This is a genomic window from Mesonia maritima, from assembly GCF_042433895.1.
In the GTDB taxonomy this organism is placed as follows: domain Bacteria; phylum Bacteroidota; class Bacteroidia; order Flavobacteriales; family Flavobacteriaceae; genus Mesonia; species Mesonia maritima.
Genome location: NZ_JBHLUA010000007.1, coordinates 1 through 57,671 on the forward strand (window position 1 = coordinate 1; position 57,671 = coordinate 57,671).

Below are 57,671 nucleotides of genomic sequence, written 5' to 3' on the forward strand. Positions count from 1 at the left end.
ATAAGCTGTTTATACTTATTAATTCAGTTTTAGCTATTTTTTATTAGATCCTGTGAAAGATATATTTAGGTTTTTGTATTATTTAAAGAGGATCAAAAAGTATATTATAATTTTTTGGTTACATGTTTTAAATGGTAAATGAGACTTTGAATTTTATTTTTAGTATTATAATAATTTAAAATCAGTCGAGGAATTCTATTATTTTCAGAGATCCAACATTATTTAGACAGATAGATAATAAATAATGTAAAACTTCTTAAAAAATTAATTCTGAAGTGAAATTAGGGGAGTTTTTAGGGGAATTTCAATATAACAAAAAACGCAATTATCTAAAATTAAGATAATTGCGTTTATATTTTGTGACCTTGCCAGGATTCAAACCTGGAACCTCCTGAGCCGTAATCAGGTGCGCTATTCAGTTGCGCCACAAGGCCGTTTGCGGGTGCAAATATATTCCTTTTTTATAGTTCTGCAAAAGAATTTTTTAAAAAGTATGTATTGATTTTTTATGAATAACTTATCTTTAATTTTCAATTCAATTTACAGATGAATATAGAAGAATATATTAGAGTAGTTCCAGATTTCCCTAAAAAAGGGATTTCCTATAAAGACATTACACCGCTGCTTCAAAATTATTCCGCAGTAGAAGAATGTTTATTTCAGTTTGAAAAGAAATTAGGAGATAAGAAGATAGATAAAGTTATTGGGATAGAATCACGCGGTTTCTTTTTTGCTACACTTTTAGCGCAACGTTTAAAGGCCGGTTTTGTACCAATTCGAAAAGCTGGTAAATTACCTTATTTAACGGAACAAGAATCATATTCCTTAGAGTATGGACAAGATTTATTGGAAATTCACCAAGATGCACTAAAAAAAGGAGAACATGTTTTATTGCACGACGATGTTTTAGCGACAGGAGGAACCGCAGAAGCAGCTTGTAACCTTATAGAAAAATTAGGAGGCGAAATAATACAATGTAATTTTCTAATAGAGTTGTCTTTTTTAGAAGGCAGAAAAAAATTAGTGGATAAAGAAATAGTTTCTTTAATTGAATATTAATTCTCGAGTAATTTCTGGTTTGGGTTTACTGCGTGTTTTGTAACCCAAGCTTTCCAGCCTATTATTGCCAGTTGAAATTTACTTGCTTTCTCTAATTCTAAGCCTTTTTTAGTATAATTAGGAAGAATTAATTTATTCAATTTAGAAAGCCCTTTAAAAAACGTTGTTTTTAAACCCATAATTTTCTTTTAAAAATACAAAATCCTTAAAAGAGAAACCTTTAAGGATTTGAATTTTAAGAAAAATATAAGATGCGGTTATTTAGTAGTCACTAAAATAACACCGTATTTTGCTTTTTTTCCATATTTCTCTATAGCTTCTTCGCCTTTAAGAATATTCACTTTTTCAATATTATCTTCATTTAAATTATTTAGTTTTTTAAGATTAGATTTTTTTCCATTTATATAAACTATAGGTTTAGCATTTTCAAATCTTAATGAGGAAGCTATTGTTTTATTTTCATTTGGAGTTTGTCTAGCATTAATAGGTTTACTTTTATCAGCTATTTTTTGCTGCTTAAATTTTTCATCTTCAACTTTAAAGCTAATTGTAAACCAAGAGGCTTTTCCATTCTCATCAAATTTTAAGAATTCTTGTTCAACAGGTTGTTTATCTGCTAAATAATTACTGTATTCTTCTTTCGTGAAAATCAACCCATTTATATTGGCTATAAACTTTTCGCCTTGTGGGGTTTTCGTATAAGATTCGATATACAAATATTTATTTGCAAAATCACTAGGCTTATTTTTTATTCCATTTAGCACTAATATTTTATTTTTATTTACCAATTCAGCAATAGATTTTTCATTCGTTTTATTGGCTTTAATTTTTTTATCGGAATCCTCATCAAATTTTAAGCTCATCTCTGTTATTTTGGCTTTATTTGTTGAATCTTCATATTTAGTTTCATTTACAATCATTACTCCGTCTTTTGCTTTTTCGCCATATTTTTTAATAGCTTCAGCAGGATGAATTTCAGTAAACTCAAGGTAATTTCCTTCTTTAGTTTGATAAGAAAATTTATTTTCGGTAAGCTCGTCGAAAGTATATTGCTTTCCGTTGATAATATATAAAGGCTTTTTACCTAACTTATGTAAGTTTTTATATCCAGTTTTACTTCCTTTTTTCGAAATTGTTGAAATATGTCCTGTCGCATTGATAACCGATATTCTATTGCTTTCTACCGTAAGTTGAAGCGGGAAAGCACTTGTGGTTTTAGAAACATGATCCGAAAATTTTTTATTTCCATGAAAACGAGTTTTAATATTTAAATTAATAAGCTCTCCTTTTTTATTCCTTTGAATTTCTGAAAATTCAACTTTCGCCGGAAGAAAATCTTTTTGAATTTTACGTTCAATAGAATTCAATTCTTTATCGCTAGTATTTGCAGCAATAATGTAAGTTGATAAAACTTGGCTTTCTTCATTAGAATCAGAAACATATTCAACTGAATGTTTCACATTAAAACCAAAGAGAAATAAAGCTAAAAACGGAATTAAAATTAACGTTTTAAGCATCGAAAATTTGGTAGTACGATTTTTGTTTAGCATAAATATTCTTTTTTTGATGAATGAATGATGAAATTGATTTGCGAGTAAATTAACCGCATTCTTCGTAGAAGATTTTAATAAGGTAAGTTGATATAATTCTTTAGAATTTTCAGCAGCAATTACTTTTTGGTCAGTTAAAAATTCTAAATTCTGTACAATATCTTTTTTATAAAACCAAGCAAACGGATTAAACCATTGGAAACAAATAAAAAGTTCAGCCAATAAAATATCCAGCGTGTGAAGCTCCCTTGCGTGAATTTTTTCGTGCGTTAAAACAATCGTTAATTCTTCAGCAGAATATTGCGTAGGGTTGTAAACAATTGTTCGTAAAAATGAAAACGCTGTAGTTTCTGTTTCAATTTCTACCAATTTCAATCCATTTTTTTCACTTCGTTTTCCGCCAGAAATAATTTTTAATAAGGAATAAAATTGAAAGAAAAACTTTAGCAAACAAAAAATAACGCCACTTATATAACCCAGAAACACCAATAAAAACCAATCTATCGTTTCGGCTTCCTCAGTAATAAAATTAGTAGAAGTAGAAATCCCCGTAGAATTTCCAGCATTCATTTGCGTAGGCATCACTACCGTTTCAATTTCGTGAATATAAAAGAAGGGAAGCAAAACACTAACTAATAAACCGCTCGCTAAAAAAATCCGCTTATATTCAAATAAGGTATTATTCGCTAAGAAAAGCCGATAAAAAATCAACCACAAACTCAGTAAAAGCGCAACTTTCCAACTGTAAGTAAAGAAGCTTTCCATCTTATTTCTTATTATTTTCAATAATTTTTAAAATCTCCCGTAATTCATCCGCGCTTATTTTTTCTTCCTTCGCAAAAAAAGAAACCATATTCTTATACGAATTATCAAAAAATTTCTGCGTCGCATTTTTCATAAAACTCTTCGTGTAATCTTCTTTACTAACTATCGGAAAATACCGATGGGTTTTCCCAAACGCCTCATAGCCAACATATTTTTTATCCTCCAACTTGCGCACCAGCGTAGAAACCGTATTGTAATGTAATTTGCTATTCGGCATTTCAGCCAAAATTTCCTTTACAAAAGCCTTTTTCAACTTCCATACAGCCTGCATCACTTCTTCTTCTTTAGCGGTTAATTTTTGCATATTCTTAAAATTTTTAGGGCGTTTCCTTTCAGGTCGGGCTTTCGGCAGTCGCTTTTTTCAATTCCTGCTATTGCAGAAATTTCAAAAGAGCTTCAACAAATGCCTCAATCCCTAACGTATGACAAACTTATAACTAAAAAATAAGTTATACAACTATGTTTATAGTTTTTAAACTAAAAATGTAGTTATGTTAGATTTTGTTTACCGGAATAATAATTTCTAAAAGTTAGAAAAGAATAAGGTTTAATACTATAAAGAAGATTAAAACGTATAATTATTCCTTAAAAGTATCATCAATCAACTACCGCGTTGGAAGCACAAGAGGTATTCTAGGGAAAATCTACTTGAAATTTTGGGGGAAGCCTCAGAGTATTAAAGCCTTTGGCGGCGCCAGTTAAAACAAAAGAAAACACTTATCTTCGCATAAAAAATTGAAGCATGTACATTCTTTTAATCTTAGCCGGATTTATATTATTAGTAGTAGGAGGTGAGTTTCTAGTCCGTTCTTCTGTGGCATTATCATTAAAACTGAATATTTCTACAATGGTAATTGGGTTAACCGTGGTTTCTTTTGCAACTTCTTTACCCGAATTGTTGGTAAGTTTACAAGCCGCTTTAGATGGATTTTCAGACATCAGTTTAGGAAATGTAATCGGGTCTAACATTGCCAATATTGGTTTGGTTTTGGGTGTTACCGCGTTAATTACAAAATTAGCTGTAGATCGCGATTTTTATAAATTCAACTGGCCGGTAATGCTTTTGTTTTCCGTAATGCTCTATTCTTTCTTAAAAAGCGGAAATCAAATCTCTAGATCAGAAGGAATTGCACTTTTAGTAACAATGGTTATTTATTTAGTCGTCTTAATAAGAAGAGCCCGTATAAATGATGAGGTAGCTACCGAGGAAGTCGATGAGAATTTGCAAAAAACCTCTTGGTTCAAAATTATTCTTTGGTTAATTATTGGCGGTGTTTCTTTGTATTTCGGCTCAGAATGGTTAGTTGATGGCGCGGTAGATTTAGCCACAATGTTAGGTGTTAGTGAGCGGGTTATTTCAGTAACTATGATCGCAATCGGGACAAGTATTCCAGAATTAGCGGCATCGGTAATGGCTGCTATAAAAAAAGAAAAAGCACTTTCGCTAGGTAATTTAATTGGTTCTAACATTTTTAACATTGCATCGGTTTTGGGAATTACCGCTATAATCCAACCTATAAACCTTCAATCTGAAGCCGTATTAACCAACGATATTTTTTGGATGTTAGGCTTCGCGGTAGTTTTACTTCCGTTAGTGTTATTACCGGAAAAATTTAATTTCACCCGATATAAAGGATTAATTTTATTTGTAGCTTATTCAATTTTCGTAGGGATTACGTTTGTTTCTTAAAAAAATTAAGGGGTCATCTTAATAAAATGTAAAATTTTCAGATATTTTGAATTAAATATAGGGGGTGTGTTTAAAATTATTACTTTTGCTGCCAAGCAACACACAAAATATTTATTAAATGTCTACATTAAGATTCCAAGCTTTGAAAGAAACTTTAAACAGGAAAGCTGTTGAAGTAAAAGAGCCAGCTCGAAGATCAGAAATTTTCAGTAAAAATGTATTTAATGAGCCCGTTATGCGTCAGTTTTTAACTAAAGACTCGTATAAAAGTGTAATGGACGCTATAGAATACGGTACTAAAATCGATAGAAATTTATCAGATCATATTTCAACAGGAATGAAAGAATGGGCGATTTCTAAAGGTGCAACCCATTATACACACTGGTTTCAGCCGTTAACCGGATCTTCAGCGGAAAAACACGATGCATTTTTTGAAACTGTAGGAGATGGAGCCGCAATCGAAAAATTTGGTGGTGGCGCTTTAGTTCAGCAAGAACCAGATGCGTCCAGTTTTCCGAATGGAGGAATTAGAAACACTTTTGAAGCAAGAGGTTACACCGCTTGGGATCCAACATCACCGGCATTTGTTTTAGGAACTACTCTTTGTATACCTACCGTATTTGTTTCTTATACCGGTGAAGCGCTAGATTATAAAGCGCCCTTACTTCGTTCTTTACAAGCACTAGATAATGCCGCAACCGATGTTGTAAAATATTTTAATAAAAAAGTAACCAAAGTAAATGCTACCTTGGGTTGGGAGCAAGAATATTTCTTAATTGATTCTGCATTAGCTGCTTCAAGACCAGATATCACTTTAGCGGGCAGAACGCTTTTAGGTCACCCACCTGCAAAAGGACAGCAGTTAGATGATCATTATTTTGGTTCAATTCCTACACGTGTATTAAATTTTATGCGTGATATGGAAAATGAATGTATGTTGTTAGGTATTCCAGTAAAAACACGTCATAATGAAGTTGCGCCAAATCAATTTGAATTAGCGCCAATTTTTGAAGAAGTAAACCTAGCGGTCGATCATAATTTATTATTGATGGATGTAATGGATAAAGTTGCGGACCGTCATCATTTTAAAGTATTATTCCATGAAAAACCGTTTGCCGGTGTAAATGGAAGTGGAAAACATAACAACTGGTCATTGGCGACAAATGAGGGAACAAATTTATTGAGTCCAGGAAGTACACCAATGAAGAACCTTCAGTTCTTAACCTTCTTTATTAATACCATTAAAGCGGTATATGATAATGAAGAACTTTTAAGAGCGTCAATTGCAACAGCTTCCAACGATCACCGTCTTGGTGCAAATGAAGCTCCTCCTGCAATTATTTCTGTATTTATTGGTTCGCAATTAACGGAAGTTCTTGATGAGTTAGAAAAAGTTACCGACGGTAAACTTTCTCCGCAGGAAAAAACAGAGCTTAAACTGAATGTAGTAGGGAAAATACCTGAAATTTTACTAGATAATACTGACCGAAACAGAACTTCCCCATTCGCATTCACCGGAAATAAATTTGAGTTTAGAGCTGTAGGTTCTACCGCAAACTGCGCAAACCCAATGACAGTTTTAAATTCAATTGTCGCTAAACAATTAAAAGACTTTAAATCGCAAGTCGATCAGCTTATCAAAGAAAAGAAGATGAAGAAAGACGATGCGATATTTAATGTGTTGCGAGAATATATTAAAGAGTCTAAAAAAATTAGATTTGAAGGTGATGGTTACGGAGAAGCTTGGGAAAAAGAAGCAAAAAAACGTGGCCTAAGCAACAATAAAACTACACCGCAAGCGCTTAAAGTTAAAGTTTCAGATGAAGCTATCAAGCTTTATGAAAGCCTTGGCGTGATGAATAAAGTTGAAATTGAAGCGCGTCACGAAATTGAAGTAGAAGAGTATGCAATGCATATTCAAATTGAAGGAAGAATTTTAGGAGATATAGCTAGAAATCATGTGATTCCAACCGCTATTCGTTATCAAAATATTTTAATCGATAATGTACGAGGTTTAAAAGAAATCTACGGAAATGATTCTTACAAGAAGTTTGCTTCAGAACAATTAGGTATTATTGAAGATGTTTCTACCCATATTGAAAAAATAAATAAAGCGATTACCGAGATGATTAATGCTCGAAAAGAAGCGAATAAATTAGAAAATATGGAAGATAGAGCATTTGCATATTGTGATAATGTAAGACCATTTTTTGATGACATTCGCTATCATTGTGATAAATTAGAAATATTAGTAGATGATGAATTGTGGCCGCTAACTAAATATAGAGAGTTGCTTTTTACTAGGTAAGTTTACTAGATCATTATATAATTAAGCCTGTAGCATTGCTACAGGCTTTTTTTATGATTATAAAGATCAAGACCATTAACTATTTGTCGACATATTTAATTTGAAAAATTTTATAGAAATTCTAATAGAGAATAGTTTCTTAGGGTTTATAAGGGTTTAACGAAATTTTCAGTTAAAAAAAGACTAATTGTTAGGCTTGTAACTATCACATTTTCAGTGTTTGAAACTTTAAAATATTACAATTAATCGTTTCTTTCTTCCGCTTTGTCGAAAAAAGTTAAATCTACTTTTTGTCAGCTCCAACTCAGTTTAATTTAGCTTCAAATTAAGGATGTAATTTATAAGATAACCCCACTTAGAAATTATAATTTTTAAAAACTAATTTTAAAATAAATAAATACTTATTTAGCATGAAAAAAGTAATTATGAGCGCAGCAGCGTTATTTTTTGGAGCAGTGGTCTTTGCCCAAAATACAAGTGACGTGAAGCAAACAGGGGAGTCTAATATCGCAACGGTAAATCAAGCCGGAAATAATACAAGCGATATTGATCAAGAATTTACCAGTAATACCGCTACAGTAGATCAATCTGGTATAAACCAATCAACAGTTAATCAATCAGGAAATGTTGGTGGGAATAGTGCTAGCGGAATGAATAACGATGCAGATGTAGATCAGGAAACTTCGCAAGGTGGTCAATTGCAAACTTCTGATATTCAGCAACAGGGTGATGGGAATTACGCTAAAGCTATGCAAATGGGTAGTGACAACTTCTCAAAAATTCAGCAAGGAACCAATCAAAACGCTGAACAAAACTCTGCAATTGTTAGTCAAGTAGGAGAAAGCAATACTTCCAGAGTTAAACAAACTTATGATAATAACTCGACTACAATTAGTCAAATGGGTGATGATAATTTTATCAGAACTCGTCAAATAGCAAAACCCAATAATACTGAAGGTAACTTTTCTACACTTTCACAATCGGGAGACAACAACACTATTAAGAGTAAACAAGTTACTCAGTCTAGTGGTGTTGCAATGTTTGCTTTTAGTAATGGTGAGTTTGTAAGCCAAAGTGGAAATTACAATGAGTCATTATTAGATCAACATGGAGATAATAACTTGTCGATTGTAGATCAATCCGGAGCTTCTAACAATGGTCTTGATGGAAACTCTAACTATTCAGATGTAACACAAGATGGTAGTTTGAATATATCAGGTGTTAATCAAAGCAGTTATGGTGCAATCGAAGCGAATAACTCTGCGGTGGTTTCGCAATCTGGAATGCTTGGGAACTTAAGCTCAATTGAACAATCAGGAGCTAATTCGGCTACAGTAACACAAATGAACTAATACATTTTAAATAAAAATAATTTCAATCAATCAAATAATTAAATCTTAAAAGTCATGAAAAAAGTAATTTTAAGCGCTGCTGCGCTAATGTTCGGAATGGTTGCATTTGCTCAAAACAATAGCGATGTAAAACAAACAGGTAATGGTAACGGTACTACTGTTAATCAAACTGGAATGAATACAAGTGATGTTGATCAAGAATTCACTAACAACACTGCAAAAGTAGATCAAACTGGTAATAATATGTCTACTGTTAACCAATTAGGTGATGTAAATGGTAACTCTAATAGCGGTATGAATAATGAAGCTGATGTAGATCAAACTAGTGGAGGTGCAGCAGTTCAGCAAGTTTCTAACATTCAGCAACAAGGTGATGGTAACTACGCTAAAGCTGAACAAATTGGTAGTGCGAACGACTCATTCATTCAACAAGGGAACAACGAAGAGGCAGAAGATAACTCAGCTGATGTATATCAAAATGGAGATTCTAACGAGTCTAATGTTTTACAACGTTGGGATAATAACGTAGCAAATATTGATCAAGTAGGAAATAATAACTCTGTGAGTTTAGAGCAAGCTGCTGGTCCTAACCAAACTGCAGGAAACTCTTCTACAATTTCTCAAGACGGTAACAATAACAGTGCTGTAAGTTATCAAGAAACTGCAGCTAACCCTGGAGTTATGAACACTGAAGTTGTAACACAAATGGATGATTATAACTATTCAGAATTAAATCAAATCGGGGATGGAAACTCTTCAACAGTAACTCAATCTGGTGCATTTGATAATTTAGGTACTAACGGAAGATCAAACGAAGCTTATGTTGATCAAAACGGAGAAGGTAATACTTCTAATATCACTCAAGGAGCTCAAGGTTCTATCGCTGCAGATAACATGGCAACTGTAAATCAATCAGGTATGTTAGGGAATATGAGTACTATTACTCAAAATGGAGCTAACACTGCTACTGTAACACAGTCTAACTAATTATTTAAAAATATAGTAAAGGCTTATTGATTTTATAATTTCTGAATAATTTTTTAATCAATAAGCTTTATTTCAAATCAATCAATCTAATTTAATTTTAACACAATGAAAAAAGTAATTTTAAGCGCTGCTGCGCTAATGTTCGGAATGGTTACGTTTGCTCAAAATACGAGTGATTTAGACCAATTAGGTGATTCAAATGAGGCTACAATAACCCAAACAGGATCTAACACAAGTGATGTAGATCAGAGTGGGACTTCTAACGATGCAATTGTAGACCAAGATGGTGCTGGTAACAACTCTACTGTGATGCAAGCTGGTAATGTAAGTGCTTTAAGTGGAGAAAATAACTCTGCTGAAGTGACTCAAGATGGAGATGATAACAATTCTAATGTATGGCAAAACGGAGATATGAACACTTCAACAGTTATGCAAGATGGAGATGATAACAATGCTAATGTAGAAGTCGGAGGGTTAACCTCAACTAATGGACAAGCGCAAGGAAACACTTCTTCTATTGATCAAGAGGGTGATAACAACGACGCTTACCAAAGACAACAGTATGATAACAATACTGTTTCTATGATTCAAGATGGAAATAATAACGTTTCTGAACAATGGCAAGATAGTTCACCTGATGGATCTGCAGGTAATATTGCTAATGGTGAGCAAATTGGTAATGGGAACGAATTATTCCAAGATCAAGATGGTCATAATAACACTGCCAACTCTTACCAAGGAGAAGCTTCTTTCTTATCACTTAATCATTCAGCTAATGGAATGGTGGAGCAAATTCAAAATGGAGAAGGTAATACGGCTACTGCTCAACAACAAAGTCTAAGTAACGAAATTTACCAAAATCAAGTTGGTGATAATAACATAGCTACAGCAGATCAAAATGTTGGCTATTTTAATGGTGTAGGAGGTAATGATATTGACCAAGATCAAATAGGAAATGGTAATTCAGCAGATGCAGATCAAAGTGGTTTATTAGGTGCTCTTAACAATATAGTTCAGATGCAGGATGGTAATGGTAACGAAGTAACGGCTACTCAATCTGGTACAGTTGGTACTTTAAATGAAGTTTACCAAGATCAAGTAGGAAACGGTCATACTGCTACTGCTATTCAAGGTGGTTCAAATGGTATTTCTAATTATATTGATCAGGACCAGTTAGGTGGAAATGGCAACACTGCTACATCTTCTCAGTTCGGAGATAATAACTATGCTAAAACCTACCAAGATGGAAATACTAATATAAGCGGTATTGCTCAAAATGGAGATAATAATGAAGCTTGGGATGTTCAAACCGGTGATTTTAATACCGCTTCTACTTCTCAAACTGGAAATGGTCATTGGAGTGAAAATACGCAAGCTGGTAATACAAATAGTATAATAGTTACTCAAAACTAATAAAAAACTCTAAAGCCTGTTGATTTGTTTCTTTTTTTATCGGTCAAAAATTAAAAGTATAGCAAGTCAATGGGCTTTTATTTAAAACAATCAATATTAACTTAATTAAAATTTAAAATTATGAAAAAAGTTATTTTAAGCGCAGCTGCGCTAATGTTCGGAATGGTTGCATTCGCTCAAAACACAAGTGATGTAGATCAAGCAGGTACTAACAACGTTGGTACAATTACACAAACTGGTAATAACACAAGTGATTTAGATCAGTGGTCTTTAGATAATGACGCTACTGTAACACAAACTGGTACAAATTCTAGTACAGTAGAACAAAGTTTCGAAGGAAATATTGCTACTGTAGATCAAGATGGTACTAACACCTCGTTAATTGACCAGCATGGTGAATCTCACGAAGGTCATGTTATGCAGACCGGTGCTAGCAACAGTTCTACTTTACTCCAAGGAAATAGTAATGCTGATGATGATCATTTAGCAAACATTACTCAAAATGGTAGTGATAACGTTTCTTATGTAAAACAAGTAGCAGATAATAACATTGCTAGTGTTTCTCAAGATGGAGTTAATAACGATGTTAACATATATCAAAACGGAGATCCTAATAATACGAATGGGAATTCTTCTACAATTTCTCAGACAGGTGATTATAACAAAACAATTACAGACCAAAGAACTGCAGCTAGTTATAATTCAGGATTAACCAGTAATATGGAAACAGTTTCTCAAAATGGTGATTATAACTGGTCTAAATTAATTCAAGATGGTGATTATAATACCTCTAATGTGACTCAATCTGTTGGTGGAGCTGGAGGTACTAATGGTTTCTCCAATGAAGCTGATGTTTATCAAAGTGGAGAGTTTAACTTGTCTAACATAACACAAGACGGTCACGATAACTGGGCTGATTTAGACCAAACTAATACTTCTGGGTCATTACAGTCGAGTACTATCATCCAAAATGGCGGTGAAAACAGAGCAAGAGTAATGCAACAATAATAGTTGTTTTATACAAATAACTAATAGATATTTAGTATATTAGCAGGGTGGGTAAATGTTTAAAAACATCACCCGCCCTTTTTAAAATTAAATAATAGAGAAATGAATTCATATTTTAAACATATACTTTTCGGCTTGTTTTTGTTAGCGGGTTGCACACTATCTTTTTCTCAAGAAGAAGAATCTAGTGAGGTTTCTAATGTGAACATTTTAGATAAGAAAAATGAAAATTTAAATCTTATTTCTTCTTCAATCACAACCCAGTCTACTTCCCAAGCAAGAACAGGAGAAGGTGCCACATCTAATTCGGTATATATTCAACAAATAGGGCAAGGAAACACAATTCAGTCTAATGTTGATTCTCCAGATGCAGTAGTAGATTTAAATCAAAATGGAGCAAATAATAGAATAGATATAGCCGTTCGTGCTGCATCTATCCGGGATAATATTACTCAAACAGGAGATAACAATAGTACTATACAATATATATCAGACCCAACTGCTCAATTAAAGCTGGAAGTAAATCAAGAGGGAAATGCCACCTATGAGCAATATGGCGTAAATAGTAAAACGGATAATATTAAAGTTAATCAAGGTTCTAGCTCTAGAACGGTTATTGTTAGAAGTTTTAAATAAACTATACCAATGCGTATAATCAATTCTTATAAAAATTTTCAAACACTCTTATTAATTATTTTTTTACTCCCTGTTTCTGCTATGGCTCAGTACTATAATAAAGATGTGGAAGGGAAACTGAAAATAGAAAATAATGATGATTACTTAAACGTAGTCGGCGTGGCATCAAATAAAACTGATGTCAACCAGAGTCTTCGTTATGAATTGTCAGTAATAAAAACAAGTAATGGTGGAAACCATTCTAAAAATGCACAAAGTGGGCGATTTACTTTAGAACCAAATGGTTTTAAAGAATTATCACAAACCACTATAAATTTAGATAGTGATAATAAAGTTATTGTTTTGCTTCTAATTTATGATTTAGAAGATAATTTATTAGGAAAAGACCGTTATGTGATTAATGGTGAAGATGAAGAAGAACCCTCAGATGAAGATATTAAAAGCTATGATAATGAAGAAGAAGAGGAAAAGCCAGACGGAATTGTCTTAAGAGGAATTGTAACTCAAGACACCAAAACAAAAGCCGGAAACGATTTTTTTAACTATTTTTATTCCGCATATCGAAATAATAGTATAAATTCGGAAAAAATAATTGATATTCAAGAACAGTTTAACCTGGGAAGAAGCACTAAAATTCAAATTAAAGTAGATAATGAATTAGTGTTTCAATTCTTTGCTCAACCAAAAGATGAATATTTAAAATCAATGGTTGATGTTTCAATCCGTAGAGTTAGTAGGTATCTTGAACAATTAAAAAGAGATGCAGAAACAATAAAAAAATATTGATTTTATGAAAAAATTACTGCTTTTAGTTAGTGTTTTTTTTGCGATTTCAAGTTATTCACAACAACTAACGTATAAGCCAATAAATCCGGCGTTTGGGGGAGATACGTTTAATTACCAATGGTTGCTTAGTTCAGCAAATGCTCAAAATTCATTTACCGCAAAATCTACTGCAAGAGAACAAGCATCAGAATTAGAAAATTTCTCAAACAATTTAAATAGGCAATTATTAAGTCAATTATCTCGAGGACTTTTAACTTCTCAAATCGGTTCAGATGGTTTACAGGAAGGTACATATTCTTTCGGGACGCTCGAAGTTGAAGTATATGATTCACTCGAAGGATTGGTGGTAAATATTTTAGATACCGCTACCGGTGAGCAAACTCAGGTAATATTAGCTAATTAAATTATATAGATGAAATATAAATATTTCGCAATTATATGTTGCGCTTTTCTATGTTCGTGCGGTACCTATTTTAACCAACCGATTACTCAACAAAATGCTAGAACAGGAGAAGTTTCTTCATTTACAACAAAATTAAAAAATTTACCCCTTCCTCAAGAACCAGTTGTAGTAGGGGTTTACAATTTTAAAGACCAAACTGGTCAATATAAAGCCATGGAAAATGGTAGTTCTTTTAGTACTGCGGTAACGCAAGGCGGGACTTCCGTTTTAATCAAGGCTTTAGAAGATTCCCGCTGGTTTACGCCTATTGAAAGAGAAAATTTAAGTAATCTTTTACAAGAACGAAACATAATTCGTTCCACCAGACAAGAGTATAGCAATAATGGAAAAGGTGGACAAGTACAATTACCACCTTTATTATATGCAGGTGTTTTATTAGAAGGTGGAGTCGTTTCTTATGATACCAATATTTTAACAGGAGGTTTTGGTGCGCGTTATTTTGGAGTAGGTGGTTCTACACAATACAAACAAGATAGAATTACGGTTTATTTGAGAGCAATTTCTACTTCTAGCGGTAAAATTTTAAAAACGGTATATGTTTCTAAAACTATTTTATCGCAAGCTATTGATGCAAGTCTGTTTAAATATGTCAATTTTCAACGCTTGTTAGAAGTTGAAACCGGTTATACTAAAAATGAACCTGTTCAGTTGGCTGTAAAAGAAGCAATTGAAAAAGCTGTTCAGGCTTTAATTATTGAAGGAGTAGATGAAGGTTTATGGCAAGCTAAAGATAAAAACGAAGGAACTGTTTTAGTAAAAAAATATAAAGAAGAAAAAGAAGAAGAACAGTTGACTCGTCTTTATGATCGCGAATATTTAGATTGGAAATATAAAAATTCATTTGCCATAGATTTAGGTGTTAACAGATTTATGGGAGATTATGCCGCTAAAAACTTTAGTTACTTAGGCCGATTGAGTTATAAAAGACAATTCACGCCTCATTTAGGATTAGGATTAAATGGAAGTTTATTAGAATTTGAAATTCCCAAAATCGGAAAAAACACCTTTGCTACGGCAGATTTAAACGCCGAAATAACCATTTTGCCTTACGATAAATTAGGTCCTTATTTATATGGAGGCCCCGGCGTGCTTTTTGATATTCAGAAAGATGATTTATTCAATTTAGAAAAAAATTATTTTAAACTTCAGTACGGGGTTGGAGTTAAATATGCGGTTTCACCAAAAATCGATTTGCGTGTCTTTGCTGAACATAACGTAACCTTTTCAGATGAAGTAGATGAGGTTGTAAATGGGAAGCTCAACGATTATTTCTTTAATTTTGGCGCAGGCTTAAGTTTCCATTTCGGGAATAAAAATAAAATAAGAATTAAAGAAGTTAAGAGTGAAACTGAACCCAAATCAGAAGAAGTTTTAGAAGAAAATCCAGCCATACCTTTACAAGGCGGTAATCAAAATAATCAATAATGAAAAATAAAATATACCTATCATTATTTATAAGTTTTCTAACCTTATCTTTTATCGCTTGTCAAGAAGACACTTTAGAAGATAGTTCAGTAGGAACCATTACAGGGAAAGTAGTTTTAGAAGGTTCAAATGAACCTGTAGAAAATGCAAAAATTTCTACCAATCCCGCTACATCTACTGTATTTACAAATGCGAAAGGAGAATTTAGCTTAGAAGAAGTTCCCGTAGAAGAATATTCTGTACAAGCTCAAAAAGACGGTTTACTTGCAGAGTTTGAAGGAGCAACGGTAACCGCTAATAATACCGTGAATTTAATTTTTGAGATGCAACCCGAATCTGTGTTGAATAAAGCACCAAAAGCTCCTCAACCGATTTCGCCGGCAGATAATGCTACAGATTTAGATAACACAATAGAGTTTGTTTGGAATTCGAGTGATACCGATAAGGATGAAATAATTTATACCTTAGAATTAAGAAACGAAATAGATGACGACGTTTTAGTATATCAGAATATTACAGATACAACTTATACAGTAAACAATTTAGGCTATAACCGAAAATATTTTTGGCAAGTTAGTGCTTCAGATGGAAAAGCTGAAGAGGTTAGAAGCGAAGTTTTTTCTTTTAGAACGCTAGAAGTTCCTCAAGCACGAAAATTGGTTACACGTACTGTTAATGGTAATAGTATAATTTATTCGGTAGATGATGAAGGAAATACTTTTCAGTTAACAGAATCTAGCACGAATAGTTTTAGACCCCGCAAAAATATTGAAACCAATAAAATTGCCTTTTTGAGAACTGTTGGTGGGCAGACACATATTTTTACAATGAATAGTGATGGTTCTAATATTATCCAAGTAACCTCAAATGTCCCGGTAGCAGGATTTAATTTAGATAAGGTCGATTTTTCGTGGGCAGATAACGGAAACAGTATTGTTTATCCAAATTTCACAAAATTATATAAAATTAACGCTTCAGGCGGCGGTACTACTCAGCTTTACCAAACTTCAGATGGTAGTTTTATTACCGAATGTAATGTGAGTGAAGATGATGCGAAAATTGCTTTAATCACCAATAATGTAAATGGTTATAACGCTAAAATATTTGTAATTAATCAAAACGGAGCTATTATAAATACAGTTATACAGAATCAACCTGGAGCTGTGGGCGGTCTAGAATTTTCTACCGATGGAGATGAATTATTATATACACGCGATTTATCTGGATTTGAAAACCCTAATTACCGTCAGTTGAACTCGCATATGTTTATTTATAATTTTACATCGCAAACCGCGACCGATATTTCTCAAAATAAACCGGCGGGAACAAATGATTTAGATCCAAGATTTTCTCCGACAGGGGCAGAAGTTATTTTTGTAAACACAAATAACGATGCGCTTTCAGAGAAAAGAGTTTTTGTTTCTAATGTTATAAATACTTCAGAATCCAGAGAATTACTTATCTCTAATGCAAGTATGCCCGATTGGGAATAAGAAAGCTCTTTAAATAATTGGTGTGCTATTTCATTAATACTTAACTTTGCAGCTTTATAAGAAAATTATGAGCCAAGAAGGAAGTAATCGTTACGCAAAAAGAGGAGTTTCAGCACAAAAGGAAGACGTTCACAACGCTATAAAAAATGTAGATAAAGGACTGTTCCCAAAAGCATTTTGTAAAATAATTCCAGATCATTTAACCAATGACGATGATTATTGCCTAATTATGCACGCCGATGGCGCCGGAACAAAATCTTCCTTAGCTTATATGTACTGGAAAGAAACCGGCGATATTTCTGTATGGAAAGGCATTGCGCAAGATGCGCTTATTATGAACATTGACGATTTGCTTTGCGTAGGAGCGACCGATAATATTTTACTTTCTTCAACCATTGGTAGAAATAAAAATTTAGTTCCCGGTGAAGTGATTTCAGCAATTATTAATGGAACTGAGGAACTTATTCAGGAATTAAAAAATCACGGTGTAGAAATTCATTCCACAGGCGGTGAAACTGCAGATGTTGGAGATTTAGTGAGAACTATAATTGTAGATTCTACCGTAACCGCGCGAATTAAGAAAGAAAATGTTATTGATAATGCCAATATTCAAGCTGGGGATGTAATTGTAGGACTTTCATCTTCCGGGCAAGCAAGTTACGAAACATCGTATAACGGCGGAATGGGAAGTAACGGCTTAACATCAGCGCGTCACGATGTTTTCAATAAATATTTAGCTGAAAAATATCCTGAAAGTTTCGATAACGATATTCCCTCAGAACTTATTTACTCGGGTTCAAAAAAGCTCACTTCAGCAATTGAAGGTGTCGATTTAGATGCCGGGAAATTAGTTTTATCACCTACGAGAACCTACGCACCAATTATTAAAAAAATTCTTTCAAAATTTTCAGCGAAAGAAATTCACGGTATGATTCATTGCAGTGGTGGCGCGCAAACTAAAATTTTACATTTCATAGAAAACCTTCACGTAATTAAAGATAATATGTTTGAAGTTCCGCCTTTATTCAAATTAATTCAAGCAGAAAGTAAAACCGATTGGAAAGAAATGTATCAAGTTTTCAATATGGGGCACAGAATGGAATTGTACGTACCCCAAAATATTGCTGAAGAAATTATTGAAATTTCAAAATCTTTTAATGTTGATGCTCAAATTGTTGGACGCGTAGAAGAATCTTCTGAAAAGAAACTTACAATAAATAGCGAACTCGGAAGTTTTCACTACAAATAAACTATTTCGTAAACTTTTGCTTATTTAAATTTCAACATCGAGTAAACCCAAATTTGTAATGATTAAGCAGTTTTATCTCCTACTTTTTTTAGTAGTAGGTGTTTCTACCTATGCTCAAGAACGTGAAAAAGTTCAGTATGTAAACGAACTTGAAACACGAAGAATAATTCCCTTTATAAATACCGAAAAAACCGATACCATAGCTTTTATAAATCATTGGTATTCTTATCAGACTTTTTGGAAAAAGTTAAACAGATTTGGTTTAGATGTTAGTGAAGTCGCTTTTGTAAACTGGAATGCGGGAGGAAGCAATTCAATCTCCGCATTATTAAATGTTGATATTAAACGCATTTTTGAAAAAGGAAATATTCGCTGGAATAATGAATTAATTGCCCGTTACGGAATTAACAAACAAGAAGGTCACGGCGTTCGAAAAACCGATGATAATTTAGAATTGAATTCAACTTTTGGTTATCGTAAAGATTCACTTTCAAACTGGTTTTATACGGCAAAATTTAATTTTAATACCCAATTTTCTAATGGGTATAATTATCCTGATCGATCTACTGAAATTTCTTCGATTATGGCGCCGGCTTATTTATTTCTGGGAATTGGAGCTGAGTACGGAAAAAATATCGAAACCTTTACAATGTACGCTTCGCCATTAACCGTAAAATCTACTTTTGTGTTAAATCAAGAATTGGCAAATAGTGGTGCGTTTGGTATTGATCCTGCCGTAAGAAATGAAGAAGGAGAAATTATAAAAGAAAGTGAAAATGTACTTACTGAAGTCGGTATTTTACTTACCAATGAATACAACGCGCAGCTTTTTGAAAATATCGGCGTGGCTAACCGCTTGAGTTTATATACCGATTATTTAAATAAATTCGGAAATGTTGATGTAAACTGGGAAATCACCCTAAATTTTAAAGTCAACGAATATGTATTGGCAAAACTTGGTTCACATTTAAAATACGACGATGATATTAAAATTCAAGAAGAAAATGCTGCTGGCGAATTAGTAGAACGCGGACCGAAACCTCAATGGAAACAACAATTAGGTATTGGTGTAATTGTAGAATTATAGTAAATAACCGTGATTTTTTAGTTCTTTCTGATTCTCAATTTCGAAAACTCGCTTTTCATTAACCATATATAATCTATCTGAAATCGCTAAAACATCGTGATAAAAATGATCGCTTATCACAATTATTTTTTGTGATTTTTGTTCCTTAATTAATTCTCTAATTTTTTCAATTTGTAAAGGTGCGATGTTTGAAAAAGGCTCATCTAATAATAAAATTTTGGTTTTTGAAAACAAGACTAAATAAATTTCTACAATCCGTAATTCACCACCGGAAAGTACTGTAGCTTTTTCATTTTCATAAATAGCAAAATCTTCAAAAGTTTGAATAAATTTTTTCCATGAAATATGATAAACCGAAAAAATAGTTTTCAGTCTCAAATGCGTCGGAATAAAATGATATTGGGGTAAATACGAAACCCAACCGGTTTTGTATAATTTTTTTTGAATAGGCTTTTTGTTAATACGTATCAATTTATATTTAGGAGAAACACTTCCAAAAATTATTTCCAGCAGACTTGTTTTTCCACTTCCGTTTCTTCCAAAAACTCCTACAATTTCGTTCTTTTCCGCAGAAAAATAAACCGATTTTAAAATTGATTTATCTCCGTAATTTAATTCTACATTGTCAAGCTCTAATTTCATAACAGAAAGTTGAATACTGCGTAGCAAATTTTCAGTAAAACAGCATCAAAAACAACCACGCTTAAAAATAAATATCGAAGTGATAAACCTAAATTTTGATAAAAAACATAAGGAGATTTTTCATCTTTTATTTTCCGCCAAAATATAAAAAAGCCTAAAAAAGCTATTTTAGCAGACAGTGAAACAATAATGGGAATACCAATAAAATAAAAAAAAAAATTAGCAAATAGCGAAACCCATAGAAATTGCGTATAAAAAACTAAGCTCAGTTTAAACTTTTGCATCATGATTACGAAACTACAAAAAACTAACGAAGTAAAACTCTTCCTTAGAAATCACCAAAAATATCGTAAATTTGTGCGAATTAGGAGTAGATTATGATAGATAAATTAAATATAGTAAAGCAACGTTTTGATGAGGTGAACGATTTAATTATTCAACCCGATATCATTTCAGATCAAAAACGTTACGTTGAGCTTACCAAAGAATATAAAGATCTTAAAAAGCTAATGGCAGAACGCGATAAGTATGTAGAACTTACAGGAAATATCGCCGAAGCCCAAGAAATTATAGAAGATGGCAGCGACCAAGAAATGGTCGATATGGCAAAAATGCAACTCGAGGAAGCTAAAGAAGAACTCCCTGCGTTAGAAGAAAAAATACGCATGATGTTAGTTCCTAAAGATCCAGAAGATGCTAAAAATGCCGTAGTAGAAGTTCGCGCAGGAACCGGAGGAGACGAAGCCAGTATTTTTGCCGGCGATATTTATAAAATGCTCACAAAATATTGCGAAAGCAAAGGTTGGAAAGTGAGCACTGTAGATTTTTCTGAAGGAACCAACGGCGGATTTAAAGAAATTCAATTTGAAGTTTCTGGAGAAGATGTTTACGGAACTTTAAAATACGAAGCTGGCGTTCATCGTGTACAACGCGTCCCACAAACTGAAACGCAAGGTCGTGTTCATACTAGTGCTGCAACGGTAATGGTTTTCCCGGAAGCCGAAGAATTTGATGTAGAAATCGACCCGAAAGATGTTCGTATAGATTATTTCTGTTCCTCAGGTCCGGGAGGTCAGTCGGTAAACACCACTTATTCTGCGGTACGTTTAACCCACGAACCAACCGGAATTGTAGCACAATGTCAAGATCAAAAATCGCAGCATAAAAATAAAGAAAAAGCTTTTAAGGTTTTACGTTCGCGTTTGTACGATATGGAATTGGCTAAAAAACAAGAAGAAGACGCTGCAAAACGTGGTTCTATGGTAACCAGTGGCGATAGAAGTGCGAAAATTAGAACCTATAATTATCCTCAAGGGCGCGTTACCGATCATAGAATAAACTTGACATTATATGATTTGTCGAATATAATTAATGGTGACATTCAAAAAATTATCGACGAATTAAAGTTAGTCGCTAATACCGAAAAATTAAAAGAAGCATCAGATTCATTATAAATTTTCGCCCGCTAATTTGCGGGCTTTTTTACTTTTATTAAATTCAATATGACTACCCAAGAACTTGTCTCGCAGATTAAGAAAAAGAAATCATTTTTATGCATCGGTTTAGATGTCGATTTAGAGAAAATTCCGCAGCATTTATTAGAAAAAGAAGATCCTATTTTTGAATTTAATAAAGCAATAATCGACGCCACAAATCATTTAGCGGTAGCTTACAAACCCAACACCGCTTTTTACGAAGCTTACGGAATTAAAGGTTGGCAAGCTTTACAAAAAACCGTTGACTATTTAAATAAAAATTACCCTGAAATTTATACTATTGCCGATGCAAAACGCGGCGATATTGGCAATACTTCAACACGATACGCCAAAGCTTTTTTTGAAGATTTAAATTTCGATTCGATTACCGTTGCGCCTTATATGGGAAAAGATTCTGTAGAGCCGTTTTTAGCATTTTCAGAAAAACACACTATTTTATTAGCCTTAACTTCTAATGAAGGCGCGTTCGATTTTCAAACGAAAAAAGTTAATGAGCAAGAACTTTATAAAACCGTTTTAGAAACTTCAAAAACTTGGAAGAATTCAGAAAATCTAATGTATGTAGTTGGCGCTACAAAAGCCGAATTTTTTACTGAAATTAGAAAAATTGTTCCGAAAAGTTTCTTGTTGGTTCCCGGTGTTGGCGCTCAAGGCGGAAATTTGCAAGAAGTTTGTAAATATGGCTTAAATGAAAATATAGGTTTGTTAATCAATTCAGCGAGAGGAATTATTTACGCTTCTGCAGAAGAAAATTTTGCTGAAACTGCTGCGGAAAAAGCGGTGGAACTTCAACAACAAATGGAAACGATTATAGCGGAAATGTAATTTGAACTTAAAAACTTTAAATACATTATCAACGTCAAACTGAACTTGCTTCAGGTTAAAATTTTCTTACTTTACTTTAATGGAATTTCAAGACCAACTTCAACGGCAACAAAAACTAAATAAAACACCCGAAAGAATTATTTCGCTAGTTCCGAGTCAAACAGAATTGTTAGTCGATTTAGGATTGGAGGAAAAATTACTTGGCGTTACAAAGTTTTGTGTTCATCCGGCAACAATTAGAAAAGAAAAAAAAATTGTTGGTGGCACAAAAGAGGTGAAAATTGAAGAAATAAAAGCTTTACAACCGGATCTTATTCTTTGTAATAAAGAAGAGAATACCAAAAAAATGGTTAAGGAATTAGAAAAAATTGCTCCGGTTCACGTTTCTGATATTCATAATTTGGAAGAGGCTTACGAAATGATTCAGCAATATGGAGAAATTTTTTCAGTAGAAGAAAAAGCTTCAATTCTTATTGAAAAAATCCAGCAGGAATTTTTAGATTTTCAGCAATCAATTCAGCATAAAAAAGTAAAAAAAGTAGCGTATTTTATTTGGCGAAATCCGTGGATGGTTGCCGGCGGAAATACATTTATCAATTATTTGTTGAACTTGAATAAATTTGAAAACGTCTATGAAAATATGGAACGTTATCCAGCGATAAAGTTAGAAGAATTACGAGAAGTTGATTATTTATTGCTTTCTTCTGAACCTTTCCCGTTCCACGAAAAATACATTTTTGAATTTGAACCTTACATAAATACCGAAAAAATAAAATTTGTAGATGGCGAATATTTTAGTTGGTATGGTTCACGTTTAAAAGATGCTTTTCAGTATTTTAAAAAATTCCATGCAGAACTTTAAAAACTTATTCTTTCAATAATTCGTTTGGGTCTTTTCTTACTTTTAAAGGAATATCTTCTTCGGTTCCGTAAAGTTTTAATTCGGTAATATTTGCCGGTAAATTAAAGCCATTCGCGGCTAATTCTTCTTTTACCTTTCTAATAATTAATCCTCTTAACACGCGGGAAGCAACGCGATAATCGACGGTGTTTACCCAAAAAAACACTTTCAAATTTACAGTACTTGCGGCTAATTCATCTTCAATTACAAAATTTTCATGAATATCATCGTGAACAATATCGGGTTCACTCAGCAAAATTTCTTGAATGAGTAATTTTGCTCTTTGAATATTATCTTCATAACCAATTCCGATAACAAAATCGACTCTATAAAATCCATCGGCTGTGTAATTTTCGACAGGTTTGGTGAGTACATCGCTATTGGGAACATAAATATCGCGTCCATCGGTAGTTTTAATATGCGTGTAACGAAAATTTAAGGCTTTCACTTTTCCGAATAACGTATCGATTTTTATGGTATCGTTAATACTAAAAGGTCGGTTAAAAGCTAAAATGATTCCTGCTAAAAAATTCTTTCCGATATCTTGAAATGCAAATCCTAAAATAATTGCGGCACCTCCAGCTGCGGTTAAAATTCCGGCGGCAATTCCGCTTAAACCGGCTACTTGCAACGCAATTGTAATGGCTATAAGAATGAGGGTGATTTTAATTGCTTGCGCTAAAAATCTCGTCATTAAAGGATCTTGCGCTTTATTTAAAAATTTTCGTTTATAAAAATTGGTAATGGCTTTGGCAATAAGAGTTCCAGCAATAATTATAAAAATCGCCAGCGCAATTTTGGGTAAGATTTCTAAAAAATCGTAGTAATAATTTTTTATAGCTTCTGAAATGGTTTGAGCAGGCGATTGCAATACTAACATAAAGATGAAAATTATGCTTTTAAGGTAGTAAATAAAAGCAAAAGGGATAGAAAAAAAATCAGCGTTTAACTGATTTTTATATTAATGACTATGTCTTAATTCTTGGTTGAATTCAATTTTTTTTAATTCTTGCAGAATATTTCGTGCGCGTTTATTTAAGGCATCACTTTTTTGTTTATTGCGTGGTGCAATTTCATAAGCTCTTCGCATAAGGTAGCAATATTTTGCTTTTAATTTTTCCCGTTTATTTTGGCTTTTTAGCCAGTCAAAAATTTTCATCTTCATTCTATCTTTTGTGTACTACCAAAGATAATAGATAGAATTATTAAGAAATATTAAAACTCGTTAATCAAATAATAAAATATTTACCAAATTATAAAAGAAGGTTAATTATTTAACACAAAAAAGCCGATGGTTTACCCAACGACTTTTCCTAACCCAAATATTTATTATGAGACACCCTAAATCTCGTTACAAAGATGAGGTGATTTTAAGATTTGTGTGTTAATTAAATATTAGCTTTCAGTTATTTAAGCTTAATCTTGTAAAGCGAAAACTCTTTTTAGCAAATCTGTGGTTCTAGAATTTATGTTAGTTCTAATTTCTTTTTCTTCTACCGCTATCATGGTAAAAACTCCATCTAAAGCTTCTTGGGTGACGTAATCGGTTAAATCTGGATTTACATTTTGTGTTAATGGAATTGAATTATAGCGGGTAATAATATTATTCCAAATTTGGTCTGCGCCAACTTTTGCAAACGAGTTTTTTATTACCGGATTAAATTTATTATATAATGCTGAAGAAGTTTTGTTCTCTAAATATTGTGTAGCCGAATTATCGGCGCCAAGCAGAATATTCTTCGCATCGGTAAATGTCATTTCTTGGACAGCATTTACAAAAATAGGCGTAGCTTCTTTTACGGCATCTTCAGCAGCGCGATTTAACGCCATAATTCCTTCATCAGCTAAACTTCCTAAACCAATATCACGTAACCCTTGTTCTACTTTTTGTAATTCTTCCGGCAGTAAAATTTTCACCATTTCATTTCGGTAAAAACCATTAGTAGCAGTTAATTTTGAAACCTGTTCATCTATTCCTTTATCTAAAGCCTGTTTTAAGCCGTTGGCGATTTCAGTTTCAGAAATTCCGTAACCTTGGTTTGGCATATTTTCGGCAATGGTTTGTAATTCTGAACATGCATAGCATTGAAATAGTAAGAATAGAGCTAAAAATCGTTTCATATTTTTTGTTTTAAATGTACTAAAAAAATAAGATAACGATTCGTAGAGATTTTTCATTCTTTTCTGAATAATTAAAGTTATTTATTATATAATTTATAAGATTACCTTATACTCAAATACTCATTATCGATTTTTAACATAATTTATTAAATCGTATATTTAGAATTATAAATAAATATTATGAGTAAGAAAAAACTAACCACCGCATCTGGACGTCCTTTCGTAGAAAAAGAAGATTCTTTAAGTGTAGGAAGAAGAGGTCCATTACTATTAGAAGATTATGTGCTTCACGAAAGTATGGCACATTTTAATCGAGAACGAATTCCCGAGCGTGTTGTTCATGCAAAAGGTTCTGGTGCTTTCGGAACTTTCACGGTTACTAACGATATTACTAAATATACCAAAGCAAAAATGTTTTCTGAAGTTGGTAAGAAAACCGATATGCTAGCTCGTTTTTCTACCGTTGGTGGAGAAAAAGGTTCAGCAGATTCAGATCGTGACCCTCGAGGATTCGCTTTAAAATTCTATACTGAAGATGGTAATTGGGACTTAGTTGGTAATAATACGCCAGTATTTTTTATTAAAGATCCTAAAAAGTTTGGTGATTTTATTCATACTCAAAAACGCCATCCGTTTACCAATATGAAATCGCAAACTATGCGTTGGGATTTTTGGTCATTAAATCCAGAATCACTTCACCAAGTTTTAATTTTGATGAGTGACCGCGGGACACCTTATGGTTATCGCCATATGAACGGTTACGGTTCTCACACATTTTCTATGATTAATGCAAATGATGAGCGTTTTTATGTGAAATTTCATTTTAAAACAGATCAAGGAATTAAAAATTTCACTGATGAAGAATCGGTAGAGATGGCAGGTAAAAATCCAGATTTTGCACAACAAGATTTACTGGAACACATTGAAGAAGGAAAATTCCCAACTTGGACCTTAAAAATCCAAGTAATGCCGGAAGAAGAAGCTAAAAATTATAAATGGAATCCATTCGATTTATCTAAAGTTTGGCCTCATGGAGATTACCCTTTAATTGAAGTAGGAAAAATGGAACTCAATAAAAACGCTGATAATTATTTTGCTCAAATTGAACAATCTGCTTTTGCTCCGGCTCATATTGTAGATGGAATCGGTTATTCTCCAGATAAAATGTTACAGGGAAGATTACTTTCTTACCCCGATGCGCATCGTTACCGACTAGGAGCTAATTACGAGCAAATTCCTGTAAATCGGTGTCCTTATGCGGTTAACAATTATCAACGCGATGGATTTATGACCGTGAGTGATAACGGCGGAAGATCAGAAAATTATTACCCAAATAGTTTTGATGATATGGAAGTTGATAAAGATTATAAATTAAAACCGCCAAGAGTAGACGATGCGGAAGCGGGTTGGTACGATAGAAATGCAGCTGAAAGTGGCGATGACGATCATTACACACAGCCTGGAAATCTATATCGAATAATGAGTGATGAAGCTAAAGCGAATTTAGTAAAAAACACAGTCGGTGCAATGAGTCAGATCGATGGTCCTAAAAAAGAAGAAATTACGCAGCGTCAATTAAAACATTGGCAAAAAGCTGACCCCGAACTCGGAAGAAGAATTGCCGAAGGCTTAGGTGTTCAGATGAAATAATTTTAAATTCATATAAAAATAAAAAACGCTCTATTAAGAGCGTTTTTCTTTTTTTAATGTAAATGCGCAAACTTTACCCTGAGAAGCAGTAAAGCTGTAACTAAAACATGAATTTTGCCAAACAAATTATATTTACCCCAAATAATAATCTGCTCGGCATTACAAAAATAGACCCAAGTATAGCGATAGCCAATACCCGATAAAGGGTATTTTAACAAAATTCAGCAAACGCAATAAAATAATTATCTACTCAATTATTGCTAGTATTTTCGTAAATTTACGGTCCTAAAATTCAGAATAATTCAATGGAACAAGCGAAACCTTATAAGCCAAAACATAAAGTAAGAATAGTAACCGCAGCCTCTTTATTCGACGGGCACGATGCAGCCATAAATATTATGCGTCGTATTATTCAGTCTACCGGAGTAGAAGTAATTCATCTTGGTCACGATAGAAGTGTAGAAGAAGTAGTAAATACTGCAATTCAGGAAGATGCAAATGCCATTGCAATGACTTCTTATCAAGGCGGTCATACCGAATATTTTAAATATATGTACGATCTTTTAAAAGAAAAAGGAGCAGAACATATTAAAATTTTCGGCGGTGGAGGTGGAGTAATTCTTCCTGACGAAATAAAAGAATTACATGAATACGGAATTACTAGAATTTACTCTCCGGATGATGGTCGTGAACTTGGTTTACAGGGAATGATTAACGATTTGGTGAAACAATCAGATTACGCCATTGGTGATAAATTAAACGGAGAAGTAACAAAACTATCCAATAAAAAAGATAATGCCATTGCGCGATTAATTTCTTCAGCAGAAAATTTCCCAGAGATTGCAAAGGAAAGCTTAGATGAAATTCACGAGAAAAATAAGAGTATAAAAACTCCGGTTTTAGGAATTACCGGAACCGGTGGAGCAGGAAAATCATCTTTAGTAGACGAATTAGTACGTCGTTTTTTAGTTGATTTTGAAGATAAGACGATCGGGATTATTTCTGTAGATCCTTCCAAGCGAAAAACTGGTGGCGCTTTATTAGGTGATCGTATTCGTATGAATGCGATTAATTCGCCTCGAGTTTATATGCGTTCGTTGGCTACGCGTCAAAGTAATTTAGCACTTTCAAAATATGTGCAAGAAGCCATTGAAGTGTTGAAAGCTGCAGAGTACGATTTAATTATTTTAGAAACTTCAGGAATCGGCCAGAGCGATACCGAAATTTTAGATCATTCTGATGTTTCTCTATATGTGATGACACCTGAGTTTGGTGCGGCCACACAATTGGAGAAGATAGATATGCTTGATTTCGCAGATATTGTTGCTATCAATAAATTTGATAAACGTGGCGCTTTAGACGCGTTACGCGATGTGAAAAAACAATATCAACGCAATCATCAATTGTGGCATGAAGATGCAGATAAACTTCCGGTTTTTGGAACCATCGCTTCGCAGTTTAACGATCCGGGAATGAATACGCTCTACAAAAAAATTATGGATACTATAGAAGAGCGTACCGAAGCGAACTTAAAAAGCGATTACCATATTTCTGAAGAAATGTCAGAAAAAATTTATGTAATTCCACCGAAGCGTGTTCGTTACCTTTCAGAAATTTCAGAAAATAATCGTGGTTACGATGAAAAAGTTGAAAGTCAGGTTGAGGTTGCTCAAAAGCTTTACGGAATTTATAAAACTATAGAATCAGTTACCAACACTAAAATCGAACTTACTAAAAATGGGTTAGATGAAGAAGCTTTGCAAGAAGCTGTTACAGAAGATAATCAGGATTTAGTCGATTTATTGAAAAAAGAGTTCGACCGTGTAAAAATGGATTTCGATCCGTATAACTGGGAAGAGATTTTACAATGGGAAGACACCGTAAAAAAATATCAAGACCCTATTTATACCTTTAAAGTTCGCGATAAAGAATTAAAAATAGAAACACATACCGAATCACTTTCACACACACAAATTCCAAAAGTCGCCTTGCCAAAATATAAAGCTTGGGGAGATTTATTAAAATGGATTTTACAAGAAAATGTGCCAGGGAAATTTCCTTACACCGCTGGTTTGTATCCGTTTAAACGTCAAGGTGAAGATCCAACACGAATGTTTGCTGGCGAAGGCGGACCCGAACGTACCAACCGTCGTTTTCATTACGTGAGTTTAGGTTTACCGGCAAAACGACTTTCTACCGCTTTTGATTCGGTTACACTTTATGGAAATGATCCCGATCATCGACCAGATATTTATGGAAAAATAGGAAATGCCGGTGTTTCGATTTGCTGTTTAGATGATGCGAAAAAACTGTATTCCGGTTTCGATTTGGCGCATCATTTAACTTCTGTTAGTATGACCATTAACGGTCCGGCGCCAATGTTGCTTGGTTTCTTTATGAATGCGGCAATCGATCAGCAATGTGAAAAGTACATTAAAGAAAATGGTTTAGAAGATGAAGTAGAGCAAAAAATCGTTAAAATCTACAAGCAAAGTGGAATTGAACGTCCCACATATCGCGGAGAATTACCGGAAGGAAATAATGGGTTAGGATTAATGCTGTTAGGAATTACAGGAGATCGTGTTCTTCCTGCCGATGTTTATGAGAAAATTAAACACGAAACCATGGCGGTAGTTCGCGGTACGGTTCAAGCAGATATTTTAAAAGAAGATCAGGCGCAAAACACCTGTATTTTTTCTACTGAATTCGCTTTACGCTTAATGGGGGATGTGCAGGAATATTTTATTCAGAATAAAGTACGTAATTTCTATTCGGTTTCTATTTCCGGTTATCATATTGCGGAAGCTGGAGCCAACCCGATTACGCAATTAGCGCTGACTTTGGCAAACGGTTTCACTTATGTGGAATATTATTTAAGCCGCGGAATGGATATTAATAAATTTGGTCCAAACCTTTCCTTTTTCTTCTCTAACGGAATTGATCCGGAATACGCTGTCATCGGTCGTGTAGCGAGAAGAATTTGGTCAAAAGCTTTAAAAGATAAATATAATGCTAATCCGCGTGCGCAAATGTTGAAGTATCATATTCAAACGTCTGGTAGATCGTTGCACGCGCAAGAAATAGATTTTAACGATATTCGTACGACGCTTCAAGCGCTGTATGCGATTTACGATAACTGTAATTCATTACATACCAATGCTTATGATGAAGCGATTACGACTCCGACCGAAGAATCGGTGAGACGTGCGATGGCAATTCAGCTCATTATCAATAAAGAATTAGGATTGGCGAAAAACGAAAATCCAATTCAAGGTTCTTTTATTATTGAAGAATTAACCGATTTGGTAGAAGAAGCTGTTCTTCAAGAATTCGATAGAATTACCGAACGTGGCGGTGTGCTTGGAGCGATGGAAACGATGTATCAACGCTCGAAAATTCAGGAAGAAAGCTTGTATTACGAAACGTTAAAACATAATGGTGACTTCCCAATTATTGGGGTAAACACCTTCTTAAGTAGTAAAGGTTCGCCAACGGTAACACCGGGAGAAGTAATTAGAGCGACAGAAGAAGAGAAGCAATTCCAAATTAAAACGCTTGAAAAATTACATAAAACTTATGAAGATAGTGCCGATGAAGCTTTAGATAAAGTGAAAAAGGCGGCAATTCATAACGAAAATATGTTTGAAGAACTTATGGAAGCCACGAAAGTTTGTTCTTTGGGACAAATTACAGAAGCTTTATTTGAAGTTGGCGGTCAATACCGACGAAATATGTAATTTTCAAACTTATAGTATTATATAAACGGCTTGTTTTTTTAAAAGCAAGCCGTTTTTACTTAACAAGTATTAACTAAAAATCATAGAATAGTTAAATAAAATTCAATTAGCAAAGTGTTAATATAGAATAACATATCTATCGCCGATCTTTACAAAAAAGATACAATAGAAATGAAAAATTATACACTTTGGTTTTTAGGTTTAGCATTGCTAACAGGTTTATTAGGATTTTATCCTGGTATGGATTTCTTCGGAATTAAGGCTGTAAGAATATTTTTTATCATTTTTACAGATTTACTGATTGTTTCTTTATTGGCAAAAGGACTTTTTCCATCGAGATTGGTTGCAGTTAAACAACAAAAAAATAATAAACCAATTCATCAGAAATAAATAGAATTTCATACTACATTTGCCTAACTAATATAACGAATAATGAAGTACTTATTTTTAGGCATCATTTTGTTTTCCTTGCAATTAAAAGCGCAAACGTTAAATAAATCTTCTTTAATTGCTGAATCGAAATTACATCAGGAAAAATTAAATAAAGATTTTTTAAACGAAGAAGAATCTCCGCTTTCAGAAAAAGATAGAGCTGTATTTAAGGGACTTGACTTTTTTCCTATCAACGAAAAATATATTGTTCAAGCGAAATTTATAAGAACTCCTTATGAATCGCCTTTTACAATGGCAACCAGCACCGATCGAAAGTCAATTTATTTGAAATATGGAGAGCTTTCGTTTAAAATTGATGGGAAAATATTCTCATTAAATGTTTATCAAAATCAGCGTTTATTGAGTGATCCTGAATATAAAGATTATCTTTTTATTCCATTTACCGATCTTACCAACGGAAATGAAACTTATGAAGTCGGGCGTTATTTAGATTTTAGCATCCCGAAAAGTAATACCGTAATTTTAGATTTCAATAAAGCTTACAATCCTTATTGCGCGTATAGCGGAAATTATTCTTGTCCTATTCCGCCCGAAGAAAACCATTTAGAAATTGAAATAAAAGCAGGTGTAAAAAAATATTACTCACCTTCTTCAAAAGAAAAAAAGATCAATTAAATTTTACGAGCCAAATTCCTAAGAAAACAGCTAGAAATCCTAAAATTATACTGGCTAACGTATAAATAGCAAAACTGGCAAAATCCCCCGATTTTAAAAAAATATGATTTTCATAAGCGAAGGTCGAAAAAGTTGTGAAACCACCACAAAATCCGGTGGCTAACAACAAAGCTGTAGTTTCACTTATATTCTCATTTTTTACAACATAGCCTAATATAATTCCGATTAAAAAACTGCCAATTATATTCGCAGCAAATGTTCCATAAGGAATTCCGCTAGACGGACTATTTAACCATTTGCTAATTAAATATCGCAAAACACTTCCGAAACCGCCCCCAATAAAAACTAGTGCGAGTTGTTTCATAAATTAATAAATAGGTTTAACAGGAATTATATTTTCAGTGTTATCGGCATCTTGCACAGGAATATAAATTTCGGTAACCCAATTTGCCGGATTTTTTGTTTCGCTTGGTTGGGTTACATAAACTTCAAAAGGTTTAGCATTTGGTTTACGAACAATATTTTCATTTTGCTGAATAAAACTTTCCAGTTTCGCCCAAGTTTCACTTAAATTTTTATAATCACCTTTTAATGTCGCTTTTACAACTTTTTGGCTTTCTAAAAATCCGCATAAAACCGTGTTTTCCCCACCTGCCGGTGTAACTTTATTTGGAGTAGGAATTGCAGCAGAAATAATTACAGTTCCATTTTCTTCATCAATAGTATTATAAAGTGTGAAAGGAGAACCGCTTATTTGAAGATTATTTGTTTCCATATAATTATAAACCTGCGGTAACATTTGGCTCATTTTATTTCGTAAAGCTTCCGGTGTAAATCGTGACGCAGTTGTGTTGTACATATAATAACCGCCGCTATGTTGCGTAATTCCATCTACATTAATATCATAAACTTCCATTTTTTTCTTTACCACTTCAGAAAGATTTTGCAAACCTTTAGTGAACATAGGCTGGATCATTTGAGCCATCGTACTGTCCTGTGTAGCTTGATAAGCCTTTTCCATAAAACTTTGTTCACCCTTCATTCCCCACGTAACCAATGTTCCTTTTTCTTTTTCTTCAAAATTCCAATATACCGTACTTTTTGATTCTCCAAAAGGCGTGTCAAAAGTAATTTGCTGAGTAATTGATTTTGGCGGAATAACTTCTGTGGTTTTCATTTTTCCATCCATAGATTCATCTCCTTCCCAAGAATAACTAGCACCTTCTCCACTTGTTGTATCGGCATACGTAACAACCATATTTGGATCTTCCTCTTTCCACGGTCCCCAGTTTTCCCAGGTTTTATATTCGTTCACTTCGTTAAAAAGTAACTCTCGTGGTGCCTCAATAAGCATGGTTTCTTCAACTTGGTAATCGCCATCTAAAGTTGCGACATAAATAGCGCCGCCAATTAAAACGATAAGTAGAAGAAAAAAAAGGTATTTTAGGATTTTCATAAAGCGTTTGTTGGTTTTGAATAGCTAATATAGTTAATTTACAAAATGTTAATTACTACATTTGTAAAAAATCAATAAATTTTTCACTAATGAAAATAAAATTTCTCCCAATGCTATTCATAGCATCTTCTTTATTTATCGGATGTAAAGAGGAACAAAAAGAACCTACTGAAAAAACGCACGAAGAAACAGCAATGACTACCGAAGATGATTTTGAGTATGTAGTCGATGAATTTGCAGACCTTAAACTGTTGCGTTACCAAATTCCCGGTTGGGAAGATCTTTCGCTTGAAAAGCAAAAATTAGTTTATTATCTCACTCAAGCCGGATTAGCTGGTCGTGATATTATGTGGGATCAAAATTATAAACACAATTTAGCGATTCGTGAGGCTTTAGAGAATGTTTATAAAACCTATGATGGCGATAAATCTTCTGAAGATTGGAAAGCTTTTGAAACCTATTTAAAACGAGTTTGGTTTTCTAACGGTATTCATCATCATTATTCCATGGATAAATTAAAACCTGAATTCAGTAAAACTTATTTCGATTCATTGCTGAAAGAGACCAATACAAATTTAACCGGCGAAGCTTATGAAGTTATTTTTAATGACGAGGCGATGAAAAAAGTTAATCTAAATGAAGAAAAAGGATTAATTAAAGGTTCGGCTATTAATTTTTATGGTGACAATATTACTGCTGAAGAAGTTGATAAATTTTATGCCAACAAAAAATCTCCAAATCCTAAAAAACCACTTTCCTTTGGATTAAACTCTAAACTTGTAAAAGAAAACGGAAAGCTTGTTGAAAAAGTTTGGAAAAGTGGCGGAATGTACGGAAGCGCCATCGATGAAATTATAAAATGGTTAGAAAAAGCCAAAGGAGTTGCAGAAAACGAAAAGCAAGGTAAAGCCTTAGGTTTATTAATCGATTATTATAAAACCGGCGATTTACAAACTTGGGACGATTATAATGTTGCTTGGGTAGAAGCCACCGAAGGCGATATCGATTACATCAACAGTTTTATAGAAGTTTATAACGATCCAAAAGGATATCGTGGTTCCTATGAAACAATTGTACAAATTAAAGATTTCGATATGTCTAAGAAAATGCAAGTTTTTGAAGACAACGTACAATGGTTTGAAGATAATTCGCCAATTTTAGATGAACACAAAAAAGATTCTGTAGTTGGTGTAACTTATAAAACCGTAATTGTTGCCGGAGAAGCAGGAGATGCTTCGCCAAGTACTCCAATAGGTGTAAATTTACCAAACGCCAATTGGATTCGTGAAGCGCACGGAAGTAAATCTGTTTCCCTCGGAAATTTAATTAACGCTTACAGTCAAGCCGGAGGTTCAGAAAAACTAAAAGAATTCGCGCACGACGAAGAAGAAATTATGCTTTCTGAAGAATATGGCGAAACCGCAGATAAATTACACACCGCTTTACACGAAGTTGTAGGTCACGCTTCCGGAAAAATTAATGAAGGTGTTGGTGAAACCAAAGAAACCTTAAAAAATTATGCTTCTACCATGGAAGAAGGTCGCGCAGATTTAGTTGGGCTTTATTATTTAATGGATCCGAAATTAGAAGAATTAGGTTTAACCGACGATTATAAAAAATTAGGAAAAGCTGCTTATAACGATTACATCAGAAACGGACTTGTAACGCAATTAGTACGAATAGATTTAGGAAATGATATTGAAGAAGCACATATGCGTAATCGCCAATGGGTTAGCGCTTGGGTTTATGAAAAGGGAAAAAAAGACAGTATAATTGTAAAAGAAGTAAATGATGGTAAAACTTCTTACGACATTAAAGATTACGAAAAATTACGTGAACTTTTTGGCGAATTATTACGTGAAACTCAACGTATAAAATCTGAAGGAGACTTTGAAGCCGCTAAAAATTTAGTTGAAAATTATGGTGTAAAAGTAGATCAAAAAATGCATAAAGAAATTTTAGATCGAAATGAAGCGTTTAAATCGGCGCCTTATAGCGGATTTGTAAATCCGGTACTTGTTCCTGAAACGAATGACGATGGTGAAATTACCGCAATAAAAGTAACACAACATAAAAGTTTTGAAGAGCAAATGCTCATGTATTCAGATAAATATCATAATCTTCCGTTGAAGAATTAGATTTTTTCTGAAAAATTAATAGAAAGAGGTTTTCTGAAGTATTTAAAAAACGTCATTCTGAATTAGGTTCAGGTTGACGAAGATCAACTTCAGAAAACCTTTTTTTATTTTTAGCTAGAAGAACCAATTCCTATTCTAAAACCAAGTTGAAGATCGATTTGTTTCAGTTGATTTGAAGCCAACGCAGAAATAGCCGAAGAAGAACCGAGATAGAAAAAACCACCAAAACGGAATCCTAAACCTGCTGAAAAATCTGAAATTGTAGAAACGCTCAACGGAAGATATGTTTCAAATCCTTTTGAAGAATAGCGTGGAATAATTGCATACGAGCTATAACTTGGCAAGACAGAATTTTTACTGTTTTTCACTAAACTTTGTTTCATTTGAAAACTCGCGAAAAAATTTCCGTGGACTTGATAATCTGCATAAATATTTAACGACGTCGGTAAATTTACTTTTACGTTATTTTGCGTAAAACTTGAAGAAAAATAATTACTGTTTTCAATAATTTTAATGACTTCTTCCGCATTATCTACATCTTCAAATTGCGAAGCGTCAAAATCTTCAGTATCAGGAATATTCAGTTCATAAACTTGACGTTCAGCATTTTTATTAAACGTTAATCCGCCAATATTTTTTATGGAAAGTCCGAGATTCAGTTTATAAGGATATTTTTTCTGTTCATTTTTCAACAAATAATTCAAGCCAAAATCAACTCCTAAACCCGAAACGCCCGAAGAGAGATAATTATAATTGAAATCATCAAAACTTTCCCCTAAAAGTCCGGCATAAGCTACATCAATTCTTGCATTTGCATCGCGTAGAATTATATCGTCATTTTCATTTTTTTCAATCGTAGCGTTTAATTTATCAATTCCACCATTGGCGTAAGCTTCTCCAAATAATAATTTAAAGGTAATTCCAGCGGAAAGCTTAGCAATTTCATGATCAAAAATATTTCTAGCTACAGAAAAATCGATTGTTTCGTAACCAATTGCTGTAATTCGTTGATTGTCGTTGGTATTTAAATCGTCTATTTGTGGAATATCTTCTTCAATAATATCGATTAGTTTAGGGTCGATATCAGTTAAGGAAATATGAGCATTTACAGTTGTCTTTATTCCGAAGCCCCAATTTTCAATTCTGTACGCCACGCCGGGACCAATTATTTGTAAATTTATTGTAATGCTAAACGGGTCGTTTTCACTTAATAAATCATTTTTATAATCGTCGAATTCTTTATCTGAATCTAAGAAATCGATCATATTAATTTTATTATTAGAAGCGAGTGTGCTTATGTGAATCAAACTTATATCAACTTTATTGGAAAGATTAGTAAGTTCTGCCGGATTATTATCGGCATTTAATAAGCTGGTTTTTCTCGACGTATTTATTCCCAAAAAATGATCTTGGGCGAACATACAAAACGGAATAAAAAATAGGAGATAAGGTAAAAATTTCTTCATAATAATTAGATTTCGGTGGTCAGTTAACTCCAAATATCATGTTAAAATACTAAATATTACTGAAGAAATGAAATACTGTTTTACTCAATAAGAGAGATTTAAATGTGCTGCGATTCTCCTGAAAATTTAACTATTTTTCTATTTGAATAATTTATGAACTCTTTCCGAAGTAGTTTTTTAAATTTCTAGAAGTCGTATTTTTTCTCAAGTGCGTAACGAAGTAACTCTCCTTTTCCGCGAAGGTCTAATTTACGCATCATATTTTTTCGATGCGTTTCTACTGTTGAAACTGAACAAAAGCGAATTTCGGCAATGTGGCTTGAGGTTTTTCCTTCACTAATTAGGTGTAGAATTTCTTTTTCTGTTTTGGAGAGAATCGATTTTTTTTGAACAGTTTTTTCTTCTTCTAAAAAACTTAAATTAAGCGAAGGATCGAAATATTGTTCGCCACTCATAACCGTTTCTATCGCTAACTTTACATCATTTAACCCCGAATTTTTTAAAATATAACCCGATGCTCCGGCAGCTAACATTTGTTGTATAGCTTCTTGTTGATCGAACATCGTAAAGGCTAAAACTTTAATATGTTTAAATTCGCTTTTGATGATTTTTGTAGCGGCAATTCCATCAATTTTTGGCATTCTAATATCGGTTAACACTACTTTGGGTTGTTTTAACCGCACAATTTCGAGTAGTTCTTCTCCATTATTAGCTTTCCCAATAATTTCAAAATTTGACTCTTGTTGAAATAATAGACTTAGCCCGTCGATTAACGATTGATGATCTTCTGCAATTGCTAGCGTAATCATATAGGTAGATTTATAATGATACTGGTTCCGCGATTTTGATGCGAATCGATTTCTAAAGTTCCGCCGAGGTGTTCAATTCGTTTTTCAATTGTGCTTAAACCAATTCCGTCTTTTTTACCGTGTAATTTTGATTTATTGAACCCTTTTCCGTTGTCTTCAACAATAATATTTAAAGATGAATTATGGCTTGTAAGTGAAATGGTAGCTTCTGTCGCGTTTGCGTGTTTAATAATATTGGTTACCAATTCTTGAATAATTCTAAAAATAGTGATTTCCAGACTATTTTCCAGTTTTTGATCGAGTCCGAATTCTTCTACTTCAACTTGTAAACCATCGACATTAGAAATATTTTTTGCAAAACGTTTAATTGCAGGTAGCAAACCGGAAGAAGCCATTACGCCGCTTTGTTTTTTATGAGCCATTCCGCGAACAGCTTGGTAAGCATCGTTAATTAAGGCTAAAGTTTTACTTAATGTTTCTGAAGAAGAATTTTTATCAGTTTTTTTAAGCGTTTCAATATTTAATCGAATTGCTGCAAGCGAACTTCCTAAATTATCATGTAAATCTTCAGCGAGACGTTGCCGTTCTTTTTCTTGACCGGCAATCATCATATCAATCGTATTAAGTTCTTGTTGCTTGAGTTCTTTTTCGGTTTGTTGAAGTTTTAATTTTTGATTCTGTTGAATTAATTGGCGTTTCTTTTTCGCATTTTTAGCAATTAGTAGACTTATAATCGTTCCTACAATAACACTTGAAATAACCACAATCCATAAAATAGTTTGGGTTTGTTGTTTCTTCCTTAAATCGGTTTTTAAAATGAAGTTTTCTTTCTCTTTTTTCTCGGTTTCGTATTTTGTTTTAATATCAGAAATGGCGATATTTTGCTTAGTTAAATTTAGGCTATCTTGTACAGCATTATATTTTTCTTGGTAAGCAAAAGCATTTTTATAATCACCTAAAGCTTTATAACATTTTATGTATTTACGGTAAATAAGTGTTTGATAACCAAGTTCGTATTTTTTAATTTTAAAATTTTTTATACTATCTAAAAAATTAATGGCTGTTTGGTAGTTGCCGCTTTTTTGATAAGAATTGGCATAGTTTATATAATACTTTAGAAGCATAATAGAATCCTTTTTTAAAATATGCTTGGGATATCCTTTTTTATAATATTTTCTCGCCGAGTCCTGATCTAAAAACCTACCGGAATATAACAATCCTAAATGAGCATAAGCCCGACGTAATGAAGCACTATCTTTTAGCTTTTTGGATAATTCAATTGCATTTTTATAGTAATCTCTTATTTTATTTCTATCGCCGGTATTAAAAAGATAACTTCCATAACTGAAACTCACCTGTAAAAGTTTTTTTTTGTCTTGATTTTTTATAGCATATTCTTCAAAAGCTTTTAAATATGGGAGCGGATCCACTTTTATAAAATCTTGTGAATTCAACATACTAAATACTTCAAGACTCGCTTTTGCAGCTTCTTCTTCCGCATTTAATTTTTTATAAAGATTTATAGCTTTTTCTTTATATTGAAATGCTAAATCAGCTTTGTTTTGATTTCTATATAAATTTGCTAACGAATCAATAAGTTTAGCTTGGCTAAAACCTTTATGCTTTTTAATTTCTTTTTTTAGAATAGGAATTAAACTATCATTTTCTTGTATAAAAGTTTCTGCTCTTAAAATAAAAAAAGAACAGAAAAATAAGAAATAAAAAAAAAACAGTTTCTTTTGTAGCATAAATTATTGAGCTATTAACACACCACCACAACCGTTTTTGGGATCGCCTAATGGTTTAATGCCAGGGGATGGGTTTCCTATTAGATTCTCACAAAGGTTACTAATAGCCTCAAAACCATATTCTGCGATATCTTCTTGAATAGTATTTACGTTGTCTTGATTGAAATCATGAGGATAATCGTTATAAACAATTACCCCTAATTTATTATTTATCAAGGATGAAAGTTCAACCGATTCCATAGTGAATTGTTGCTCTAAAATAAAATTTAACCCGATACCAGGATTTTCTTGACTATTATTCGTGATATGAAATAAAATAGCACTGTTTTCTTCCGAAGAAACATTGTAAATGTTACATACTTCAAAATCTTTTTGTGGAACAGGGGTTTGAATATTAATTGTTCCTTCATCTAAATTTACAGTGCTTTGTCCATTTACTACTTCATAAATATTGCTGTAAATTTCTCGTTCTTCTGGAGTTATTGGTCTAATTTGGCTCATTTTTTAATGATTAAATTGGTTAGTAAATTTGTTATTTATTCTAGAATAAAAATATACCTGATATTAGGTAGTTTTTCAATTATTTTCGGTTTAGTTCTGCTTGCATTGCGTTTTGCTTGAAAATTAATTTTTCTTGCTGCGGAATAAATTCTATGGTTAAACCCGCCGGTGAAAATTCGAACATTGTTTTGCTAATCGGACTTAATGGAAATTCTTGTTGACCGGTAGCTTTACAAAATAATGTTCCTTTATGAAGTTGAAATGTTAGATCTAATGGAAAATTCGAACTTCCGTAAGTTCCTACGTATTTTTCTAAAATTTCAGTATCTACTTTTATAGTTTCCTTATATTCAGGAATTTCATAATCTTTTCCGAAGTAAATACTTAATACGCCGATTACCACATCGTTTAACGAAATTGAAGTTCCGTTTGAAGTTACCGCAAATGCCAAATTTTCTTTCGGGAAATAAGCGGCCATCGATGAAAATCCATCTATTCCGCCGGAATGACCATAACTCGATTTATTGTAAAAAGGAAATTCAAAAAGGCCTAAACCGTAACCATCTTCAATAGTTTGCATTTTTTCTAGGGAAGAAGGAGTTAATAAATTCCCTTCAAAAAGTTCTATATAAAATTTCACTAAATCACTTGGTGTGGAAACCATCGCACCGGCTCCTAAAGGAATACTCATATGTGTTTCTTCTTCGATTTGCCAGTTTTTTCCCTCTGGAGTATACGAAGCAGCTTCATTATTTTGTAGATTTATTTCACCGCCAAAACGCGTTCTTTTTAATTGTAAAGGTTCAATGATGCGTTGTTTTACAAGTGTTTTAAAAGATTTTTCACTAACGTCTTCAGCAATAAAAGTGAGTAAAATAAAATTGGTATTAGAATATTGCGCATCGCTTCCCGGTTTAAAAATACTTCCATTTTTTTCGATTAATTTCAGCAGTTGTTTTTTACTTTTTTTAGACCTACTCATTTCTAAGTAATCTTCTTTATCCGTAAAATTGAAAAGTCCGCTATGGTGATTCAGTAAATTTTTTATCGTGATATTCGAAGCATTTGGTAAATCAGGATAAAATTCACTCAATTTCGCATCAAGTTGAAGTTTTCCTTCCTCGATCAATTGTAAAATAATTACTGCAGTAAAACTTTTTGAAATCGAACCAATTCTGTACATGGTTTTTTTATCCGCTTTTTGGTGATTTTCCAACGAAGCATAACCAATACTTTTTGAATAAATTTCTTTTCCATTTTCAGCAAGCGAAATGCTTAACATCGCTTTATCTTTTTCAGCTATAGCTTGAAAAAGACTGTCCATTTTTTCTTTATTGAAATTTTGAGAAAAAAGCGGATTAACTTGAAGGAGAACAAAAAGTGCGAAGAGAAGTTTTTTCATAATATTAAATTTAATTTTAAAAACCGGTTCTAATTGCTTCTACAGGATCTAAGCGTGAAGCTGAAATCGCAGGAATTATTCCTGAAATTAACCCAATAATTGCTGAAATTGTCATGCCGGTAAAAATATTTGCTGAAGATAATACAAATTCAAAATCTCCTGTAAAACTCGAAGCGATTAAGGTAATAATCCAAACTAATATTAAACCGATAAGACCGCCGATAATTGCCAGAATTATAGCTTCAAATAAAAACTGAAGTAAGATGAATTTATTTTTTGCACCTAAAGATTTCTGAATTCCAATAAGGTTGGTGCGTTCTTTTACACTCACAAACATAATATTTGCAATCCCAAATCCACCAACTAAAAGAGAAAAACCGCTAATAATTAATCCCATAACATTAAGCTGTCCGGTAATGTTATCAATAAAATCGGTTAAGCCTTTTAATTGGTTTACGAAAAAATTATTGATATCATCAGGTTTTAAACCACGATAAAGTCGCAAATTTTGTTCAATATTTGCAATGTAAGCCGCGTTGTCGACATCATTTTCAGGTTTTATAATAATTTGTGGGAAAGTACTTTTGTTATTATCACCATAAATTCTTCGGACCAAATTCACCGGAATAAAAGCTGCTCCATCTTTTGAACCGCCAAAAATACTAGCACCTTCTTTTTCTAAAACTCCGATTACTGAGAATTTTCTTCCATATAATCTTACTTTTTTTCCGATAGGGTTTAATCCTTCAAATAAATTTTCGGCAATTTCGTGACCAAGTACAATTACCGGCGATCCACTATACGATTCGGCTTCATTAAAAAATCGTCCATCTTCTAATTGAAGCGATTCAATATCATAATATTCGCTGGTAACCGCTCCAATTTGAACGCCTTGCGTTTGTTTTCCTTGATAAGTGATATTTTCCGAAGCCACATTTAGGGAGTAAGAAACAGCTTCAGTATTCGGTAAAGTTCGTTTTATATGTTGATATTCATCATAACTTACATCGGGAAATTGTTCTCTTTTCCAACGCGGAATTTCAGTCGGTCCAAAAGAAACACGCGTAAGCATAATGGTACTGCTGTCTAATGAGCTAAGACTTCCTTTAATTTCTTTTTCCAACGAATCTACAGCTGCGAGAACAGCGATAATCGAAAAAATTCCTATCGTTACACCAAGAAGTGATAAGAAAGTTCTTAATTTATTGTTTCGCAAGGCGTTAATCGCAAAATTGAAACTTTCTTTAAGTATCCTAAAATAAATCAGCATAAGGAAAACCTTGTCGTTGAATTTAAAATCTAAAGATAGGACGTTCCAATAATTTTTTTGTTACAAAATTTAAATAATTCTTCTGTAACATCTTTAGGGTTTAGTTGTAAAATATTACTTTCGCAACTTGAAACAACACAACCCAAATGAGTACTACAAAAATACCAAAATCAGCGTTAATTTCCGTTTTTCATAAAGACGGGTTAGCACCAATTGTAAAAAAACTTGACGAACTTGGCGTAACGCTTTATTCAACCGGCGGAACAGAAAAATTTATTCGCGATTTAGGAATAAATGTAATTCCTGTAGAAGATGTTACTTCTTATCCTTCTATTCTTGGCGGGCGCGTAAAAACCTTACATCCGAAAGTTTTTGGTGGTATTTTAAACAGACAAGATCACGAAGGTGATGTTTCAGAAATGGAAAAATATGAAATTCCGCAGCTAGATATTGTTGTGGTAGATTTATATCCTTTTGAAAAAACCGTTGCCGATGGCGCTTCAGAACAAGATATTATTGAAAAGATCGACATTGGTGGTATTTCATTAATTCGTGCGGCAGCCAAAAATTTTAAAGACGTCCTTTGTGTCTCTTCAATGAACGATTACGATGAATTTTTAAATTTGCTTTCTGAAAATAATGGCGAAATTTCTCTAGCTGATAGAAAGCGTTTTGCCGCGAAGGCCTTTAATATTTCTTCACATTACGATACGGCGATTTTTAATTATTTCAATGAAAATGAAGAAGAAGTAGTTTTTAAACAAAGCATTACCAAAGGAAAAAAATTACGCTACGGAGAAAACCCACATCAAGAAGGATTTTTCTTTGGAGATTTCGATGCAATGTTCGATAAAATCCACGGAAAAGAGTTATCTTACAATAATTTGCTAGATGTAGATGCCGCTGTAAATTTAATGAACGAATTTAAAGGTGAAAACCCAACATTCGCTATATTAAAACATAACAACGCCTGCGGAATTGCACAACGGAATACTGTTTTAGAAGCTTACAAAGATGCTTTAGCAGGAGATCCTGTTTCAGCTTTTGGCGGAATTTTAATTAGTAATGTAGCTATTGATAAGGCTACTGCCGAAGAAATTCATAACTTATTTTGTGAAGTAGTCATCGCACCATCATTTTCTGAAGAAGCTATAGAAATTTTAAAAGGAAAGAAAAACAGAATTCTGCTTATACAGAAAGAAGTAGAAATGCCAGAAAAAACAGTACGTACTTGCTTAAACGGCGTGTTAGTTCAAGAAAAAGATTCGAAAACAGATACAAAAACAGATTGTAAACAAGCTACTGAAAATGAACCTTCAGCAGAAGAAATGGACGATTTACTGTTCGCTTCAAAAATTTGCAAGCATACCAAATCGAATACAATTGTGTTGGCTAAAAATAAGCAACTTTGTGCCAGCGGAACCGGACAAACCTCTAGAGTAGATGCGTTGCGCCAAGCGATAGAAAAAGCAAATTCCTTTAAATTCGATTTAAATGGCGCAGTAATGGCGAGCGATGCGTTTTTTCCTTTTCCAGATTGTGTAGAAATTGCCGACAACGCCGGAATAACAGCTGTAATTCAACCAGGTGGCTCGATTAAAGATGAATTAAGTATAGATTATTGCAATAAAAATAATATTTCAATGGTTATGACAGGAACACGTCATTTTAAGCATTAAATTTTATACATTTACAGTTCACCCAACTTTTCAATACCGTATAAATAACTATGGGATTTTTTGATTTTCTTACTGAAGAAATTGCTATCGATTTAGGAACTGCCAATACGTTGGTCATTCATAACGATAAAGTAGTTGTAGATAGTCCTTCTATTGTGGCTCGAAACCGAATTACAGGAAAAATTATTGCCGCCGGAAAAGAAGCCGCGATGATGCAAGGCAAAACCCATGAAAATATTAAAACCATTCGACCTTTAAAAGACGGGGTAATTGCAGATTTTGATGCGAGTGAGCAAATGCTTACGCGTTTTATTAAAGAAATTCCTGCGTTAAAAAGACGAATTTTTACACCTGCGCTTCGAATGGTAATTTGTATTCCATCGGGAATTACAGAAGTTGAAATGCGAGCGGTAAAAGAAAGTGCAGAACGCGTAAACGGAAAAGAAGTTTACTTAATTCACGAACCAATGGCGGCGGCAATTGGTATTGGTGTAGACATTATGCAGCCAAAAGGAAATATGATTGTCGATATTGGAGGAGGAACTACCGAAATTGCTGTCTTAGCTTTAGGCGGAATTGTGTGCGATAAATCGGTTAAAATTGCGGGTGATGTGTTTACCAATGATATTGTTTACTATATGCGTACGCAACACAACTTATATGTTGGCGAGCGAACTGCTGAAAAAATAAAAATTCAAATTGGAGCAGCAACGGAAGATTTAGAAGTTCCACCAGAAGAAATGAGCGTTCAAGGTAGAGATTTACTTACCGGAAAACCAAAACAAGTTGATATTTCTTATCGTGAAATTGCAAAAGCACTAGATAAATCAATTTTGAGAATTGAAGATGCGGTAATGGAAACCTTATCGCAAACACCACCAGAACTTGCGGCAGATATTTATAATACCGGAGTTTATTTAGCCGGTGGAGGTTCTATGTTACGCGGTTTAGATAAACGTCTCTCACAAAAAACAGATTTGCCTGTTTATATTGCTGAAGATCCTTTAAGAGCCGTAGTTCGCGGAACAGGAATTACATTAAAAAATCTTGACAAATACAAAGGTATTTTAATAAAGTAGTATAAAGTTGAGGTATGGGACAAATCATTAATTTTCTTATAAAATATAAGAATACACTCTTGTTTTTGTTCCTTTTTGGGTTATCTATTTTCTTTACAATTCAGTCGCATAGCTACCATAAAAGTAAATTTATAAGTTCGGCAAATTTTTTAACCGGCGGAATATATAATTGGGTTAATAATATTGATGAATATTTTAATTTAGAAGTTTATAACGATCGTTTAGTTGAAGAAAATCGGTGGCTGAGAGCTAGAATTATGCAATTAAATTCTAAACAGCGCGATACTACATTTACCGATACAAACTCGTATAAAAATCCATATCGATTTCGTGCTGCACGCGTAATAAAAAATCAATATGCGAAGCGCGATAATTATATTTTACTGAATAAAGGAAGTAACGACAGTATTCAAACCGATTTTGGTGTAATTACCAGTAAAGGAGTCGTGGGAATTGTAGAAGAAACTAGCAAAAATTATTCCCGGGTCATTTCCATATTAAATACCAATCTTTCGGTAAGTGTTCAGTTAAAAAAATCGCAACATTTTGGTAGTTTAATCTGGAACGGAAAAGATCCTAATATCGTTCAACTTACGGAAGTTCCACGATTAGCGCCTGTTAAAAAAGGCGATACGATTATTACCAATGGAAGATCGTTAATTTTCCCAAAGGGAATTCCGGTTGGCGTTATTCAAGATTTTGAATTAGATCAGAACAAAAGTTACTACACTATAAATGTGCAATTATTTAATGATATGACCAATATTGGTTATGTTTACGTAATTGAAAATAAAGGAATGGCAGAACTCAAAAAACTAGAGCAAGCAAATGAATAGTTTATTGATTTCCAATAGCGTTCGCTTTATTTTATTAGTGTTAGTTCAAGTGCTTATTTTGAACAATATCAATTTTTTAGGATTTATCAATCCGTATTTCTATGTACTTTTTATATTGCTTTTGCCGCTTAATATGAGTCAGTATAAAGTACTTTTTTTAAGTTTTTTAATTGGTTTATGCATCGATTTTTTTGAAGATAGTGGTGGAATAAATGCGGCAGCTTCAGTTTTTATTGCTTTTTTAAGGCCTTCAATTTTAAAATTCTCATTCGGGATAAGTTATGAACATCAAACCATTCGTTATTACCAAACTCCTGTAACGCAGCGCTTCACTTATATTTCAATTTTGGTTTTAATTCATCATTTTATATTATTCAGCTTAGAAATTTTTAACTATTCGTATATAATTTTAATTCTGAAAAAGACTTTATTTTCAAGTATTTTTACTATACTATTAATAGTACTAATTACAACACTTTTTCAGAAAAGAAGATAAATGAGAAGAATTCTCCCTTATATATTAATTATCATTAGTGGTTTTGTATTTGTTGGGCGCTTAATGTATCTGCAAATTTTCGACGATTCTTTTGAATTGCTCTCTCAAAGCAACGCAGTAAAAATAGAATATGATTATCCGCAACGTGGTTATATATTCGATAGGAATGGAGATTTATTAGTTTCAAATCAACCTTCTTACGATATTATGGCGATTCCACGCGAAATTAAACCCTTCGATACGCTGGAATTTGCTACGTTATTAAGCATTACACCAAAACAATTAGGGGAGCAGTTAGATAAAGCAAAAATTTATTCTCCGCGATTACCCTCTGTAATTGTTCCGCAACTTACTAAAAGTGAATATGCCTATTTGCAGGAAAAAATGCGAAAGTATAAAGGTTTCTACATTCAGAAAAGATCTTCGAGAGATTATCAAGTAGATATCGCCGCGAATGTGTTAGGTTATATTTCTGAAGCCAACCAAAATGAGATTAATAATAATCAATATTATCAAGCCGGAGATTTAATCGGTAGGCAAGGAGTGGAAAAGCAATATGAAGAATTGCTCCGCGGAATTAAAGGCGTTAAGTATATACAAAAAGATCGGTTCAACAGTGAAATTGGCCCGTATAAAAAAGGCATTTACGATACCCTACCCGAAAAAGGAAAAGATATTACACTTACTATTGATGCAAAACTTCAAGCCTATGGCGAAAAACTCATGAAAAATAAACGTGGCGGAATTGTAGCTATTGAGCCTGAAAGTGGCGAAATTTTGAGTTTAATTACCGCACCGAGTTACGACCCAAGTTTATTAGTAGGGAGAAAGCGTTCACGAAACTTTACAAAATTATGGTATGATTCTATCAGCAAACCTTTAATCGATAGGGGTTTGCAAGCAATGTATCCGCCAGGTTCACCATTTAAAGCCTTAACCGGTTTAATTGCGCTTCAAGAAGGAGTTATTGATACCAAAGAAAAAATATCCTGTAATATGGGCTTCAGTTACGGAAGAAGTTCAAGAATGGGTTGTCACTCTCATATTAGTCCGTTAAATATGACACCGGCTTTAGCGTATTCTTGTAATAGTTATTTCGCAAAAACCTATCGAAGAATTATTGAAAAATACGATTCTGCTCCTAAAGGAATGGATGCGTGGCACGATCATCTAAACAGTTTTGGGCTCGGAGATTTCTTAGGTTATGATTTGCCTATTGGTCAACCCGGAAGAATTCCAGATGGTAATTATTACAATCGCTGGTATCCAGACAATCGCTGGAGTGCAAGTTATACACTTTCTAACGGAATTGGACAAGGTGAAATTGCAACTACGCCGATTCAATTAGCCAATACTACCGCAGCAATTGCCAATAGAGGTTGGTATTATACGCCACATATTTTAAAAGAAATTGAAGGTGAACCAATTGAAATGAAAGAATACACCACCAAAAATTATACAACTATAGATAAAGAAAATTTCGATCCTATTATTGAAGGAATGCATGGTGTTTATAAATACGGAACCGCTAGTTTTTTACAAATTCCAGATATTGAAGTGTGTGGAAAAACTGGAACCGCAGAGAATTATACCAAACTAGACGGGAAAAAAGTTCAACTTACCGATCATTCTATTTTTATAGCTTTTGCACCTAAAGAAAATCCTAAAATAGCTATAGCCGTATTTGTTGAAAATGGATATTGGGGTTCTCGTTACGGTGGAAGAATAGCTAGTTTAATGATCGAAAAATATTTAAAAGATAAAATTACCCGAACAGATTTAGAAGAATGGGTTCTTTCTCATAGTTTAGAAGAAGAATACGCTAAACCCTACAGCGGAGAGTCATTTAAAATTAACCAATAATTTATGAAGAAATCCGGAGGAATTGATTGGTTAACCGTTTTACTTTTTTTATTGTTAGTTGCGTTTGGTTGGGTAAATATTTATTCGGCTTCTCTAACTGAAACCGCTCAAGGATTTTTCGATTTAAGTCAAACGTATGGACGTCAAGCACTTTTTATTCTTCTAAGTACTTTTTTAATTATATTTATTCTGGCTCTTGAAGCCAAATTTTACGAACGTTTTGCTAGTATAATTTACCTAATTTCACTGCTCTCGTTAGTAGGTTTATTTGTCTTCGGGAAAACAATTTCCGGCGCAACTTCTTGGTACGCGTTTGGCGGATTTAGTATTCAGCCAAGTGAGTTTGCCAAAGCTGCTACCGCCTTAGCGTTAGCAAAATATTTAAGTGATATTCAAACCAATATTCGTTCGTTTAAACATCAATTGGGTGCATTTTTAATTATTGCCTTGCCGGCTTTAATTATTGTTCCACAACCCGATCCGGGAAGTGCTTTGGTATATGCGGCATTTTTCTTTCCGCTTTATAGAGAAGGACTTTCCGCAGGTTACTTAATTGTTGGCGTTTCCGTTATAGCCCTTTTTATAGCAACATTACTTTTCGGTTCTGTAGTGGTGATTTTAGCAACTATTTTAATAGCACTTTTAATCTTTTTCTTCAATCGAAAAAAGAAAAAAAAGCATCTTGCACGTTATTTTTTCCTCGTTATAGTCGCAAGTGTTTTTTCACTTTCTGTAAATTATATTTTTAATAATGTTTTTGAACAACGCCATCGCGATCGTTTTAACATTGTATTAGGGAAAGAAGTAGACAGCCAAGGAATTGGCTATAACACCAACCAAAGTAAAATTGCGATTGGTAGTGGCGGTTTAACAGGAAAAGGTTGGACGCAAGGAACACAAACAAAAGGGAACTTTGTTCCTGAACAACATACCGATTATATTTTTAGTACCGTTGGGGAAGAATGGGGCTTTTTAGGAAGTAGTATTATTGTGATTTTATTTATCGTTTTAATGCTTCGGATTTTGCATTTAGCAGAACGCCAAAAATCTCAATTTAGCCGAGTCTATGGCTATAGTGTCGCCGGTATTTTATTTATTCATTTTTTGGTAAATATCGGGATGGTTATCGGTATTTTCCCTACTGTTGGGATTCCTCTTCCATTTTTTAGTTACGGTGGTTCAGGACTTTGGGGTTTCACGATACTTTTATTTATTTTCGTGAAATTAGACTCCAATAGAATGGCACATACCTAAATTTTCAGAATTCGCATCTTTCGTAATTCTTTTCAACTAAAGAATGCTTATTTTTAAGCAGATTTACACTTTTTTGATGAAAAAAATACTCATTATAGGAAACGGAATTTCGGGTATTACCGCAGCGCGACATATCAGAAAATTTTCAGATTTCCAGATTACGGTTATTTCCTCAGAAACCGAATATTTCTTTTCACGAACTGCTCTTATGTACATTTTTATGGGTCATATGAAGTTTGAGCACACCAAACCTTACGAAGATTGGTTTTGGAAAAAAAATCGAATTGAACTCAAAAAAACGTATGTAAAAGAAGTATATGTTGAAGAAAAAAAACTTATCACGAATTCCGAAGAAGAAATTGAATACGATCAATTAATTCTCGCTACCGGATCGGTCACCAATAAACGCGGTTGGAAAGGTGAAAATCTAAAAGGAGTTCAAGGTTTGGTAAGCAAACAAGATTTGGATTTATTAGAAGAAAACACTATAAATTGTAAACAAGCTGTAATTGTCGGTGGTGGATTAATTGGCGTGGAGCTTGCCGAAATGTTGCATACGCGAAAAATCCCTGTAAAAATGCTTGTTCGTGAAGATGCGTTTTGGGGGAATGTTTTACCAAAACCCGAAGCAAATTTAATTTCTAATCATATTAAGAAACACGGAATTGAAATTTTACATGAAACTGAATTATCTGAAATTATTCCCGATGAAAATAACCGTGTAAAAAAAATTATCACTTCAAATGGAGAGGGAATTGATTGTGATTTTGTAGGAATTACTACAGGAGTAAAACCCAATATCGATTTTCTCAAAAATTCTTCAATCGAAGTCGATAAAGGAATTTTAGTCAACGAATATTTAGAGACGAATTGTAAAGACGTTTTTGCTATTGGCGATTGTGCTCAACAGCGGACAAAACTAGGAAATCGAAATACAATTGAAGCGGTTTGGTACACCGGTAGAATGATGGGCGAAACCCTAGCACAAACCATTTGCGGAAATAAATTACCTTATAAACCCGGAAATTGGTTTAATTCCGCTAAATTTTTCGATATCGAATACCAAACCTATGGTTGGGTTTTTCCTGAAAGTAGAGAAGGAGTTGATGATTTTTATTGGTTAAATGAAAAGGAAGAAAAATGCCTGCATTTTCAATTTGAAATCAACAGCAGAAAATTTCTCGGGGTCAATACTTTCGGAATTCGTTTGCGACATGAAGTTGTAGATAAATGGTTATCGGAAGAATTACCAATCGAGCAAGTTATTTCCCAATTTTCAAAAGCCAATTTCGATAAAGAATTTTCAAAAAAATATCATATTCCGTTGCAAAAAGAATTTAGTAAACTAACAAAAGTGAACCAATATGAGTAGAGTACAACGGAATATGGCACTTTCTAAGCAACCACCCGAAAGCTTAAGCAAAACTCAAAAAAGTTTTGTATTTGTAGGAATTTCGGGACTTATGATTTTGCTGTTAGTAATTTTCAATGTTAATTTTCCGAATAAAATCTTATGGTTAAGTTTAGCGTTAAGTTTAATTTCGGCTGGAACTATCGGTTTTTCTTGGGCAATGTACGCACAAAAATCTGCAGGAATTAAAAACGATGGCGTTTGGTTTAAATCAATCTCCAGTAGAGGAATTTTAGGCTGGGCGTTAGGAATTTTTCTCACTTTATTTTACATCGTTCTTTACTTTTATCCTGAATATTTAGGTTTACGGGAAAATGAAGAAAACACAGGAATAATCGCACTTTTCGATCCGTTGAGTAAGTTTTTAAGCGGAAATCCCGCTAGCGAATGGTTCGTTTACGGAACACTTTACACGCTCGCAATTCTCATCTTCGGAATAAAATTTATGTGGAAATATCGTCACAGTCGGTATGAGCTTATTCGTACAGGTTCCGTGATGTTTTTTCAAACCGCTTTCGCATTTATAATTCCCGAAATTATGGCGCGATTAAATGGCGATTTACCGTATTACGATCTTAAAAATATTTGGCCGCTTAACTATTATAATTTCGAGCAATATCGTGTAGATGCTTTTATTAATTCGGGAAATATTGGGTTGGCGCTACTTTTGTTTGGAGTTGCTTCCATTTTTATTATCACACCAATTTTAACTTACAAATATGGAAAACGCTGGTATTGTTCTTGGGTATGCGGTTGCGGCGGTTTAGCCGAAACTGCTGGCGATCCGTTTCGACAACTAAGCGATAAAAGTCAATTTGCTTGGAAAGTTGAACGTTGGGTAGTTCACAGCGTGGTAGTTTTCGTAACATTAATGACAACTGCGGTAATTCATTCCTATTTAGGAGAAGATACTTCTAAGTATTGGCTTACGAAAGATGTTTTTTTAATCGGCGTAACGGTTTTGTTGACATTAGTTTTTTTATGGGCAATCTTATTTAAACGAGAAGAATTGCAAAAAGAGGCACAATATGGCGCGATAGGTTATTTTGTAATAATTCTGAGTTTAGTAGCACTTCATTTTTTTAGCGGAAGTAAGGTTTTTCTATTTCAAGCAGAAACCTTACGAAGCACGTATGCATTTTTAATTGGCGCTGTTTTTTCCGGCGTAATTGGCGTAGGTTTTTATCCCATTTTCGGGAATCGCGTTTGGTGTCGTTTTGGTTGCCCAATGGCGGCAATTTTAGGTTTTCAGCAACGCTTATTTTCAAAATTCAGAATAACCACAAATGGCGGGCAATGTATTTCTTGTGGAAATTGTTCCACTTACTGCGAAATGGGAATTGATGTGCGAGCTTATGCGCAAAAAGGAGAAAATATTGTGCGTTCATCCTGTGTTGGTTGTGGTATTTGCGCTGAGGTTTGTCCGCGTGGGGTTTTAAAACTAGAAAATGATCGCCCAAACGGAAGAATAAATTCTAAAGATGTACTTTTGGGGAACGATGTAGATTTAATGAATCACGTGAACCGAAACGCTTAAATGAATCTAAAAATAGTTGTCATTATTCCTGCTTTTAATGAAGAAGATTCTATCGCTTTGGTCATTAATGATATTCCTAATTTAGTTGAAGAAATTATTGTGGTGAGTAATAATTCTTCCGATAAAACTGAAGAAAACGCCCAAAAAGCTGGAGCAACAGTTTTAAAAGAATCTAAAAAAGGCTATGGTTTTGCTTGTTTAAAAGGAATGGAATACGTGGCGGAACAAGAAAAACATCCCGATATAGTTGTATTTTTAGATGGCGATTACAGCGATTATCCTGAAGAGCTTCCAAAACTACTAAAACCAATTAGAGAAGAAAATAAAGATCTTGTAATTGGCGCGCGGGTTAAGCGACTTAGAGAAACAGGATCGATGACCTTTCCACAGATTTTCGGAAATTGGCTTGCTACAAAACTCATGAAATTATTTTTTCAATCAACTTTTACCGATTTAGGACCGTTTAGAGCTATAAAATATGAAAAGTTATTAGCCTTAAATATGGAAGATAAAACCTACGGTTGGACGGTAGAAATGCAATTAAAAGCCTTAAAGAATAATTTTTCATATACCGAAATTCCCGTTCATTACCGAAATAGAATTGGCGTTTCAAAAGTTTCAGGAACTATAAAAGGTGCGTTTATGGCGGGCGTTAAAATTCTGGGCTGGATTTTTAAATACAGTTTTAATTAATATGGAATTTGTTATTTTATTCGTTTACGGTTTAAGCTTATTCATCATTTTTCTGTACAGTTTAGCGCAATTACAATTAGTTTTTTACTATTTGAAAGCCCAAAAAAATACTTCAAAAAAAGAGAACTTAAACCTTTCAACAGCTGAAAAAATTCCGTTTGTTACCATTCAACTTCCTATTTATAATGAACGTTATGTTGTTGAACGTTTACTGAAAAATATTGTTGAACTGAACTACCCAAAAGATAAATTTGAAGTTCAAGTTTTAGATGACTCTGCAGACGATTCGCTTCAGCAAACAAAAAAAATTATCGCGGAATTAGAGCAAAAAGGATTTCAGATTTCGCATCTTACGCGAACTAATCGAAAAGGGTTTAAAGCCGGCGCATTAAAAGAAGGATTGAGAGTTGCAAAAGGGGAATTTATCGCGGTTTTTGATGCCGATTTCCTTCCGAAAAAAAATTGGTTACTTCAAACAATTCCATATTTTGATAAGCCTGAAATTGGCGTGGTACAAACACGTTGGGCGCATTTAAATAGAGATTATTCGCTCATAACAAAAATGCAAGCCTTTGCGTTAGATTTTCATTTTTTACTAGAACAAGTCGGTAGAAATACCGGAAATCACTTCATCAATTTTAATGGAACAGCAGGAATTTGGCGAAAAAAATGCATCCTCGATGCAGGAAATTGGCAAGGTGATACTTTAACTGAAGATCTAGATTTAAGCTATCGCGCGCAACTTAAAAAGTGGAAATTTAAATATTTACCCGAAGTAGAAACTCCAGCTGAATTACCGATGGTAATGAGCGCGGCAAGATCGCAACAATTTCGATGGAATAAAGGCGCGGCAGAAAATTTCAGAAAAAATTATAATCGAGTTTTATGGAATAAAAACCTTTCGTTTGGAACAAAATTTCACGGTTTTTTCCATCTTTTAAATAGTTCCATGTTTTTCGTGATTCTATTATTAGCGGTTTTAAGTGTTCCCGTTTTATATTTAAAAAGTGAGTTTCCAGAATTGAACTATTATTTTTATGTGCTTGGCTTTTTTGGAATTAGTACATTTATTTTTCTGGGAAGTTATTGGTTAACTTATAAAAAAATTCACGGAAGTGGTTTTAAAAATTTTCTGAATTTCATCGGGATGTTTATCGCTTTTTTCTCTGTAGCAATGGGACTTTCGGTTTTAAATTCTAAAGCGGTTTTAGAAGGTCATTTCGGGAAAAAATCAGCTTTCATAAGAACGCCAAAATTTAATGTGAAATCAATTTCAGATACGTGGAAAGGCAATAATTATTTAAAAACCGACCTTTCTTTCACCACTTTAATTGAAGCAGTTTTGGTCGTATATTTTGGTTTTGCCATTTATAGCGCTTTTAAATTAAATGAATTCGGCTTACTATTTTTCCACGGAATGTTATTCGTCGGTTTCGCTTACGTAGTTTTAAAATCGGTTCAATCTAAATTTTAAATGGATTCTCTCACGCAAATAGTTTTAGGAGCTGCAGTTGGTGAAGCAGTTTTAGGTAAAAAAGTCGGTAACAAAGCCATGTTATATGGCGCAATTGCCGGTACAATTCCAGATTTAGATACCTTTGCCAGTTATTTTACTGATACGGTTTCTGCACTCGAAATTCATCGCGGCTTTACACACTCTATTTTATTTTCACTCCTTTTTGCGCCATTATTTGGGAAGTTGGTTTCGCTTTATGAAAAAAGCGCATCGTTTAAACAATGGACAATTTTATTCTTTTTCGGTTTTGTAACGCATCCGCTGTTAGACGCTCATACAACTTGGGGAACACAATTATTTTGGCCATTAGATTTACGATTAGCCTATAAAAGTATTTTTGTAATCGATCCGCTTTATACGTTACCTTTTTTAATTTTTCTTATACTCGCTATGCGAAAAAAACGCACTTCAGCAAAGCGAAGAAAATTGAATAATTTGGGTTTACTAATAAGTTCTACTTATTTAATATTAACCTTAGTTTTAAAAGGAATCGCTTTTTTTCAGTTTAAAAATGCGCTGGAAAATCAACATATTTCTTATACTGAAATTGAAACAAAACCCACGCCGTTTAATACCATTTTGTGGACTGCAAATGTAGACACCAAAAACGCTTACTTAATCAGTCATTATTCTTTTTTCGACTCGCAACCCATTAAGTTTAAAAGTTATCCTAAAAATCACGAGAAGTTAGGAAGATCGAAAAATTCAGAAAAAATTCAAGATTTAATCAAAATCTGTAATGGTTGGTACACAATTTCTGAAAAAGACGGTGAACTTTATTTTAACGATTTGCGTTTTGGTTTAATGAGTTTATCGGGCGAAACTGAAAATTTTGTATTCAGTTTTAAAATTGAAACTTCGCCTGAAGGAATTACGATCACCGAAGTAGAAAAAAATCCGCAAGACGGTAAAAAATTATTAAAGGAATTATCGACACGTATTTTCGGAAATTAATTCTTGAAATTCAGCTTTAATTTTTGGCAGTTTGTTAACTACACTTTTAGCTTTTTTGCCACAATTTAGCGAAAAGCAAAGCTATGACTTCTAAAGAAAAACGAAAATTTTATAGAAAAAAGCGCTATCAAATCATTTTTATTATAGTGATTTTACTTATCGCTTTTCGAATTTATTTGCCAACGCTAGTTAAAAATTATGTAAACGATGTTTTAGCCGATATTCCGGGTTATTACGGACAGGTTGATGATATAGATATTGCTTTAATTCGTGGCGCTTACGTAATTAACGGACTTTATTTAGATAAAGTAAATGCGGAAACAAAAACGCCATTTTTAAACTTTCCAAAGACTGATATTTCGGTAGAATGGAAATCGCTTTTTCAAGGAAAAATTGTAAGCGAAATTGAAATGAGCAAACCACAAGTAACTTACGTTTTTGAAGATCAACAAAAAACTTCTGAAAGTGGCGAAGCCGATACAGAAGATTGGACCAAAGCCTTAACCGATTTAGTTCCGTTAGAAATTAACCATTTTGAAGTCCATAATGGAACGCTTGCTTTTGTGCAGCTTCAAGCAAACCCAAATATCGATTTAAATATTCATAATTTAAATTTAGTAGCGACCAACCTTAGAAATGTAAAACAAAATGAACGAAAGTTACCTTCTTCCATTTCTGCAAGCGGCGTTTCTATTGGAGAAGGAAACGTGAAACTAGAAGGTAGGTTAAACCTTATTAAAGAAATTCCAGATATGGACATTTCTTTTTCCTTAGAAAATGCGCAAGCTACAGCGTTTAATAGCTTTACAAATTTTTACGCAGGTTTAGATTTTGAAGAAGGAAGCGTAGGCGTTTTTAGTGAAGTTGCCATTGCCGATGGTTATATGAAAGGTTATGTAAAACCACTTTTAACCGATACTAAACTTATCGGGAAAGAAGATGGGTTTGTAGAAACTCTTTGGGAAGGTTTTGTAGGTTTGTTCAAATTTATTTTAAAAAATCAAGGAACCGATACCGTTGCTACTAAAGTTCCTTTTGAAGGCGATTTAAATAATGTAAAAACTGGCGTATTTCCCACAGTTTTTAATGTTTTCAAAAATGCGTGGATTAAAGCTTTTCTTGGTCAAACCGATGAAGAGATAAATTATAAAGACGCTTTTAATGAGCAAAAAAACGACGGCAAAAAGAAAAGTGAAAACAAAAAGAGCAAGAAAAAATAATCACATTAGCCTTTTGCAATTAATTTTTTTGTTAAAGAAAGTATTACTTTTGTCGCTTATTATAAAAATATGAGTGTAGAACAAGATTTAATGCAGCGCGCAGATTCTTCCTGCGAACTCTGCGGAAGTAAAACTGAATTAGAAATATACCAAGTTCCACCTGCTGAAAAATTAACTTCAGAAGAAGCAATTTTGGTTTGTCATACGTGTTTTGAGCAATTGCAAGACGAAGATAAAATTGAACCTAACCATTGGCGATGCTTAAATGATAGTATGTGGAATACAACTCCGGCAGTTCAAGTAGTGGCGTGGCGAATGCTAAACAAATTAAAAAATGAAGGTTGGCCGCAAGATTTACTGGATATGATGTATATGGAAGAAGAAACCTTAGCTTGGGCAAAACAAACACTCGGCGAAGAAAAGAAAGCTGATGCAATTATTCATCGCGATAGTAACGGGGCAATTATTGAAGCTGGCGATAATGTGGTTTTAATTAAAGATTTGCCGGTAAAAGGTTCTAGTTTGGTTGCAAAAAGAGGAACTGCGGTAAGACGTGTTTCGTTAGTTCACGA

At 33.5% G+C, this 57,671-nt stretch carries 50 protein-coding genes and 1 tRNA gene (1 of these 51 running past the window's edge); 35 read left to right on the forward strand and 16 right to left on the reverse strand.

Features of this window, described 5'->3' with window-relative positions; all coding sequences use genetic code 11:
* Window positions 1-360: 360 nt before the first annotated feature.
* A tRNA-Arg gene (locus ACFFGL_RS05520) sits at window positions 361-434 on the reverse strand.
* 112 nt (window positions 435-546) lie between these two features.
* Between ACFFGL_RS05520 and ACFFGL_RS05525 the strand changes: the two genes are divergently transcribed.
* On the forward strand, window positions 547-1,059 hold the full coding sequence (locus ACFFGL_RS05525) for an adenine phosphoribosyltransferase (RefSeq protein ID WP_309727517.1): 513 nt from the start codon (window positions 547-549) through the stop codon (window positions 1,057-1,059).
* On the opposite strand, the gene ACFFGL_RS05530 is transcribed toward ACFFGL_RS05525, so the two are convergent.
* The 3 genes from ACFFGL_RS05530 to ACFFGL_RS05540 form a co-directional block, all read right to left on the reverse strand.
* Window positions 1,056-1,238, reverse strand: a complete 183-nt coding sequence (locus tag ACFFGL_RS05530) for an SsrA-binding protein (protein ID WP_309727516.1) — start codon at window positions 1,236-1,238, stop codon at window positions 1,056-1,058. The genes ACFFGL_RS05525 and ACFFGL_RS05530 overlap by 4 nt on opposite strands.
* A 78-nt stretch (window positions 1,239-1,316) precedes the next feature.
* Window positions 1,317-3,374 carry a M56 family metallopeptidase gene (locus ACFFGL_RS05535; protein WP_309727515.1) on the reverse strand — a complete coding sequence of 686 codons (2,058 nt, stop codon included), beginning with the start codon at window positions 3,372-3,374 and terminating at the stop codon, window positions 1,317-1,319.
* Between the two features lies 1 nt (window position 3,375).
* On the reverse strand, window positions 3,376-3,738 hold the full coding sequence (locus ACFFGL_RS05540) for a BlaI/MecI/CopY family transcriptional regulator (protein ID WP_309727514.1): 363 nt from the start codon (window positions 3,736-3,738) through the stop codon (window positions 3,376-3,378).
* Between the two features lie 438 nt (window positions 3,739-4,176).
* On the opposite strand from ACFFGL_RS05540, the gene ACFFGL_RS05545 reads away from it, so the two are divergent.
* The 13 genes from ACFFGL_RS05545 to ACFFGL_RS05605 all read left to right on the forward strand — a co-directional run bounded on the left by ACFFGL_RS05545 (window position 4,177) and on the right by ACFFGL_RS05605 (window position 19,331).
* Entirely contained in the window at window positions 4,177-5,124 is a 948-nt protein-coding gene (locus ACFFGL_RS05545; RefSeq protein ID WP_309727513.1) for a calcium/sodium antiporter, read from the forward strand.
* Window positions 5,125-5,242: 118 nt separating this feature from the next.
* Window positions 5,243-7,432, forward strand: coding sequence for a glutamine synthetase III family protein (locus tag ACFFGL_RS05550; RefSeq protein ID WP_309727512.1), 2,190 nt, complete (start codon window positions 5,243-5,245; stop codon window positions 7,430-7,432).
* 425 nt (window positions 7,433-7,857) lie between these two features.
* Entirely contained in the window at window positions 7,858-8,784 is a 927-nt protein-coding gene (locus tag ACFFGL_RS05555; RefSeq protein ID WP_309727511.1) for a hypothetical protein, read from the forward strand.
* 243 nt (window positions 8,785-9,027) lie between these two features.
* Entirely contained in the window at window positions 9,028-9,771 is a 744-nt protein-coding gene (locus ACFFGL_RS05560) for a hypothetical protein (protein WP_309727510.1), read from the forward strand.
* A 105-nt stretch (window positions 9,772-9,876) separates the two neighbouring features.
* Window positions 9,877-11,184: a hypothetical protein gene (locus tag ACFFGL_RS05565; protein WP_309727509.1), complete on the forward strand. Its 1,308-nt coding sequence runs from the start codon at window positions 9,877-9,879 to the stop codon at window positions 11,182-11,184.
* Window positions 11,185-11,304: 120 nt separating this feature from the next.
* The gene (locus tag ACFFGL_RS05570; protein ID WP_309727508.1) at window positions 11,305-12,192 is read left to right on the forward strand and encodes a hypothetical protein; all 888 of its coding nucleotides are present in this window, start codon (window positions 11,305-11,307) and stop codon (window positions 12,190-12,192) included.
* Window positions 12,193-12,294: 102 nt separating this feature from the next.
* A complete protein-coding gene (locus tag ACFFGL_RS05575) occupies window positions 12,295-12,828 on the forward strand; it encodes a hypothetical protein (protein ID WP_309727507.1) in 534 nt (177 codons plus the stop codon).
* Between the two features lie 9 nt (window positions 12,829-12,837).
* A complete protein-coding gene (locus tag ACFFGL_RS05580) occupies window positions 12,838-13,614 on the forward strand; it encodes a CsgE family curli-type amyloid fiber assembly protein (protein WP_309727506.1) in 777 nt (258 codons plus the stop codon).
* Between the two features lie 4 nt (window positions 13,615-13,618).
* Window positions 13,619-14,017, forward strand: a complete 399-nt coding sequence (locus tag ACFFGL_RS05585; RefSeq protein ID WP_309727505.1) for a curli production assembly/transport component CsgF — start codon at window positions 13,619-13,621, stop codon at window positions 14,015-14,017.
* A gap of 9 nt (window positions 14,018-14,026) precedes the next feature.
* A complete protein-coding gene (locus tag ACFFGL_RS05590) occupies window positions 14,027-15,502 on the forward strand; it encodes a CsgG/HfaB family protein (protein WP_309727504.1) in 1,476 nt (491 codons plus the stop codon).
* Window positions 15,502-16,995 carry a carboxypeptidase regulatory-like domain-containing protein gene (locus ACFFGL_RS05595; protein ID WP_309727503.1) on the forward strand — a complete coding sequence of 498 codons (1,494 nt, stop codon included), beginning with the start codon at window positions 15,502-15,504 and terminating at the stop codon, window positions 16,993-16,995. Before ACFFGL_RS05590 ends, ACFFGL_RS05595 begins: the two co-directional genes overlap by 1 nt.
* Before the next feature lie 67 nt (window positions 16,996-17,062).
* The gene (locus tag ACFFGL_RS05600; protein WP_309727502.1) at window positions 17,063-18,244 is read left to right on the forward strand and encodes an AIR synthase related protein; all 1,182 of its coding nucleotides are present in this window, start codon (window positions 17,063-17,065) and stop codon (window positions 18,242-18,244) included.
* A gap of 58 nt (window positions 18,245-18,302) precedes the next feature.
* Window positions 18,303-19,331, forward strand: coding sequence for a DUF3078 domain-containing protein (locus ACFFGL_RS05605; RefSeq protein WP_309727501.1), 1,029 nt, complete (start codon window positions 18,303-18,305; stop codon window positions 19,329-19,331).
* Here the strand turns inward: ACFFGL_RS05605 and ACFFGL_RS05610 are convergent.
* Window positions 19,326-19,973, reverse strand: coding sequence for an ATP-binding cassette domain-containing protein (locus ACFFGL_RS05610; RefSeq protein WP_309727500.1), 648 nt, complete (start codon window positions 19,971-19,973; stop codon window positions 19,326-19,328). The two genes, ACFFGL_RS05605 and ACFFGL_RS05610, sit on opposite strands and share 6 nt — an antisense overlap.
* Window positions 19,974-20,350: 377 nt before the next feature.
* On the opposite strand from ACFFGL_RS05610, the gene prfA reads away from it, so the two are divergent.
* From prfA to ACFFGL_RS05625, 3 genes are all read left to right on the forward strand, one after another.
* Window positions 20,351-21,427: a peptide chain release factor 1 gene (gene prfA, locus ACFFGL_RS05615; protein ID WP_309727499.1), complete on the forward strand. Its 1,077-nt coding sequence runs from the start codon at window positions 20,351-20,353 to the stop codon at window positions 21,425-21,427.
* Between the two features lie 48 nt (window positions 21,428-21,475).
* Window positions 21,476-22,294 (forward strand): orotidine-5'-phosphate decarboxylase, encoded by an 819-nt coding sequence (gene pyrF / locus ACFFGL_RS05620; RefSeq protein ID WP_309727498.1) that lies wholly within the window; start codon window positions 21,476-21,478, stop codon window positions 22,292-22,294.
* Between the two features lie 79 nt (window positions 22,295-22,373).
* The gene (locus ACFFGL_RS05625; protein ID WP_309727497.1) at window positions 22,374-23,156 is read left to right on the forward strand and encodes an ABC transporter substrate-binding protein; all 783 of its coding nucleotides are present in this window, start codon (window positions 22,374-22,376) and stop codon (window positions 23,154-23,156) included.
* A gap of 4 nt (window positions 23,157-23,160) precedes the next feature.
* Here ACFFGL_RS05625 and ACFFGL_RS05630 read toward each other — a convergent pair whose 3' ends face one another.
* From ACFFGL_RS05630 to ACFFGL_RS05640, 3 genes are all read right to left on the reverse strand, one after another.
* Complete coding sequence (locus ACFFGL_RS05630) at window positions 23,161-24,075, reverse strand: mechanosensitive ion channel family protein (protein WP_309727496.1); 915 nt, start codon at window positions 24,073-24,075, stop codon at window positions 23,161-23,163.
* Between the two features lie 81 nt (window positions 24,076-24,156).
* Window positions 24,157-24,354, reverse strand: coding sequence for a Lacal_2735 family protein (locus ACFFGL_RS05635; protein ID WP_309727495.1), 198 nt, complete (start codon window positions 24,352-24,354; stop codon window positions 24,157-24,159).
* 257 nt (window positions 24,355-24,611) lie between these two features.
* Window positions 24,612-25,316 carry a DUF4197 domain-containing protein gene (locus tag ACFFGL_RS05640; RefSeq protein ID WP_309727494.1) on the reverse strand — a complete coding sequence of 235 codons (705 nt, stop codon included), beginning with the start codon at window positions 25,314-25,316 and terminating at the stop codon, window positions 24,612-24,614.
* A 180-nt stretch (window positions 25,317-25,496) separates the two neighbouring features.
* Here ACFFGL_RS05640 and ACFFGL_RS05645 point away from each other — a divergent pair, with 180 nt between their 5' ends.
* The 4 genes from ACFFGL_RS05645 (at window position 25,497) to ACFFGL_RS05660 (ending at window position 31,771) form a co-directional block, all read left to right on the forward strand.
* A complete protein-coding gene (locus ACFFGL_RS05645; RefSeq protein WP_309727493.1) occupies window positions 25,497-26,966 on the forward strand; it encodes a catalase in 1,470 nt (489 codons plus the stop codon).
* A gap of 305 nt (window positions 26,967-27,271) precedes the next feature.
* On the forward strand, window positions 27,272-30,703 hold the full coding sequence (locus tag ACFFGL_RS05650) for a methylmalonyl-CoA mutase family protein (RefSeq protein WP_309727492.1): 3,432 nt from the start codon (window positions 27,272-27,274) through the stop codon (window positions 30,701-30,703).
* A 171-nt stretch (window positions 30,704-30,874) separates the two neighbouring features.
* Window positions 30,875-31,093: a DUF1328 domain-containing protein gene (locus ACFFGL_RS05655; RefSeq protein ID WP_309727491.1), complete on the forward strand. Its 219-nt coding sequence runs from the start codon at window positions 30,875-30,877 to the stop codon at window positions 31,091-31,093.
* A 42-nt stretch (window positions 31,094-31,135) separates the two neighbouring features.
* Window positions 31,136-31,771, forward strand: coding sequence for a DUF1684 domain-containing protein (locus ACFFGL_RS05660; protein ID WP_309727490.1), 636 nt, complete (start codon window positions 31,136-31,138; stop codon window positions 31,769-31,771).
* Here the strand turns inward: ACFFGL_RS05660 and crcB are convergent.
* Together crcB and ACFFGL_RS05670 are read right to left on the reverse strand one after the other, a co-directional pair.
* Window positions 31,764-32,135, reverse strand: a complete 372-nt coding sequence (gene crcB / locus ACFFGL_RS05665) for a fluoride efflux transporter CrcB (RefSeq protein ID WP_309727489.1) — start codon at window positions 32,133-32,135, stop codon at window positions 31,764-31,766. The genes ACFFGL_RS05660 and crcB overlap by 8 nt on opposite strands.
* A gap of 3 nt (window positions 32,136-32,138) precedes the next feature.
* Window positions 32,139-33,227, reverse strand: coding sequence for an SRPBCC family protein (locus tag ACFFGL_RS05670; RefSeq protein ID WP_309727488.1), 1,089 nt, complete (start codon window positions 33,225-33,227; stop codon window positions 32,139-32,141).
* An 89-nt stretch (window positions 33,228-33,316) separates the two neighbouring features.
* Here ACFFGL_RS05670 and ACFFGL_RS05675 point away from each other — a divergent pair, with 89 nt between their 5' ends.
* Window positions 33,317-35,365: a dipeptidyl-peptidase 3 family protein gene (locus ACFFGL_RS05675; RefSeq protein WP_309727487.1), complete on the forward strand. Its 2,049-nt coding sequence runs from the start codon at window positions 33,317-33,319 to the stop codon at window positions 35,363-35,365.
* Between the two features lie 110 nt (window positions 35,366-35,475).
* Here the strand turns inward: ACFFGL_RS05675 and ACFFGL_RS05680 are convergent, their stop codons facing one another.
* The 6 genes from ACFFGL_RS05680 to ACFFGL_RS05705 all read right to left on the reverse strand — a co-directional run bounded on the left by ACFFGL_RS05680 (window position 35,476) and on the right by ACFFGL_RS05705 (window position 42,561).
* Window positions 35,476-36,831: a DUF5723 family protein gene (locus ACFFGL_RS05680; protein ID WP_309727486.1), complete on the reverse strand. Its 1,356-nt coding sequence runs from the start codon at window positions 36,829-36,831 to the stop codon at window positions 35,476-35,478.
* A gap of 185 nt (window positions 36,832-37,016) precedes the next feature.
* Window positions 37,017-37,640, reverse strand: coding sequence for a response regulator transcription factor (locus ACFFGL_RS05685; protein ID WP_309727485.1), 624 nt, complete (start codon window positions 37,638-37,640; stop codon window positions 37,017-37,019).
* The gene (locus ACFFGL_RS05690; protein ID WP_309727484.1) at window positions 37,637-39,388 is read right to left on the reverse strand and encodes a tetratricopeptide repeat-containing sensor histidine kinase; all 1,752 of its coding nucleotides are present in this window, start codon (window positions 39,386-39,388) and stop codon (window positions 37,637-37,639) included. Before ACFFGL_RS05690 ends, ACFFGL_RS05685 begins: the two co-directional genes overlap by 4 nt.
* Window positions 39,389-39,391: 3 nt before the next feature.
* On the reverse strand, window positions 39,392-39,889 hold the full coding sequence (locus ACFFGL_RS05695) for a hypothetical protein (RefSeq protein WP_309727483.1): 498 nt from the start codon (window positions 39,887-39,889) through the stop codon (window positions 39,392-39,394).
* Window positions 39,890-39,968: 79 nt separating this feature from the next.
* Window positions 39,969-41,291, reverse strand: coding sequence for a serine hydrolase domain-containing protein (locus tag ACFFGL_RS05700; RefSeq protein ID WP_309727482.1), 1,323 nt, complete (start codon window positions 41,289-41,291; stop codon window positions 39,969-39,971).
* A gap of 16 nt (window positions 41,292-41,307) precedes the next feature.
* Window positions 41,308-42,561, reverse strand: coding sequence for an ABC transporter permease (locus ACFFGL_RS05705; protein WP_309727481.1), 1,254 nt, complete (start codon window positions 42,559-42,561; stop codon window positions 41,308-41,310).
* Between the two features lie 146 nt (window positions 42,562-42,707).
* Here ACFFGL_RS05705 and purH point away from each other — a divergent pair, with 146 nt between their 5' ends.
* The 13 genes from purH to ACFFGL_RS05770 form a co-directional block, all read left to right on the forward strand.
* Complete coding sequence (gene purH / locus ACFFGL_RS05710; protein ID WP_309727480.1) at window positions 42,708-44,240, forward strand: bifunctional phosphoribosylaminoimidazolecarboxamide formyltransferase/IMP cyclohydrolase; 1,533 nt, start codon at window positions 42,708-42,710, stop codon at window positions 44,238-44,240.
* 50 nt (window positions 44,241-44,290) lie between these two features.
* On the forward strand, window positions 44,291-45,319 hold the full coding sequence (locus tag ACFFGL_RS05715; RefSeq protein ID WP_309727479.1) for a rod shape-determining protein: 1,029 nt from the start codon (window positions 44,291-44,293) through the stop codon (window positions 45,317-45,319).
* Window positions 45,320-45,333: 14 nt separating this feature from the next.
* Complete coding sequence (gene mreC, locus ACFFGL_RS05720; RefSeq protein WP_309727478.1) at window positions 45,334-46,155, forward strand: rod shape-determining protein MreC; 822 nt, start codon at window positions 45,334-45,336, stop codon at window positions 46,153-46,155.
* Entirely contained in the window at window positions 46,148-46,651 is a 504-nt protein-coding gene (locus ACFFGL_RS05725) for a rod shape-determining protein MreD (protein ID WP_309727477.1), read from the forward strand. Before mreC ends, ACFFGL_RS05725 begins: the two co-directional genes overlap by 8 nt.
* Window positions 46,652-48,514, forward strand: a complete 1,863-nt coding sequence (gene mrdA, locus ACFFGL_RS05730; RefSeq protein ID WP_309727476.1) for a penicillin-binding protein 2 — start codon at window positions 46,652-46,654, stop codon at window positions 48,512-48,514.
* Window positions 48,515-48,517: 3 nt separating this feature from the next.
* Window positions 48,518-49,768 carry a rod shape-determining protein RodA gene (gene rodA, locus ACFFGL_RS05735; RefSeq protein ID WP_309727475.1) on the forward strand — a complete coding sequence of 417 codons (1,251 nt, stop codon included), beginning with the start codon at window positions 48,518-48,520 and terminating at the stop codon, window positions 49,766-49,768.
* Between the two features lie 76 nt (window positions 49,769-49,844).
* The gene (locus tag ACFFGL_RS05740) at window positions 49,845-51,140 is read left to right on the forward strand and encodes an NAD(P)/FAD-dependent oxidoreductase (RefSeq protein WP_309727474.1); all 1,296 of its coding nucleotides are present in this window, start codon (window positions 49,845-49,847) and stop codon (window positions 51,138-51,140) included.
* On the forward strand, window positions 51,133-52,716 hold the full coding sequence (locus ACFFGL_RS05745) for a 4Fe-4S binding protein (protein WP_309727473.1): 1,584 nt from the start codon (window positions 51,133-51,135) through the stop codon (window positions 52,714-52,716). Before ACFFGL_RS05740 ends, ACFFGL_RS05745 begins: the two co-directional genes overlap by 8 nt.
* Entirely contained in the window at window positions 52,717-53,409 is a 693-nt protein-coding gene (locus ACFFGL_RS05750; RefSeq protein ID WP_309727472.1) for a glycosyltransferase family 2 protein, read from the forward strand.
* 1 nt (window position 53,410) lies between these two features.
* The gene (locus ACFFGL_RS05755; RefSeq protein WP_309727471.1) at window positions 53,411-54,883 is read left to right on the forward strand and encodes a cellulose synthase family protein; all 1,473 of its coding nucleotides are present in this window, start codon (window positions 53,411-53,413) and stop codon (window positions 54,881-54,883) included.
* A complete protein-coding gene (locus ACFFGL_RS05760) occupies window positions 54,884-55,879 on the forward strand; it encodes a metal-dependent hydrolase (protein WP_309727470.1) in 996 nt (331 codons plus the stop codon).
* Between the two features lie 83 nt (window positions 55,880-55,962).
* On the forward strand, window positions 55,963-57,099 hold the full coding sequence (locus ACFFGL_RS05765; RefSeq protein WP_309727469.1) for a DUF748 domain-containing protein: 1,137 nt from the start codon (window positions 55,963-55,965) through the stop codon (window positions 57,097-57,099).
* A gap of 69 nt (window positions 57,100-57,168) precedes the next feature.
* Window positions 57,169-57,671 carry the 5' portion of a PhnA domain-containing protein gene (locus tag ACFFGL_RS05770; protein WP_309727468.1) on the forward strand. It continues 76 nt past the right edge of the window, so the window shows 503 of its 579 coding nt (coding positions 1-503); the start codon lies at window positions 57,169-57,171; its stop codon lies beyond the right edge, outside the window.

Bases quoted from the DNA above. Each gene is read 5' to 3' on its own strand.
- ACFFGL_RS05630 (WP_309727496.1), bottom strand. From the start codon at position 24,075: ATGTTAGTATTGCAATCGCCTGCTCAAACCATTTCAGAAGCTATAAAA.
- ACFFGL_RS05540 (WP_309727514.1), bottom strand. From the start codon at position 3,738: ATGCAAAAATTAACCGCTAAAGAAGAAGAAGTGATGCAGGCTGTATGG.
- ACFFGL_RS05600 (WP_309727502.1), top strand. From the start codon at position 17,063: ATGAGCCAAGAAGGAAGTAATCGTTACGCAAAAAGAGGAGTTTCAGCA.
- ACFFGL_RS05655 (WP_309727491.1), top strand. From the start codon at position 30,875: ATGAAAAATTATACACTTTGGTTTTTAGGTTTAGCATTGCTAACAGGT.
- ACFFGL_RS05740 (WP_309727474.1), top strand. From the start codon at position 49,845: ATGAAAAAAATACTCATTATAGGAAACGGAATTTCGGGTATTACCGCA.
- ACFFGL_RS05695 (WP_309727483.1), bottom strand. From the start codon at position 39,889: ATGAGCCAAATTAGACCAATAACTCCAGAAGAACGAGAAATTTACAGC.
- rodA (WP_309727475.1), top strand. From the start codon at position 48,518: ATGAAGAAATCCGGAGGAATTGATTGGTTAACCGTTTTACTTTTTTTA.
- ACFFGL_RS05745 (WP_309727473.1), top strand. From the start codon at position 51,133: ATGAGTAGAGTACAACGGAATATGGCACTTTCTAAGCAACCACCCGAA.
- ACFFGL_RS05575 (WP_309727507.1), top strand. From the start codon at position 12,295: ATGAATTCATATTTTAAACATATACTTTTCGGCTTGTTTTTGTTAGCG.
- ACFFGL_RS05570 (WP_309727508.1), top strand. From the start codon at position 11,305: ATGAAAAAAGTTATTTTAAGCGCAGCTGCGCTAATGTTCGGAATGGTT.
- ACFFGL_RS05725 (WP_309727477.1), top strand. From the start codon at position 46,148: ATGAATAGTTTATTGATTTCCAATAGCGTTCGCTTTATTTTATTAGTG.
- ACFFGL_RS05550 (WP_309727512.1), top strand. From the start codon at position 5,243: ATGTCTACATTAAGATTCCAAGCTTTGAAAGAAACTTTAAACAGGAAA.
- ACFFGL_RS05640 (WP_309727494.1), bottom strand. From the start codon at position 25,316: ATGAAACGATTTTTAGCTCTATTCTTACTATTTCAATGCTATGCATGT.
- crcB (WP_309727489.1), bottom strand. From the start codon at position 32,135: ATGAAACAACTCGCACTAGTTTTTATTGGGGGCGGTTTCGGAAGTGTT.
- mreC (WP_309727478.1), top strand. From the start codon at position 45,334: ATGGGACAAATCATTAATTTTCTTATAAAATATAAGAATACACTCTTG.
- ACFFGL_RS05765 (WP_309727469.1), top strand. From the start codon at position 55,963: ATGACTTCTAAAGAAAAACGAAAATTTTATAGAAAAAAGCGCTATCAA.
- ACFFGL_RS05590 (WP_309727504.1), top strand. From the start codon at position 14,027: ATGAAATATAAATATTTCGCAATTATATGTTGCGCTTTTCTATGTTCG.
- ACFFGL_RS05750 (WP_309727472.1), top strand. From the start codon at position 52,717: ATGAATCTAAAAATAGTTGTCATTATTCCTGCTTTTAATGAAGAAGAT.
- ACFFGL_RS05625 (WP_309727497.1), top strand. From the start codon at position 22,374: ATGGAATTTCAAGACCAACTTCAACGGCAACAAAAACTAAATAAAACA.
- ACFFGL_RS05675 (WP_309727487.1), top strand. From the start codon at position 33,317: ATGAAAATAAAATTTCTCCCAATGCTATTCATAGCATCTTCTTTATTT.
- ACFFGL_RS05565 (WP_309727509.1), top strand. From the start codon at position 9,877: ATGAAAAAAGTAATTTTAAGCGCTGCTGCGCTAATGTTCGGAATGGTT.
- ACFFGL_RS05605 (WP_309727501.1), top strand. From the start codon at position 18,303: ATGATTAAGCAGTTTTATCTCCTACTTTTTTTAGTAGTAGGTGTTTCT.
- ACFFGL_RS05610 (WP_309727500.1), bottom strand. From the start codon at position 19,973: ATGAAATTAGAGCTTGACAATGTAGAATTAAATTACGGAGATAAATCA.
- ACFFGL_RS05670 (WP_309727488.1), bottom strand. From the start codon at position 33,227: ATGAAAATCCTAAAATACCTTTTTTTTCTTCTACTTATCGTTTTAATT.
- mrdA (WP_309727476.1), top strand. From the start codon at position 46,652: ATGAGAAGAATTCTCCCTTATATATTAATTATCATTAGTGGTTTTGTA.
- ACFFGL_RS05690 (WP_309727484.1), bottom strand. From the start codon at position 39,388: ATGCTACAAAAGAAACTGTTTTTTTTTTATTTCTTATTTTTCTGTTCT.
- ACFFGL_RS05555 (WP_309727511.1), top strand. From the start codon at position 7,858: ATGAGCGCAGCAGCGTTATTTTTTGGAGCAGTGGTCTTTGCCCAAAAT.
- ACFFGL_RS05525 (WP_309727517.1), top strand. From the start codon at position 547: ATGAATATAGAAGAATATATTAGAGTAGTTCCAGATTTCCCTAAAAAA.
- pyrF (WP_309727498.1), top strand. From the start codon at position 21,476: ATGACTACCCAAGAACTTGTCTCGCAGATTAAGAAAAAGAAATCATTT.
- ACFFGL_RS05595 (WP_309727503.1), top strand. From the start codon at position 15,502: ATGAAAAATAAAATATACCTATCATTATTTATAAGTTTTCTAACCTTA.
- ACFFGL_RS05705 (WP_309727481.1), bottom strand. From the start codon at position 42,561: ATGCTGATTTATTTTAGGATACTTAAAGAAAGTTTCAATTTTGCGATT.
- ACFFGL_RS05580 (WP_309727506.1), top strand. From the start codon at position 12,838: ATGCGTATAATCAATTCTTATAAAAATTTTCAAACACTCTTATTAATT.
- purH (WP_309727480.1), top strand. From the start codon at position 42,708: ATGAGTACTACAAAAATACCAAAATCAGCGTTAATTTCCGTTTTTCAT.
- ACFFGL_RS05645 (WP_309727493.1), top strand. From the start codon at position 25,497: ATGAGTAAGAAAAAACTAACCACCGCATCTGGACGTCCTTTCGTAGAA.
- ACFFGL_RS05530 (WP_309727516.1), bottom strand. From the start codon at position 1,238: ATGGGTTTAAAAACAACGTTTTTTAAAGGGCTTTCTAAATTGAATAAA.
- ACFFGL_RS05755 (WP_309727471.1), top strand. From the start codon at position 53,411: ATGGAATTTGTTATTTTATTCGTTTACGGTTTAAGCTTATTCATCATT.
- ACFFGL_RS05560 (WP_309727510.1), top strand. From the start codon at position 9,028: ATGTCTACTGTTAACCAATTAGGTGATGTAAATGGTAACTCTAATAGC.
- ACFFGL_RS05635 (WP_309727495.1), bottom strand. From the start codon at position 24,354: ATGAAAATTTTTGACTGGCTAAAAAGCCAAAATAAACGGGAAAAATTA.
- ACFFGL_RS05585 (WP_309727505.1), top strand. From the start codon at position 13,619: ATGAAAAAATTACTGCTTTTAGTTAGTGTTTTTTTTGCGATTTCAAGT.
- ACFFGL_RS05535 (WP_309727515.1), bottom strand. From the start codon at position 3,374: ATGGAAAGCTTCTTTACTTACAGTTGGAAAGTTGCGCTTTTACTGAGT.
- ACFFGL_RS05650 (WP_309727492.1), top strand. From the start codon at position 27,272: ATGGAACAAGCGAAACCTTATAAGCCAAAACATAAAGTAAGAATAGTA.
- ACFFGL_RS05700 (WP_309727482.1), bottom strand. From the start codon at position 41,291: ATGAAAAAACTTCTCTTCGCACTTTTTGTTCTCCTTCAAGTTAATCCG.
- ACFFGL_RS05680 (WP_309727486.1), bottom strand. From the start codon at position 36,831: ATGAAGAAATTTTTACCTTATCTCCTATTTTTTATTCCGTTTTGTATG.
- ACFFGL_RS05660 (WP_309727490.1), top strand. From the start codon at position 31,136: ATGAAGTACTTATTTTTAGGCATCATTTTGTTTTCCTTGCAATTAAAA.
- ACFFGL_RS05685 (WP_309727485.1), bottom strand. From the start codon at position 37,640: ATGATTACGCTAGCAATTGCAGAAGATCATCAATCGTTAATCGACGGG.
- ACFFGL_RS05545 (WP_309727513.1), top strand. From the start codon at position 4,177: ATGTACATTCTTTTAATCTTAGCCGGATTTATATTATTAGTAGTAGGA.
- ACFFGL_RS05760 (WP_309727470.1), top strand. From the start codon at position 54,884: ATGGATTCTCTCACGCAAATAGTTTTAGGAGCTGCAGTTGGTGAAGCA.
- prfA (WP_309727499.1), top strand. From the start codon at position 20,351: ATGATAGATAAATTAAATATAGTAAAGCAACGTTTTGATGAGGTGAAC.
- ACFFGL_RS05715 (WP_309727479.1), top strand. From the start codon at position 44,291: ATGGGATTTTTTGATTTTCTTACTGAAGAAATTGCTATCGATTTAGGA.